Origin of the sequence: Nocardiopsis kunsanensis DSM 44524, from assembly GCF_000340965.1 — a bacterium.
Taxonomy (GTDB): Bacteria; Actinomycetota; Actinomycetes; order Streptosporangiales; family Streptosporangiaceae; genus Nocardiopsis; species Nocardiopsis kunsanensis.
This window is the reverse complement of sequence record NZ_ANAY01000018.1, coordinates 57672-115342: the sequence shown is the minus strand read 5'-3', so window position 1 is coordinate 115342 and position 57671 is coordinate 57672. Positions and strand designations below refer to the sequence as shown.

Below are 57671 nucleotides of genomic sequence, written 5' to 3'. Positions count from 1 at the left end.
CTTCTGTGGTGGGTGTGGAGGAAGTGGTGACGGCGGGCGCCGGTGACTGCCCGACCGTGTCCGGCCAGAGCTGCGGGGGCAGATCACCGAAGAGTGGCCGCAGGTCCTCGTTGGTGCGGGCCTGCAAGGTCTCCTGCGTGCGCTGTCCGTGCTCGTGCACGGAGAGCCGGCCCTCCTCCAGGGCCGTGCGCAGGTGACGGAGCGCCTCGTCGCGTTCGGCGTCGGAGATGAGATAGCGCGGGTCACTCATGGCGGGTCCTTCGGGAGGGGCTTCTCCTGTATGACGTACCCGACCCGGGTGCCGTTCCCCACGGGCGACACGCGAGCACAGGGTCCCCTGGCGCATTCCGGTGCCTGGCAGCATAAGTCGGGTGAGTACGCCAGGATCACCCCCCGACCACGCCGAACTGCCGCGCCCCGTCTACTCCACCGGTGGTGTGGCCGCCGCATCCGCCGCAGGTATCGGACTCGCGGCGCTGATCACCCTGACCATCGCCGGCTGGGTGGCCGCCCCGCACGACGCCTTCGCCGACGAGATCGCCGAACTGTTGCAGGGAGCCGTCCTGGCCTGGCTCGTGGGCCATCTCGTACCGTTCGGGACCGAGAGTGCCCAGGTCTCCCTGCTGCCCCTGGGGTTGGTCCTGCTCCCGGGGATCCTCCTGTACCGGGCCGGGCGGTGGCTGGCACGCAACTGCGAGATCGCGCGCCTGCGCCACGTGCACCGGGCCGCCGTCGCCCTCGCCGGCCCCTACGCCGCGATCGCGGGCACGTTGGCGCTGCTGGCCCGTACCGAGGCCGTCGAGCCGAGTATGCCGTGGGCGCTCGTCATGGGGTTCGTGATCGCCTTCGTCGCCGGCGGGTTCGGGGCGTTGCGCCAGCTCATGCGGGACAAGGAGGTCACTGCCGGTGCCCTTGCGGACCTGATGCCGCCTCGGGTGCGCTCTCTCCTGGTGGGTGCGCTGGCCTCGACCGGGACGCTCGTGCTGGGCGGACTGCTGCTCTTCCTGGCCGGGTTGATGGTGAGCATGCCCGACGTCATCGACACCACGAGCGCCCTCGGCCCCGGGATCGTGGGCGGGGCGTTGCTGTTGCTGATCCAGTTGGCCTACCTGCCGAACGCGGTCGTGTACGCGGCCAGCTACTGCCTCGGTCCGGGCTTCGCGTTGGGGGAGATGACCGTCGTCGCTCCCACCGGGGTGGCGGTGGGGCCGCTGCCGCTGTTCCCCATGCTCGCCGCGATTCCGGAGAACGGCCCCGCACCGGTGCTGTCGCTCGGGGCGTTGGCGGTGCCGTTCCTCGCCGGGGTCCTGGGTGGGGTACTGACCCAGCGCAGCGCCCCCGACGTGGTGAGTGAGGCCGCACCGCTGTGGGGGTTCGTCTGCGGGATCGCCGCCGGTCTCACCATGGCGGTGTCGGCTCTGGTCACCGGGGGTTCCCTGGGTGCTGTACGGCTGGCAGGGGTGGGGCCCTCGGTGTGGCAGGTCGGTCTCGTCGCGGTGCTGGAGATCGGTGTGTCCGCTGCCGTGGCCGCCTGGATCGCCAACTGGTGGTACAGCCGCAAGCTCCGTCTGGCCGGGGTCGAACCCGGCTCTCCGAACGCCCGGGAGATCGCACGCGGCCGCAAGAGCGCCACCGGTCCCGGGTCCGGCGCCGGGCCGTCCGAGGAACGGGCCGCGCCCGAACCCTCCCCGCCCGAGCCCTCCCCGCCCGTGCCGGTGGGGGAGGGGCTGGCCACGGTCACCACGCTGCCCCGGCGTACGGAGGACGCCCCGCAGGGTCCCGGGTCCGGTCGCGGGACCGGGGCGGACGACGCACCCGGTGCTGCCGAGAGCCGTGAGGAACAGCGCCGCAACCGGGAGGGCCACCGGCGCGACCGTGCCGTGGAGCGCTCCGCACGGCGGGAGGCGCGCGCGGAACTGCGTTCGCACCGCAGGACCGAGAAGGCCGAGCGGCGCATGCGCGGCGGGCGCTGGTGGAAGCGCCGCCCGGCCGAGGACGAGGGTGACGACCTGTTCGGCATCACCTACGAGGCGCAGGATCCCCCGGAGGACTGACCCGCCCGAGCTCTGCACGTACGCCTCGTGGGGTGCCCGGGGCGGGGCCGTCCGTCTCCCCTTTCCGGGCCCCGGGGCGGAAGCATGCCGGAGGGCACGTGCTCCGGCGCCCCAGGCCAGGTACGGGAAGGGGCCTCCGGTCGAGGGCCTGCCCGTCCGGGGCCGGGGGCCGGGGCGCGCTCACCCCTGTGCGGGACTGAGGTCCGGTTCGAAGATCGCGGACACGAAGTCGGTGCACCACTTCAAGAGCTCGAGGTCGCGCAGCGGCTTGCCGCCGAGCCCTCCGGCCTTGGGCGCGGGCACCAGCAGGGTCTTCGTGGCCTCCTTCACGACCGTCTTCGGGTACATGCGCCGCAGCCGCAGTTCCTGCGATTCCCGCAGGTCGGCGACGGCGGGCCCGGAGAAGCGGATCTGGTTGCCCTGCAACGTGACGTCGCTGAGCCCGGCGGCGGTCGCCAGCACCCGGAAACGCGCGACCGCCATGAGGTTGTCCACCGGTTGCGGCGGGGTCCCGTACCGGTCGCTGAGTTCCTCGTGGGCGGCGTGGATGTCCTCCTCGCTGCCCACGCTGGCGATCCGCTTGTAGGACTGCAGCCGCAGCCGTTCCCCGGGTACGTAGTCGTGCGGGATGTGGGCGTTGACGGGCAGTTCGACCTTGGCTTCGGTGGTCTCCTCGGCCGCGGCCGGGTCGCCCTTGAGCTCGGCGACGGCCTCGCCGACCATCCGCACGTACAGGTCGAAGCCCACCCCGGCGATGGTCCCGGACTGTTCGGCGCCCAGGATGTTTCCGGCGCCGCGGATCTCCAGGTCCTTCATGGCTACGTACATGCCCGCACCGGTCTCGGTGTGCTGGGCCACGGTCGCCAGCCGTTCGTAGGCGGTCTCGGACAGCGGCCGCTCCGGCGGGTACAGGAAGTAGGCGTAGGCGCGCTCGCGTCCGCGTCCGACTCGCCCGCGCAGCTGGTGGAGCTGGGAGAGGCCGTAGGTGTCGGCGCGGTCGATGATGAGGGTGTTGGCGTTGGGCACGTCGAGCCCGGACTCCACGATCGTGGTGGAGACCAGCACGTCGTAGTTCTTCTCCCAGAAGTCGACCATGACCTTCTCGAGCTGTTGCTCGTTCATCTGGCCGTGGGCGTAGGCGATGCGTGCCTCGGGCACGAGCCTGCGCAGGCTCGCCGTGACCTTCTCGATGGAGGAGACGCGGTTGTGCACGAAGAAGACCTGGCCCTCGCGCATGAGTTCGCGGCGGATCGCGGCGGCGATCTGTTTCTCCTCGTAGGGCCCGACGAAGGTCAGCACGGGGTGGCGTTCCTCGGGCGGGGTGAGGATCGTGGTCATCTCACGGATGCCGGTCATCCCCATCTCCAGGGTGCGGGGGATGGGTGTGGCGGACATGGCGAGCACGTCGACCTGGGTGCGCAGCCGCTTGAGCTCCTCCTTGTGTTCGACGCCGAAGCGCTGCTCCTCGTCGATGACGACCAGGCCCAGTTCCTTGAAGCGGGTCTCGGAGGACAGCAGCCGGTGGGTGCCGATGACGATGTCGACCTCGCCGGTGCGCAGGCCCTCGCGGGTCGCTTCGACCTCGCCGTCGGTCTGGAAGCGCGAGAGCGGTTTCACGCTGACGGGGAAGGAGGCGTAGCGCTCGGCGAAGGTGGACATGTGCTGCTGGACCAGCAGGGTGGTGGGTACCAGCACCGCGACCTGCTTGCCTTCCTGCACGGCCTTGAAGGCCGCACGCACGGCCACCTCGGTCTTGCCGTAGCCGACGTCGCCGCAGATGAGGCGGTCCATGGGCACGCTCTTGCCCATGTCCGCCTTGACCTCCTCGATGGCGGCGAGCTGATCGGGGGTCTCCACGTACGGGAAGGCGTCCTCGAGCTCGCGCTGCCAGGGTGTGTCGGGCCCGAAGGCGTGCCCGGGGGAGGCCTGGCGTGCGGAGTAGAGGCGGATGAGGTCGCCGGCGATCTCCCGGACGACCTTGCGGGCGCGGCTCTTGGCCTTGTTCCACTCGGCGCCGCCCATCTTGGACAGGGTGGGTGCCTCGCCGCCGACGTAGCGGGTGACCTCGCCGAGCTGTTCGGTGGGGACGAAGAGGCGGTCGCCGGGCTGGCCGCGTTTGGAGGGCGCGTACTCGATGAGCAGGTACTCGCGGGTGGCGCCCTGGATCTGGCGGCTGACCATCTCGAGGTAGCGGCCGACCCCGTGCTGTTCGTGCACGACGTAGTCGCCGGGCTTGAGCTGGAGCGGGTCGATGGTGCCCTTGCGCCGACTGGGCATGCGCCGCATGTCGCGGGTGGAGGACTTCTGACCGGCCAGGTCGGTCTCGGTGAGTACGACGGTCTGCACGGTCCGCAGCAGGAACCCGTGGTCCACGAGCCCGGTGGTGACAGTGGCGACGGCCGGGCGCGGGGGCTCGGTGAGGTCCTCGGTGTGGTGGGCCCCGAGCCCTGCGTCGCGGAGCATGGACACGAGCCGTTCTGCGGGCCCGTGTCCTTGGGTGACGAGCACGACGCTCCAGCTGTCGTGCAGCCAGCCCTTGATGTCGGCGAGGGCGCGTTCGGTGTCGCCGCGGTAGGAGTCGGCTGCTGCGGCGCCGATGGTGACGGCGTCGTCCTCCTCGGTGACGGAGGTGTCGGCACTGGTGAAGGGGGTTAGCCCCCACCAGGGCAGTCCGGCCTCGGCGGCGGTGGTGCGCAGCTCGGAGATGGACATGTACGCCGAGCCGCCCAGGTCGATGGGGGCTTCCCCGCCGGAAGCGGCGTTGATCCAGGAGGCGTCGAGGAACTCGGCGCTGGTGGCTTCGAGTTCGAGGGCGCGGGTGCGGATGCGTTCGGGGTCGCAGCCCACCACCATCGCGTTCTCGGGCAGATGGGCCAGTAGGGGTTCCATGCGGTCGGCGAGGACCGGGGCGAAGGCCTCCATGCCCTCGACCGCGACGCCGTCGGCCATCTTGCCGAGGACCTCGGCGAGCGAGGGGTGCTGCTCGGTGAGGGCGCGGGCGCGCGAGCGCACGGTGTCGGTGAGCAGGAGTTCGCGGCAGGGCGGGGCGAAAAGGCCGGAGGCCGCGTCGCCGATGCCGTCGGCGGCGGGGGTGATGGAGCGCTGGTCGGCGACCTGGAAGTAGCGGATCTCCTCGACGGTGTCGCCCCAGAAATCCAGCCTCAGCGGGTGTTCCTCGGTGGGCGGGAAGACGTCGAGGATGCCTCCGCGCACGGCCATGTCCCCGCGTTTCTCGACGAGGTCGACACGGGCGTAGCCGGCGTCGGCGAGGGCGTCCACGACCTCTTCCATGGGCTTTTCGTCGTTGGGGCGCACACGTACGGGTTCGAGGTCGCCGAGGCCGCCCACGAGCGGCTGCAGGACGCTGCGGATCGGTGCGACGACCACACGCAGGGGCGCGGTGAGCGGGTCGTCCGGGTCGGGGTGGGCCAGGCGGCGTAGTACGGCCAGGCGCCGGCCGACGGTGTCGGAACGGGGGGAGAGGCGCTCGTGGGGGAGGGTTTCCCATGCGGGGAAGAGTGCGACGGAGTTCTCGGGCAGTAGCGAGCTCAGCGCGTCGGTGAGGTCGGCGGCTTCCCGCTCGGTCGCAGTCACCGCCAGCAGGGGGCGTCCGGCGCCCTCGGGGGCGTCGGCGGCCAGAGCTGCGGCCGTGAAGGGTCGCAGCGCCGCTGGGGCGACGAGGTCGAGGTGGGGCTCGTCGTCGCGACGGGCGGTTTCGATCGCGCTGTGCAGCGCCGGGTCCTTGACGACGTCGGCGAGAAGTCCAAAGAGGCTCATAGCACCAGAAAGTGGGAGTGGTCCGGCTGACGGGCGGGTGGTCGCGGCCCGAGGAAACGGGACGGCTGTGCGAAGAGATGTGCGTGGAGGCCGCCCGGCTCCTTCCAGCTTATCCGGATCGGCCTGCCCGCGCGGCGGTCCTGTGGACAGAGCTGTCGGCGGACCCTCCGGAGGCCGTCGGCGGTGTCCCCGCGCTCTCCGCGACACGGGCCGCAGGTCTGCCGTCGCGGTCCCGCTCTGGTCAGAACCGTCGATGAGCTGCGGGTATTCCTCTGTTGGGAACGCGGAGAACGCGGGTAGGGGGTGTCGGCATACGCTTGGGTCCGTTTCCGTCGAGCTGCTGGGAGAGGACACACGTGGTGAGAGAGGACAGCGTGTCCGAGGAGACCGGCGGGGCGGGGGTGCCCACCTTGGCCCCCGGCCCGGAGGCCCTTGCGCACCTGGAACTCGTCCTGAGCGGGGCGTGTCCGCTCTCCGGGTTCATGACCCGGGCCGAGGCCGACTCGGTGGAGCGCCACGGCCGCCTGCCGGACGGGCGTGTGTGGCCGGTTCCGGTCACTTTGGGGGTACCCGATTCCCTCGCCGGGGCCGAGCGTGTGCTCCTGACCGATCCCGAGAGTGCGCCCCTGGCGGAACTGCAGGTCTCCGAGCAGTGGACGGAGGAGGACGGGAGACGGTTCGCCGCCGGCGAGGTGGAGCTGGTGCGTCCGCCCATGTACGGAGTTCTGCGCGAGCTGCGTCCGACCCCCGCCGAGGTACGCGGACAGCACGAGGTCGGCCCCTTCCCGGACCGGCCGCTGATGGCTGTGGTGACCGACCGGCCGCTGCACCACCGGGTCCTGCACCAGATCCGTACGTGTGCGGAGGAGTTGGGACGCGCGGAGGTTCTGGTCCTGATCGACACGGGGCTGCTGGACGAGAACACGGCCGCCGCGGTGCTGGCGGCCGAACCGCTCCTGCCGCCCCGCACGGTCTTCGTGGCCCTCACCCTTCCCAGGGACCGGTCCGGCCCCGGCTTCGGCGGTCGCTGGACCCCGCGCCAGACCGGCCTGGCCGCGCACGTGGCCGCTGCCTACGGTGCCACGCACGTGATCGTGGAGGGCGGTACGGAACCGGAGGCGGCCGAGGGCGGGGCCGAGTACGTCGTGCCCGGTCCCTGGCGTTTCGACGAGGACGCTCAGCTGTGGGCGCCGGCCGAGGAGGTCCCCGAGGGGGCCGCCCGCGCCGAGCTCACCGACGACGAGGTCGAGACCGAACTGGCGCACGGGCGCGAGCTCCCGCCCTGGTTCACCCCGGCGCGGGTGGCCTCCGAGATGGCCCGCCTGCGCCCGGCCCGTACCCGCCGCGGCCTGACGGTGCTGCTGTCGGGCCTGTCGGGCTCGGGCAAGTCCACGATCGCGCGCGGGGTCTGCGACGGCATCCGCCGTTCGGGCCGTACCGTGACCCTGCTCGACGGCGACGTGGTCCGGCGCCTGCTGTCCAAGGGGCTGACGTTCTCCCGCGAGGACCGTGAACTCAACATCCGACGGATCGGTTACGTGGCATCGGAGATCACCCGGCACGGAGGGGTGGCGGTGTGTGCGCCCATCGCTCCCTACGAGGCCGGCCGGGCCGAGGTGCAGGCGATGGTGGAGGAGTTCGGCGACTTCTTCCTCGTGCACGTGGCCACCCCCTTGGAGGTGTGTGAGGCCCGCGACCGCAAGGGGCTGTACGCCGAGGCACGTGCGGGGCGGATCCCCGAGTTCACCGGGGTCTCCGACCCGTACGAGACCCCGGTCGGACCGGAACTGGTCGTGGACACCACCGGCACCGATCCGGCCGAGTCGGTGGCCGAGGTCCTGTCCGCCCTGCGCGAGGGCGGGTGGCTGCCGCATTGAGTGGGAACCGGACGGACGACGGCCCCCGGGCCGAGGACGGAACGAGGAGGAACGCATCCATGGGTGAGGTGCCCGGGCACCGTGTCCTGCGCCTGGTCGAGGTGATGGACACCCTGCGCCGCGAGTGCCCCTGGGACCGCGGGCAGACGCACGAGTCCCTGGCCAAGTACTTGGTGCAGGAGGCCTACGAGACCTTGGAGACCATCGAGGAGGGCGACCACGCGGCCCTTCCGGAGGAGCTCGGCGACGTGCTGCTCCAGGTGGTCTTCCACTCCGCGGTGGCCGCCGAGCGCCCCGAGGGCGACCCGGCCCGGTTCACCGTGGACGACGTCGCCGACGCGATCGTCGACAAGATGACCCGCCGCCACCCGCACGTGTTCGGCGATGCCGACGCCGCCGACCCGGACGCGGTCAAGGCCAACTGGGAGACGATCAAGGCGGCCGAACGGGCTGCCGCGGCCGAGGCCTCCGGAGGAGGGCCCACGTCGGTCCTGGACGGGGTGCCTTTCGCCCAGCCGGCCGTACTGCTCGCCGACGAGCTCCAGCGCCGAGCCGTGCGCAACGGGGTCCCGGCCGACCTGGTCGCCGACGACGGAGGCGCGGGCGGCGGCCTGTTCGCGGCGGTCGCCGACGAACGGGCCGAGGGCAACGACGCCGAGACGGACCTGAGGGCGGCGGCCCGCCGGTTCGACTCGCGGGTACGGCGGACCGAAGCGGCCGCGCGCGCCGACGGCCACGAGCCGCGTGGGCTCGACGAGGAGCAGTGGCGTACCTACTGGGCACGGACCGGGTGATCCCGGCCCCTCACCGCAGCGGTGCCGCGACCGGCACCGGGGTCAGTGACCGCGTTCGCGTACGTCGATCACCTCGGTGGCCGGGTCGCCCGGTGCGGTGCCCAGTGTGAAGGTCTGCTGGGGACGGCGGGCGCTCTCGCTGATGGTCAGCCACAGCCCGATGATGAGCCAGTTGGCCATCAGGGCCGAGCCGCCCGCCGACAGGAACGGTGTGGTCATACCGGTGAGCGGGATGATCAGGGTGGCGCCGCCGAGCACGATGAACACGTCGAAGGCGAGCAGGAACGCGTAGCCGAACGCGACGAGTTTGAGGAAGGTGTCCTTTGCGCCCAGGGCGATCCGGAACCCCCGTTGGGCGAGCAGGAAGAGCAGCACCAGTACCGCGAGGAGCCCGGTCACGCCGAGCTTCTCACCGACCGAGACGAGGATCAGGTCGCTGTCGGCGGCGAAGATCTCCTGCGCGAACCCGTCGTTGAACCCGGTCCCGAAGACGCCGCCCTCGGCGAGCGCGAACATGCCCTCCACCACCTGGAAGCTGCCGCCGACCCGGTTGTAGACCTCCGGGTCGAACGCGTCGAGCCAGATCTCCACCCGGTTCTGCACGTGCCCGAAGACCAGGTAGGCCGCGTAGGCGCCTCCGGCGAAGGCCGTGAGTCCGATGAGGACCCAGGACTTGCGGGCCGTGGCGGCGTAGAGCACGGCCAGGAACGTGCCGAACAGCAGCAGTGACGTGCCCAGGTCGCGGGTGCCGACCAACAACAGGATCGCCATCCCCCACCCCACCGCCATGGGGGCCAGGTCGCGTGCCCGGGGCACGCTGAAGACCTTGAACCGGCCGATCCGTACCGTGCGCGAGACGGTCGCCAGCACTTCGCGTTGCCGCCCCAGGTAGGAGGCGAGGAAGATCACGAGCAGGACCTTGGCGAACTCCGAGGGCTGCATCGTGAACCCGGCGACCTGGATCCACCGGCGCGCGCCCAGTACTTCGTGGCCCAGAGGCGACAAGGGCAACAGGAGCAGGAGGAGGGCGCTCAGGGCGATGAGGTAGGTGTACAGCCTCAGGCGCCGGGGCCGGCGTACGAGGGCGACCGTCGCCCCGCACAGGACCATTCCGGCCACGGCCCACAGCAGCTGCCGCTGGGTCCCGGTGCCGTCGGGCCCGTCCGGGCCGGTCGTCTCCAGGACCCAGATCATGGTCAGGCCCAGGCCGGTGAGGGCCAGGGCCACCGGCATGACGATCGGATCGGCGTAAGGGGCGACGAGACGCAGGAGTACGTGGAGGGCGGTCCCGGCGCCGCCGAGCACGAGCGCGGGGGTGAGGAGCGCGGGGTCGAGACCCTCGGTGACGGTGAGTGAGGCCGCCCCGAGTGTGAGGACGATGAAGACCACCGAGGCTGTGAGCAGGCGCAGTTCCTGGTCCCGCTTGGGCACCGGTGGCAGGGCGCCGTCGGTGGCGGTCGGTTCGGTCCGGGGCTCAGCCATGTGCGCCATGTACCCACCCTCCGCCTGTGGGCCGCGGCCGCTCTCGGGCGACCGCCGTGACCGGGTCCGTGGGGGGAACTCCTCCCGGGAACTGTAGGCCGCCCGGGCCCGGCGCGCCGATCAGGCGTGCCGGGGACGAGCACGGTCCGTACGGCGGCCGCGGTCCGGTCTTCCGCCCCTTCGCGCGGGCCCGGGGCCTGACGGAGGATGGCTGATGCGCCGGTCGTCGAGTAAGTTGCCGGTCCGAGGGGTGGCTCATCGCGTGGACGGTCGCCGCCGGACTCGTCGCACCGGTGACTCGCGAGAAGGAGGAAGGCGGACGCGTGCCCAGAGTGCAGAGTGACACCAAGGCCGAGATCCGCGACGTGGCCATGGAGCTGTTCGGGCGGCAGGGTTACGAGCGGACCAGCCTGCGGGAGATCGCCGAACGCCTCGGCCTCACCAAGGCCGCGCTCTACTACCACTACCCCTCCAAACGCGACCTGCTCGCCGCTCTGGTGAACCCTCTGGTCACCGAGGCCGCGCGGCTCCTGGAACGCCACGCGGGCGGGGTCGGCGCCGAGGAACTCCTGGGCGAGTACTTCGACCTGTGCGTGCGGCACAGCGATCTGGTGTCGGTCGTGCTCAACGACGTCACCGCGCTCTCGGAGGCCGGGCTGATCGAGAGCGTGGTCTCCGTGCGCCGTCGCCTGGACGCACTCCTGATCGGGGTGGCCCCGGGCACCCCCGCCAGGATGGGTGCCGTCGTCGCTCTCGGCGGGATCCAGGACATCGCCGTCATGCTCCCCGCCCACGAGGCCGGTCAGCACCGGGCCCGTGCGGTGTGGATCGCCATGGCCGCACTGCGCAGCGGTACCGCGCCTGGCCGCGCCGACTGACACCGTGCCACCGGGCTGCCGGGGCGCGGGGCCGGTCCGGCAGCCCGGACCGGTGGGGTCGTCCTGCACGGCGCCCGGCCGTACGGAACCGCGCCGAGGGCGTTCGCCGTGGCCGGAAGGCTGGTGGCGGGTGGGCCGGAGCGGAGTCCGGGCCCGAAGGAGAATAGGATTTCGGCGGGTCCCGACCCACTGCCAAGCAGTAACCGAAGAGACGGAGATGACCGTGGCGTCCATCGAGTCAGTACAGGCGCGGGAGATCCTCGATTCCCGGGGCAACCCGACAGTCGAGGTCGAGGTCCTGCTCGACGACGGCACCCTGGAGAGTGCGGGTGTGCCCAGCGGTGCCTCCACCGGGCAGTTCGAGGCGGTCGAACTGCGCGACGGCGGCGGCCGCTACGGCGGCAAGGGCGTGGCCAAGGCGGTTGCTGCGGTCAATGACGAGATCGCCGGCGAGCTGTCGGGCCACGACTCGGACGAGCAGCGCATCATCGATCGTGCGCTCATCGACCTGGACGGCACCCCGGAGAAGTCGCGCCTGGGTGCGAACGCGATCCTGGGAGCTTCCCTGGCGGTTGCCAAGGCGGCCGCTGCCGAGACGGGGCTCTCGCTGTTCCGCTACATGGGCGGCCCGAACGCGCACGTGCTCCCGGTCCCGATGATGAACATCCTCAACGGTGGTGCGCACGCCGACAGCAACGTCGACATCCAGGAGTTCATGGTCGCGCCGATCGGCGCCCCGACCTTCGCCGAGGCGCTGCGTTGGGGCACCGAGGTCTACCACTCCCTGAAGAAGGTCCTGAAGTCGTACGGCCTGGGCACGGGTGTGGGGGACGAGGGCGGTTTCGCCCCGAACCTGGACAACAACCGTGCGGCCCTGGACCTGATCGTCGAGGCCATCGAGAAGGCCGGCTACACCCCGGGCAGCGACGTCGCACTGGCCCTGGACGTGGCCGCCACGGAGCTGTTCTCCAACGGTGTCTACACGTTCGAGGGGCGCGAGCGTTCGGCCGAGGACATGGCGGCCTACTACACCGAGCTGGTCGAGGCCTACCCGCTGGTCTCCATCGAGGACCCGCTCGACGAGGAGGACTGGGAGGGGTGGAAGACCCTCACCGCCGAGCTCGGCAGCAAGGTCCAGCTCGTGGGTGATGACCTGTTCGTCACCAACCCGGAGCGGCTCCAGCGCGGGGTCGACGCCGACACGGCGAACTCGCTGTTGGTGAAGGTCAATCAGATCGGCACCCTCACCGAGACCTTGGAGGCCGTCGCCCTGGCTCAGCGCAGCGGTTACACGGCGATGATCAGCCACCGTTCCGGTGAGACCGAGGACACCACGATCGCCGACATCGCCGTGGCCACCAACGCCGGCCAGATCAAGGCGGGTGCCCCCGCGCGCAGTGAGCGTGTGGCCAAGTACAACCAGTTGCTGCGTATCGAGCAGGAGCTCGCCGAAGCCGCGGTGTACGCGGGCGTGTCGGCCTTCCCGAGGTTCCGCGGGCGCAGCTAGTCTGCCCCAGTGTCCCGCGAATCCAAGCAGTCCCCAGCAAAGGGCAAGAAGAACGCCAAGTCCGCCGAGCGTAACGGAGCGGGCAAGGCGGGCGCCGGGGTCGGCGCCGCGCGCTCGCCCGGGGGCAGCAAGACGGGACCCGTGAGCAGGAGCACGGGCCGCACCCGGCAGCGGGTGCGGCCCATGCTCACCAGCCGTGCGGCGATCCTGGCCGTGGTGGTGTGCGGAATCGCGCTGACCCTGGCCTATCCGCTGCGCGAGTACGTGGCGCAGCGTGCCCACGTGGCTCAGCTCCAGGAGGAGCGTGAGCAGATGGAGGGCAGCATCGCCCACCTGGAGGAGCGGGCCGAGGAACTCTCCGAGGACGAGTACGTCGAGCGTGAGGCGCGCACACGGCTGCATTACCAGTACCCGGAGGAGACCGCCTACATCGTGGTCCGGCCCGAGGACGAGTCCGACGCCGAGGAGGAGGACGAGTCGGAGGAGCCGTGGTTCTCGGCCCTGTGGGATTCGGTGGAGGAGGCCGACGACCCGCACAGCGGCCATGACCGCTGACCGGAGCGGTACGGATGCCCCCGTCCTGCGCTCGTGCAGGCCGGCTCCGGGCGCTGTCGTGCCGGGGAAGACATGAGGGTCCATTTCACTGGGTAGCTGGTCCGTGACAGAGCGTTTTCCCTTGGGTGGAGAAAACGTACGTGACCACGGTGAAGGAAGAACCATGTCCGAACAGCGACCGGGCCGAACCGCGACTGGTCTGACCGGGAATCCGCTTCGGCTCGGGGCCCTCGTCGTCGGGGTCGTCTTCTTGTTGGTGGGCCTGATGGGGTTCATCCCGGGGGTGACGACCGACTTCGACCAGATGAAGTTCGCCGGCCACCAGTCGGAGGCCGAGCTCCTCGGCCTCTTCCAGGTCTCGGTGCTGCACAACCTGGTCCACCTGGCCTTCGGCGTGGCGGGGATCGCCATGTCGGCCACCACCATGGCGGCCAGGATCTTCCTCATCGGCGGTGGTGTGATCTATCTCGTTCTGTGGTTGTACGGGCTGGTCATCGACCTGGACAGCGCTGCGAACTTCGTGCCGCTGAACACGGCGGACAACTGGCTCCATTTCGTCTTGGGCGTGGGCATGATCGCGCTCGGACTCCTTCTTCCCCGCGGCGTCGGCGCACGGCGCTGACGCACCGGGCCGCCACACGGGCGGGCCCCGGCCTCCGTTCCGGAGAGGCCGGGGCCCGCCCGTTTTCTCGGTCCGAGCCCCTCATGGCCACGGTCGGTCGTCAGCGTTCGGCCACGTACCGCTCGTTGGGCACACAGTGGGTCATCTCCAGGCCCGACACGTCCCGGGGGCCGTTCTCCCCCAGACGGCCCATGCGTTCGCGGTCCTCGTCGGTCGGGTCCTGGCTCTGCAACGGCTCCAAGTGGGAGACGTCGCCGGGGGCGATCCCCAGCCCTTCGCCGACGCGCAGGCCCAGTTCGTCCTCGACCAGGAGGAAGTGCCAGACCATGCGCTCCTGGATCGGCCGGTCACACTGCAGGAGCATGTTCGTGAAGTTCTTGACCAGATCGTCGCGCTCCCACTGTTCCATGAGCCGGAAACGCTGGCCGGCCTGCTTGTAGTCGTTCGTGAGCGGGATACGCGAACGGGTGAGCCGCCCCCGGATCTCCGGCCCCTGTTCGTCGTTGGTGGGGTACTGCCCCTCCCGGAGCCCGCCGGTGATGGAGGGCTCGTAGTTGACGTGCGGGCTCTTCCCCGCGGTGTCCTGGTAGTAGGTCATCAGGCCGTCGCGCTGGTTGGTGCGCACGGGGCTGTGCTTGGCCTGGTTGACCGGCAGCTGCAGGTAGTTGGGGCCCACCCGGTAGCGCTGGGTGTCGCTGTAGGAGAAGGTGCGCCCGACCAGCATCTTGTCGTCGGAGAAGTCCAGGCCGTCCACGAGCACGCCGGTGCCGAAGGAGATCTGCTCGTTCTCGGCGAAGTTGTTCGACACGTTGCGGTCGAGAACGATCCTGCCCACGGGTTTGGGCGGGAAGTCCTGCTCGGGCCAGGTCTTGGTGTCGTCCAGCGGGTCGAAGTCGAGCTCGGGGTGCTCCTCGTCGCTCATCATCTGCACCAGCAGTTCCCACTCGGGGTAGTCGCCGCGGTCGATGGCCTCGTGCAGATCCTTGGTGGCGTGCCCGGTCTCGTGCGCCTGGACGTTGGCGGCGTCGTCCTCGGTCATGCTGCGTACACCCTGCTTGGGCATCCAGGTGTACTTGACCAGGACCGTGTCGCCCGCCTGGTCGACCCACTTGTAGGTGTTGACCCCGAAGCCCTGCTGGTGCCGGTAATCGCTGGGGATGCCGCGGGGACTGAAGAGGTTGACCAGCATGTGCAGGCTCTCGGGGCTCTGCGACATGAAGTCGAAGATCCGGTTCGGTTCCTGGTGGAAGGTCACCGGGTCCGGCTTCAGGGAGTGGATCACGTCGGGGAACTTGATGGCGTCGCGGATGAAGAAGACCGCGAGGTTGTTGCCCACCAGGTCCCAGTTGCCGTCCTCGGTGTAGAACTTGATCGCGAACCCCCGCGGGTCGCGTGCGCACTCCGACGAGTCACGGCCCCCGATCACCGTGGAGAAGCGCAGCGCGATGTCGGTGCGCTTGCCGCGCTCCTGGAAGAGTTTGGCGCGCGTGTACCGGTCGATCGGCTCGTCGCCCCACGTACCGTAGGCCTCGAAGAACCCGTAGGCGGTGACCCCGCGCGCGTGGACCACCCGTTCCGGGATCCGTTCCCGGTCGAAGTGGCTCATCTTCTCCAGGAAGTGGTAGTTCTCCAGGGTCGCGGGCCCCCGCTTGCCCACCGTCCTCTGGTTCTGGTTGTCGTAGACGGGGTGGCCCTGGCGGTTGGTGAGGATCTCGCGGTCGTCACCGGGCGCGGACCCCTGGCTGGATACGTCAGTCATACGACTCGTTCCCCCCGACGTGTCGCTCTGAATGCTTCCGATATCCACCTGCCCTGCAGAGCCCCGTGTGACCCACGACTCGAGGAGTTCTTGACCTGTTCACAGGTGTGCCGGAGACCTCCTCCGGCGGGTGGCCCCGGCCGGGCCCGGGGCCGCGGTGGTCCTTCATCGGGCCTATGCTGGATCGGTCATGACTTCCGCAGATCAGCCCGCCTCCATTCCGCAGGACGGCCCCGTCGACGCCCGTGACGTCGCTGCCGTCGAACGCCAGCTCGGCCGTCCCCCGCGCGGGGTCCGTGCGGTCGCCCACCGGTGCCCCTGCGGGCTACCGGACGTGGTGCGCACCGCGCCCCGGTTGGAGGACGGAACCCCGTTCCCGACGTTGTACTACTTGACGTGCCCCCGCGCCGCCTCCGCCATCGGACGGATGGAGAACGACGGGGTGATGCGGCACATGCAGGAGCGCCTGGGGGAGGACCCGCAGCTGCGGGCTGCCTACACCGGGGCGCACGAGGCCTACATCGCCGAACGCTCGGAGCAGGCGCGCGTGGACGGGCTGGAACCTCTGCCGGAGGGGATGCAGAGCACGGGCGGCATGCCCGACCGGGTCAAGTGTCTGCACGCCCTGGTCGCCCACGAACTCGCGGTCCCGGGTTCCAACCCCTTCGGCGCCGAGGCGCTGGAGGAGCTGCCCGAGTGGTGGGCCAAGGGCACCTGTGTGTGTACGGGAGAGGACGCCTCCGAGGCCAGTGAGGGGAGTGGCTCATGAGCGGGGTCGCTGCGATCGACTGCGGGACCAACTCGATCAGGTTGCTGATCGCCGAGATCGTGCACATGGACGGTGACGAGGTCGAGGTGGTCGACCTCGACCGCCGGATGGAGATCGTCCGCCTGGGCGAAGGCGTGGACAGGGCCGGGGCTTTCTCCCCCCAGGCGTTGGAGCGCACGTTCACGGCGCTGCGCGGGTACGCCGATGCGATCCGGGCCCACGGCATCGAACTGGGGCCCGAGACGGTGCGCATGGTGGCCACGAGCGCCACGCGTGATGCCGCCAACCGCGACGAGTTCGTGGAGGGTGTGCTCGGGATCCTGGGCGTGGAGCCCGAGGTGGTCACCGGTCTGGACGAGGCGGAGCTGTCCTTCGTGGGGGCCACCGCCGAGTTCGACGTCGAGGACGGACAGGGGGGACACCCGTCCCCGTTCCTGGTCGTGGACATCGGCGGCGGTTCCACCGAGTTCGTGCTGGGCGCCGACGCGGAACAGGACGAACTGATCCGTGCGTCGCTGTCGGTGGACATGGGTTGTGTGCGTATGGCCGAGCGACACCTGCACGACGATCCGCCCACGCGGGAGCAGATCGAGGAGGCCACCGCCGACATCGAGGCGGTCCTGGACGAGGTCGAGCGCACCGTGCCGTTGCGTGAGTCCGGTTCGGTGGTGTGTGTGGCCGGGACGGCGACCACGGTCGCCGGGATCGCCGCGGACCTGCCCGAGTACGACTCCGAGCGTATCCACCACACCCGTGTCGGGGTGGCGGACCTGGAGCGCATCAGCGCTGAGCTGCTGCGCTCCACGCACGAGGAGCGGGCCGCGATCGGGGTCATGCACCCGGGCCGTGTGGATGTGATCGGGGCGGGTGCCCTGGTTCTGTCCAGGGTGGTGGCCCGCACGGGCGCGGACCACTTCACCGCGAGTGAGCAGGACATCCTCGACGGGGTCGCCTGGAGCCTCGTTCCCTGAACCCCACAAGGGTCTTTCAGGGGGCCTTCAAGGGACCTACGGGTGAGACGCATCACCTCGCCAGACCCTTGTGAAGGCATTCACAACCACTGTGATCTGCGAAAACATCAGAAGCTACGGTCCAGAGATGGTCGAAAGGTGATCCCTTGTGAACCTTCTCTGCCGGTAGATGCTTGTGAAAGAATGCACAAGCAGTCATTGACCGGGCGACCGAGGAAACCGTTAGGGCGATATGCGATGACCGAGAGCAGGAACTACCGGCTGGTACACGGCGGAGGGGACGACACGGAGATCCCGCACGTCCTCGTCGTCGGTGGCGGCTACCTCGGGTTGTACACCGCGAGGCGGTTGGAGAAGAAGCTCGGTGCGGGCGAGGCCAGGATCACCGTCGTCGACCCCAACGCCTACATGACCTACCAGCCCTTCCTCCCGGAGGCCGCGGCAGGCAGCATCTCCCCGCGCAACGTGGTCGTGCCGCTGCGCAAGGCCTTCGACCGCGTACGCGTGCTCGGCGGACGCGTGGTCCGCATCGACCACGCCGAGCGCCGCGTGCGCTACGAGCCGAACGCGGGCGAGTCCGAGACCCTCCACTACGACCACCTGGTCATGGCCGCGGGTGCCGTCTCGCGTACCCTGCCGATCCCCGGGCTCGCCGAGTGGGGCATCGGCATCAAGACGGTCGAGGAAGCCGCGTACCTGCGCAACCACGTCCTCAACCAGCTCACCATCGCCGACTCCACCAGCGACCCCGTGACCCGCCGCAAGGCGCTGAACTTCGTGTTCGTGGGGGGCGGTTTCGCCGGGGCCGAAGCCGTCACCGAGCTCGAGGACATGGTCCGCGACGCCGTACGGGTGCACCCGACCATCGACCAGGACGAGGTGCAGTTCTACCTCATCGAGGCCGCCGACAAGGTCCTGCCCGAGGTCGGTCCCGAGGTCGGGGAGAAAGCCCTCAACCAGATGCGCCGCCGCGACATCGACGTGCGGCTCAACACCTTCCTGGAGTCGGCCACCGACCAGCACATCAAGCTGAGTGACGGCACCGAGTTCGACTCGGCCACCCTGGTGTGGACCGCCGGCGTCAAGCCCAGCCCCGTCGTGGCGGCCAGCGACCTGCCGCTGGGGCCCAAGGGCCACGTCGACACCAGCGAGTACCTGACCGTGAACGGTGTCGAGAACGCTTTCGCGGGCGGCGACAACGCCCAGGTGCCCGACGGAGAGGGCGGCTTCTACCCGCCCAACGCACAGAATGCCGTGCGGATGGCCCCCGTGCTGGCCGACAACGTCATCGCGGCCCTGCGTGGGGGTGGGATGACCGCCTACAAGCACAAGAACCTCGGTGCGGTCGCCGGCCTGGGTATGCACAAGGGCGCCGCCCAGCTCATGGGCAAGATCAAGCTGACCGGGCGTCTGGCCTGGTACGCCCACCGCAGCTACCACCTCATGGCCGTTCCGACCTTCAACCGCAAGCTGCGGGTGCTGGCGGACTGGACCCTGGGGCTGTTCCTGCGCCGGGAGATCGCCGCTCTGCCCGACATGTCCGAGCCGCGCCAGGCGTTCGAGGAGGCCGCCCACCCGCAGGTCGAGGACGGGCACCTGCTGCGCCGCGCCAGCTGAACCGGGAACCCCTCCCCGGCGCCACGCGCGGGTCCGTGTGCAACGCGGACCACCGTCGCCACAAGAGGTCCGGCCCTCCCGCGGGAGGGCCGGACCTCTTGTGGCCCCTTCCGGCCAAGGCGCGTCAAAGTGGGTCATCCTCCCGGCCGGTAGGATGGGTCCGCCCTCGTAGCCCAACGGTAGAGGCAGGCCCCCTAAAAGGGTCACAAGTGTCGGTTCGAATCCGACCGGGGGTACCACGACCGGTCCCGGAGCGCCGGGACCTCAACCTTCCGGGGACTGCTGTTCCATCAGCAGCTGCAACTGTGTGAACAGGCGTTCTCCCGGGTCGCCCAGATCGATGCCGCTGACCGTCGCTGCGCGGCGCACCCGGTAGCGCAGGGTGTTGGGATGGATGTGCAGCCGTTCGGCCGCTGCCCGCGCGTCCCCGAACGCCTCCAGATAGGTCAGCAGCGAGTGCACAAGGTCCGCGCCCCCGGCCCGGTCGTACTCCAGGAGCCGCTCCACCCTCGGGTCGCGCAGCGAGGGGTCCTCCCGCAGACGTGCCAGGGTCTCGCTGATGAGTACACGCGAACGCACGTCGGAGATGGTGGCCACTTCCCAGTCGGTGTCGCGGTCCAGGTCGCGGCGCATGGCGTCCAGGACCCGGTCCGCCTCGGCGCGGGAGTCGGGCACCTCGGACAACCGGTCGACCAGCGAACCGATGGCGGCCTGCACCTCCAGGTCCAGGGCCGAACGGGCGGCGGCGACCGTCTTGCGGGTCAGCGACAGCACGGAATGCTCCGTGCCGCGCCGCCCTTCCCGGCCCGGCACGAGGTCGGGCAGCAGCACGTAGACCCGCCCCTCCAACTCGGTGACCAGGGAGCTGCGCCGGTAAGCAGCCGTGTGCACCGAGACCAGGTCGATGAGCCGGCGGCGGCGCAGTTCCCGTTCGGGCCGGTCGGGGCGCTCCTGAGCAGAGTCCTCCGCCGACGCGGCGGGGGTGGGGGAGAAGGCGACCACGAGGGCACCGCGGTCGGAGCGCACCTCGACGGTGTCGGCCAGCGCGCTCGCGTCGATACGTCCCTCCAACAGGCTCGAGAGCAGGTCCTCGCGCAGGCGGAGCCCCGCGCTGGTGCGGGTGCGCTGCCGGATCATCTGCAGCGCCGTGGTGCGGGCCGCGCCGAGCAGGGCCTCTTCCGCGCGTTCGGTCAGTGGTTGGTCCCCCTCCTGCACCCAGATGGTGCCCAGGGGCTGGTTGCCCGCGTGGATGCCGACCGCGAGGCGGCGCCGGAGCCCGAACTCGGGATGTTCGTCGATCCGTACGACCTCCTCGCCGGACCGCAGCCGGGCGAAGACCCCCCATTCACGCAACATCGCCAGGTAGGACTCCGGGCCCCGCCGTCCCAGGACCGACAGGCGGCGCAGTTCGTCGACCTCGGCGCCGCTGGAATAGGCCAGGACCCGGCTCGCGGAGTCCTCGATACTGACCAGGCCGCCGGTGAGCCGGGCGATGGTCTGTGCCATGGAGAAGAGGTCGCCGCTGGACTCGGCGAGGTCGTCGGTGCTGGCCAGGCGTGCGTCGATGATGCTGCGGCACACCGACTGCAGCTGGTCCCAGCGCACCTCGGAACGTACCGAGAGCAGTGCGACCCCGGCCTCCTCCGCTTCCGTGCGCAGGGCCTGCAGTTCGTCACCGCCGGCTCGCCGGCTGCGTCCGCCCGGAGGGGCAGGCAGGACCTCCTCGTCGGCACCACTGACCTTGACCGTGACCGCGGTGGCGCCCTGTTCGGCCAGAGCGCGCACGAGCCTGCGGGCCGCGCCGCCCCGTGCGCCGATGAGGAGCGCGAGGTCGCCGGGGCGCGACTCGACACGGTCCTCGGGGTCGACGATGACGACGTTGTCCACCTGCACATCGAGGCCGTGGGGCGCGGCGGCCACGTCCACGACGGGATCACCCAGGGAGACCAGGAGGCGGCGCAGGGGCAGACCGGGGTGGGGTTCGGGCGTGGCCCCGTTGTGGTCGGCCGGGGTGCCGGGGAGAGTGGGGCTGCTGTGGCTGCCGTTCGGCCGGTGCCCGGCAGGGGCCGGTGTCGGGTCGTTATTGCTCATGGTCGTTCCATTTTGTCCTACAGAACAAAGAAGTGCGGAGAAGAATGGCTCGGCCCACAAGGCTTCGAGGTCCGGGTTCTGGGATTCTGACGGTGGATCGAACCCCCTGTGAGTCACAGGGACAACCTTCAGGGAGGTGCCCATGGACGCCGTGACCAACGTGCCCGTGCCGGTGAACGAGCCCGTCCTCTCCTACGCGCCCGGCAGCCCCGAGCGCTCAGAGCTCGAGGCCACGCTGTCCGAGCTCGCCCGGGAGAGCATCGACCTGCCTCTGCGCATCGACGGGAAGAGCCGGATGGGCGGCGGCGAGCCCATCGACGTGGTGCAGCCGCACAAACACGCCCACGTCCTGGGCACCATGCGCAACGCCACCCACGACGACGCGCGCGACGCCGTCGCCGCCGCCAAGAAGGCCGCCCCTGCCTGGCGCGCGATGTCCTTCGACGACCGCGCAGCGATCCTCCTGCGCGCCGCCGAGCTCCTGTCGGGCCCCTGGCGCGCGACCATCAACGCCGCCACGATGCTCGGCCAGTCCAAGACGATCCAGCAGGCCGAGATCGATGCCGCCTGTGAGCTCATCGACTTCTGGCGCTTCAACGTCTCCTACGCCCGTGAGCTGATCTCGCAGCAGCCGCTGAGCGTCAAGGGCGTGTGGAACCGCATGGAGCAGCGACCGCTCGAGGGTTTCGTCTACGCGGTCACCCCGTTCAACTTCACCGCGATCGCCGGAAACCTGCCGACCGCGCCCGCCCTGATGGGCAACGTCGTGGTCTGGAAGCCCTCCCCGACGCAGCAGTTCGCCGCCGAGCTGACCATGCGTCTGCTGGAGGAGGCCGGTATGCCGCCCGGTGTCATCAACATGGTCACCGGTGACGGGCGCGCCGTCTCCGACATCGCGCTGAACGACCCCGAGCTGGCCGGTGTGCACTTCACCGGTTCCACCGGCACGTTCCAGCACCTGTGGAAGAGCGTGGGCGAGAACATCGCTTCCTACCGCTCCTACCCGCGCATCGTCGGTGAGACCGGCGGCAAGGACTTCATCGTCGCCCATTCGTCGGCCGATCCGGAGGTCGTGCGCACCGCGATCGTGCGCGGCGCCTTCGAGTACCAGGGCCAGAAGTGCTCGGCCGCCTCGCGGGTCTTCGTCGCCCGCTCGGTGTGGGAGCGGATGCGCGACGACCTGGTCGCCGAGACCGAGGCCCTGACCATGGGCGATGTCTCGGACCTGTCGAACTTCATCGGTGCCGTCATCGACCGTCGCTCCTTCGACAAGCTCAGCCGGGTCCTGGAGGAGGCCGAGGCCGACCCGACCCTGAAGATCATCGCCGGCGGTACCGTCGACGACTCCGTCGGTTACTTCGTGCGCCCGACCGTCATCGAGGGCACCGATCCCTCCAACGACGTCTTCAGGACCGAGTACTTCGGGCCGATCGTGGCCGTGCACGTCTTCGAGGACACCGAGTACGAGGAGATCCTCGGGACCGTCGACCAGGGCTCGGCCTACGCCCTGACCGGTGCCGTCATCGCCCGCGACCGCGGTGCCGTGGCCAAGGCCGAGGAGGCACTGCGTTTCACGGCCGGCAACTTCTACATCAACGACCGGCCGACCGGCTCCATCGTCGGACAGCAGCCCTTCGGCGGTGCCCGGGCCTCCGGTACCAACGACAAGGCCGGCTCGGCGCAGAACCTGGCGCGCTGGTCCAGCCCGCGTTCGGTGAAGGAGACCTTCGTCGCCCCGACGAGGTCCTCCTACCCGCACCAGGAGTCCTAGGGCTCCGTTCCGGCGCCCCCTCCGCCGTCCTGAGGGGGTGCCGTATCCGTGCGGACGCGCGGCCCCGGCCCGCGTCCGCCCGGCACCCCGCAGGAACCCACCGGGGCGGCTCTGCACCGCCGCCCCGCCGGCCGCGTCGGCCCATCGGCTCGCGCACGTCTTCCTCGAGGACACCATGCTTCGTAAACCCCTGCTGCTCGCCGCCCGCTCCCGGACCGCACGGAACGTCGTCGAGCGCACTCCCGTGACCCGCGCGATGGTCGACCGCTTCGTGGCCGGTGCCGACCTGCAGAGCGCTCTTCCGACCGTGGCCGAGGTGACCACGGACCGGCACGTCACCCTGGACTTCCTGGGTGAGGACACCACCGACCGGGCCCAGGCCGCTGCGACCGTCAACGCCTACGAGGGGCTGCTCGCCGCGCTGGGCGAGGCCGGTCTGGCCCCGCGCGTGGAGGTCTCGGTCAAACTGTCGGCGGTCGGCCAGTTCCTCGACGGCGACGGCGAGCAGATCGCCCTGGACAACGCCCGGCGCATCGCCGAGGCAGCCAAGGCGGTGGGCACCACGGTGACCCTCGACATGGAGGACCACACCACGGTCGATTCCACGTTGGGGATCCTGCGTGAGCTGCGTGCGGACTTCCCGTTCGTGGGCGCGGTCCTGCAGGCCTATCTCCACCGGACCGAGGCCGACTGCCGCGATCTGAGCAACGCCGGTTCCCGGGTGCGCCTGTGCAAGGGCGCCTACGACGAACCGGCCTCGGTGGCCTACCGCGACAAGCACGAGGTCGACCGGGCCTACGTGCGGGCGCTGCGTGTCCTCATGGAGGGCGAGGGTTATCCCATGGTGGCCTCGCACGACCCCCGTATGGTCGCCATCGCCGGTGAACTGGCCGCCGCCGCGGGCCGCTCCGCAGACGACCACGAGTACCAGATGCTCTTCGGGATCCGGGAGAAGGAACAGACCCGCCTGGCCGCCGAGGGCCGGACGATGCGGGTGTACGTGCCTTACGGGACCGAGTGGTTCGGGTACTACATGCGGCGCCTGGCCGAGCGTCCCGCGAACATGCTCTTCCTGGCGCGCTCGCTGATCACGCGCAACTGAGACGCGCGCACCCTGGACGCGCCCCGGGTGCCGCCGGTCCCGGCCCGGTGCGCCGTTGTGCACGGACCGGTCTCCGACACGTGTCCCGATGGTGACCCGGGCCCAGGAACTCGGGAGAGGGCCCGTGCGTTAATTTGTGGGCACCAATCCACGCAGGAAAGGCCTGAAACGAACATGCGAATGCGCAGTTCCAACCCCGCCGTGAAGCGGGCGCTCGAGCAGCACGCCGGGCAGGCTCCGGGGGCCGGTTATCAGCAGGGTTACGGCCAGCCCGGTTACGGTCCGCCCTCTCCCCAGCAGGGCTACCCCCAGCAGGGCTACCCCCAGCAGGGGTACCCGGCCGCGCCCCCGCAGGCCGGTAGCGCTCCCATGACGATCGACGACGTGGTCGTTCGCACGGGCATGTCGCTGGGCGTCGTGATCCTGCTGGCTGTTGTGAACTACTTCACATTCACGGCCAGCCCCGGCCTGGCCGTGGGCCTGACGCTGGTCGGCGCACTGGGCGGTCTGGTCCTCGGTCTGGTCATCGCGTTCAAGAACATGACCAGCCCGGTCGCGATCCTGGCCTACTCCGCCCTCGAGGGTCTCGTGGTCGGTGGTCTCTCCGCGATCCTCGCGCATTCCCTGGCGCCCGGTGGCGACACCACGCTCATCACGCAGGCGGTCGTGGCGACCGTCGCGGTGTTCGCGGTGATGCTGGCCCTGTACAAGTTCCGGATCATCAAGGTCACCGACGGTTTCGTGAAGGCCGTCACCTACGCAGCACTGGCCGCCGGTGCGTTGATCCTGGTCAACTTCCTCGTCAGCTTCTTCATCCCCGGCGGCATCGGGCTGCGGGAGCCGAGCCTGCTGGGCCTGGGTATCGGCCTGGTGTTCGTGGTCATCGCGGCCCTGACACTGGCCATCGAGTTCCGCGGGATCGAGGAGGGCATCCAGGCGGGCGTGCCCAACCAGTTCGCCTGGCAGTTCGCCTTCGGCCTGACCGTCTCCCTCGTCTGGCTCTACATCGAGATCCTCCGCCTCCTGTGGATGATCAAGATGATGGTCGACGAGTAACCGGTGTGCGAGGGGCGTCCGCCCCGCACACGCCGAAGGGGCCACGCCCCGGGCACCGGCCCGGGGCGTGGCCCCTTCTCGTGCGGCTGTGCGGCCGGTGGCTCAGGCGCCCCGGGGCCGTGGGGCGGGAATGGACCTGTTGCGCCGCCTGCGGTCGTGCTCGGTGACGATGGCCTGTGCGTACCAGTGGGGCAGCTCGTACTCGTCCGCGAGCCAGTGGGCCCGGTCCGAGCGTTTGACCAGACCCGGGCCGCGGTCGAGTGCTGCGAACCACTCGTGGAGTCCGCGCCCGGTGACGGTCGGGATACGTTCGACGAGTTTGGCGTGGATCTCCGGCGAGTGGGTTCCCGGCATAGGCACCTCCGGCAGTGCGTAGAGATCATGCACGTACCTGCGACTTTGCCTCAGGATCACGGTTCGGACAAGAGCTGGTCACCAGCTTTTACCGCAACAAGGGGTGGAAGGTGTTGCTTCACCCCGGTATGTGCGGAAATGGCAGTGAGACGGCCCCGAGCCGCACGTCCGTGTGGGAAGGCCGGGATCAGTTGAGCCGCTCGAAGACCGCTGCCATGCCCTGGCCGCCGCCCACGCACATGGTCTCCAGACCGAACGTCTTGTCGTGGAACTGGAGACCGTTGAGCAGAGTACCGGTGATGCGGGCACCGGTGCTGCCGAACGGGTGTCCCACCGCGATGGCGCCGCCGTTGACGTTGAGCTTCGAGTCGATGTCCACACCGAGCTGGTCGGCGGAGGGCAGCACCTGCGCGGCGAAGGCCTCGTTGAGCTCGACCAGGTCGATGTCGTCGATGGACATGTTGGCGCGGGCCAGGGCCTGCTTGGAGGCCTCGACCGGGCCCAGGCCCATGATCTCCGGGCTCAGGCCGGTCACGCCGGTGGAGACGATGCGCGCCAGCGGGGTCAGACCGAGCTGCTTGGCCTTGGTGTCGCTCATGATGACCAGCGCGGAGGCGCCGTCGTTGAGCGGGCAGGCGTTGCCGGCGGTGATGGTGCCGTCGGGGCGGAACACCGGCTGCAACTGGGAGACCTTCTCGTAGGTCGTGCCGCGGCGGATGCCGTCGTCGGTGGAGGCCACGGAGCCGTCGGGCAGCGTGATCGGGGTGATCTCACGCTCCCAGAAACCGTTGTCCAGGGACTTCTCGGCGAGGTTCTGCGAACGGACGGCGAACTCGTCCTGGCGCTCGCGGGAGACCCCGGTGAGCTGGACGACGTTCTCCGCGGTCTGGCCCATCGCGATGTAGGCGTCGGGCAGCTTGCCGTCCTGGCGCGGGTCGGTCCAGGACTGGGCCCCGCCCTCGGCACGCTCGGCGGTACGGGCCTTGGCCTCGTCGAACGCCGGGTTCTCGTTCTGGGGGTTGTCGCTGCTGCCGTGGGCGAAGCGGCTCACGGTCTCCACACCCGCGGAGACGAACACGTCGCCCTCGCCCGCCTTGATGGCGTGGTAGGCCATACGGGTGGTCTGCAGCGACGAGGAGCAGTAGCGGGTGACGGTGGTGCCCGGAACGGAGTCCAGACCCAGCTGGACGGCGATGATACGGGCCATGTTGAAGCCCTGCTCACCACCGGGCAGACCGCACCCGAGCATGAGGTCGTCGATGTTCTCGGGGTCGAGCTCGGGGACCTTGGCCAGCGCGGCGCCGATCACCTGGGTGGTCAGGTCGTCGGGGCGCATGTCCTTGAGGGAACCCTTGAAGGCACGGCCGATCGGGGAACGCGCTGTGGCGACGATGACTGCTTCGGGCATGTTCTTCGTCCTCTGTGGTGGTGCCGTGGTGCGGGGCGGGGACGGCGCCTGTGCGGTGGTGCCCCCGGCCCCGGACATGACTTGTTACTCACCAGTTAATCGGTCCTGCTCCGTCCCGCGCCACCCGGGGTCCGACTGGGCGCGTCCTCGGCGGACGCGCTCCGGGACTGCGGCGGGGCGGTGGGCGCGCCCCGCCGGCCTCCTCGCAGGGGTGCTCCTTCCCGGGGTGTCGGCGGCGGACCGGCCCCGCCGGTGTCACCGTCGGTGAACGATCCGGTCACGTCATGGTCCGGTCGGCGGGCGCGGTCCGGGGAGCCGGAGGGCTCGGCCGTGTGCCTCCCGTTTGCCTGCTCACCGGTGGGACCGGTTCCGGGAACGCTCGTCTAGAGTTCTGAGGGGTGGGCCGGACCGGCCCGTGGCGGGTGCTCGTGCACCGGCCGGACGGCGGACCGATGACCCGGTCGCCACGACGCAACGACGCGAGGGAGCAGCCAAGTGCGGGTACACGACTCACTGATCGACATGGTGGGGAACACCCCGCTCGTCCGCCTGAAGAAGATCACCGAGGCCCTGGGGCCGAACGCACCGACGATCCTGGCCAAGATCGAGTACTTCAACCCCGGTGGTTCGGTCAAGGACCGGATCGCCCTGCGCATGGTCGAGGCGGCCGAGAAGAGCGGGGCCCTCAAGCCCGGAGGGACCATCGTGGAGCCCACATCGGGCAACACCGGGATCGGTCTGGCGATGATCGCCCAGGAGAAGGGCTACCGGTGCGTGTTCGTGTGCCCCGACAAGGTCGGTCCGGACAAGCTCTCGGTGCTGCGGGCCTACGGCGCCGAGGTCGTGGTCTGCCCGACGACGGTGGCCCCCGAGCACCCTGAGTCCTACTACTCGGTCTCGGACCGCCTGGCCTCGGAGATCCCCGGCGCCTGGAAGCCGAACCAGTACGAGAACATGAACAACCCCGAGTCGCACTACCACGACACCGGGCCGGAGATCTGGGAGCAGACCGACGGGCGCCTGACGCACTTCGTGGCGGGCATCGGTACCGGCGGCACCATCAGCGGAACCGGCCGCTACCTCAAGGAGGCCTCCGAGGGCCGCGTGAAGATCGTGGGCGCCGACCCCGAGGGTTCGGTCTACTCGGGCGGTTCGGGCCGTCCCTACCTGGTCGAGGGCGTCGGTGAGGACATCTGGCCCGGTACCTACGACACCTCGGTGTGCGACGACATCATCGCGGTCAGCGACAAGGAGTCCTTCCTCATGACCCGCCGCCTGGCCAAGGAGGAGGCGCTCCTGGTCGGCGGCTCCTGCGGTCTGGCCGTGGAAGCGGCGCTGAGGGTGGCCAAGGACGCCGACCCCGACGACGTGATCGTCGTGCTGCTGCCCGACGGCGGGCGCGGCTACCTCGGCAAGATCTTCAACGACGAGTGGATGGCCGACTACGGGTTCCTGTCCGCTCACACCGAGGAGTCCACCGCCGGGGACGTGCTGGTGGCCAAGAACGGCCAGATGCCCGACTTCGTGCACACCCATCCCGACGAGACGGTCGGCACCGCGGTGGCGATCATGCGCGAGTACGGCGTCTCCCAGCTGCCGGTGATGAAGGAGGAGCCCCCGGTCATGGCGGCCGAGGTCGTCGGTTCCATCGCCGAGCGCGACGTGCTCGACTCGCTCTTCGAGGGGCGTGCCCAACTCCCCGACCCGGTCGAGGGACACATGCACCGTCCGCTGCCCACGGTCGGCACGGGTGAGCCGGTCAGCGAGTGCGCGCGCCTGCTGCGCACCGCGGGCGCGCTCGTGGTGCTGCGCGACGGGAAGCCCTTGGGGATCCTGACCCGTCAGGATCTGCTCGCGCACATGTCCTCTTCCTGAGCCGGCCGGGCCGGGCCCCCGTCCGTGGACCTTTTTCCGGTCCGTGGGCGGGGGTTTTCCGTTCCGGGTGCTGTCCGCACAGGTGGTGAGGGGTGCGGCCCGGGGGCGAACGGGGCCGGGCCCCTGTTCCCGGCGAACTGGACAAAGCGCCGCATGTACGCACGACTGCTAATGTTCACGACAGTATTACTTGCGGGTAGCTCAAGGGGGTCGGCGTGCGAAGGCTGATGTCGTGGATCATTCGCACCCTCTGGTCGTACGCGCGGAGCACTGCCGAGGTCCGCTCGGACACCCGCGCCGCGCGCAGATTCGCACGCTTCGGACCGGGGTCGGCGATCGCCTTCCCCACCGCGACCCTGTACGGGGAGCCCTGGATCGAGATCGGCGCGCACACGGTCCTGGGCGGTGACATCACCCTGGCCGCCGGCATGGGCCCCGATTACGACCTGGGGCCCGGGACCGTGGTGCGCATCGGTTCGGGCTGTGCCATCGGCCGTGGCTCGCACGTGGTCGCCCACCGCTCCGTGGACATCGGCGACCACGTCTACACCGGGCCCTACGTCTACATCACCGACCAGAACCACTCCTACGCCAACACCGACGTCCCCGTCGGCCTGCAGTGGCCGGTCGACGACCCGGTCAGTATCGGGGCGGGGGCGTGGCTGGGCGCCAACTCGGTGATCCTGCCCGGGGTGCACCTGGGCCGCAACTGCGTCGTGGCCGCCGGAACCGTCGTGCGCCCGGGCACCTACGCCGACCACAGCGTCATCGCCGGTGTCCCCGGGAAGGTCGTGCGCACCTACGCCGACGAACTGGGCTGGGACCCGCCGCTCAAGGACTCCGGGACCCCCACCCGGGTGCCCACCCCCTCGTCGGGTCTGCCGCCCGAGGCGCCCGTCGACCCGCCCGGCCACGGTTCGGCGACCCGTTTCCCGCCCGCGTAGGAACCGCTCCCCGGCCCCGGTGGTGCCCCGGCGGGACCACGCACTGCTGCCGGTGCCCCCGGTGGTGGGCGGTGCTTCACCGGGGACCCGCCTCGTGCGGGTGTACGCATACCGGAACCGGCCTGGTGAAGGCGGGGCCCGAGTGGCCCGGGGCGGCTATGGTGGGCCCATGAAGTTCGACGGGTTTGAGACACTGGCCATCCACGCGGGCCAGGAACCGGAGGCGGGCACCGGGGCCGTGGTGGTGCCGATCTACCAGACCAGTACCTACGCCCAGGACGGCGTGGGCGGTCTGCGCCAGGGGTACGAGTACTCACGCACGGGCAACCCCACGCGCGCCGCGCTGGAGGAGTGCCTGGCCGCTCTGGAGCAGGGCACGCGCGGCCTGGCCTTCGCCTCCGGCATGGCCGCCGAGGACACCCTGATGCGTACCGTCCTCTCGCCCGGTGACCACGTGGTCATCCCCGGCGACGCCTACGGCGGCACCTTCCGACTGGTCTCCAAGGTCGTGGAGCGCTGGGGCGTGAGCTGGGACGCGGTCGACCAGTCCGACGCCGAGGCCGTACGCGCGGCGATGCGGCCCGAGACCAGGATGGTCCTGACCGAGACACCCACCAACCCGCTGCTCAACATCACCGACCTCGAGGCGGTCGCGCAGATCGCCCACGAGGGCGGCGCCCTGCACGTGGTGGACAACACCTTCGCCTCGCCCTACCTGCAGCAGCCGCTGACCTCGGGGGCGGACGTGGTCGTGCACTCGACCACCAAGTACGTGGGCGGGCACTCCGACGTGGTCGGGGGCGCGCTCGTGGTCGCCGACGCCGAGCTGGGCGAGCGCCTGGCCTTCCACCAGAACACCATGGGGGCGACCCCCGGGGCGTTCGACTCCTGGCTGACCCTGCGCGGGGCCAAGACCCTGGGCGTGCGCATGGACCGCCACAGCGCCAACGCCGAGAAGGTCGTGCAGGCCCTGGAGGGGCACCCGTCGGTGCGCAAGGTCTTCTACCCGGGTCTGGAGAGCCACCCGGGCCACAAGGTCGCCGAGCGGCAGATGCGCTCCTTCGGCGGCATGGTCTCCTTCGCCGTCCACGGTGGGGAGAAGGCCGCGCTGGAGCTGTGCGAACGCACGAAGGTCTTCATCCTGGGCGAGTCCCTGGGAGGGGTGGAGTCGCTGATCGAGCACCCCGGTCGCATGACCCACGCCTCCACCGCCGGTTCGGCCCTGGAGGTGCCGTCCGACCTGGTGCGGCTGTCGGTGGGGATCGAGTCCGCCGACGACCTGATCGCCGACCTGACGGGGGCCCTGGAGGGCTGAGGTGCCCGGCAACACCGGGAAGAGGGGTCCGGGGGCCGCGGAGTCACCGGACGAACAGACGGGGTCGTGCGCCGAGCGCACGGCCCCGACCCGTGTCCGGAGGTTTCGTGCGCGGAGGTCAGAACGCGGTGGGTGTGTGTTGCGTTCCGTGCTCGTCCGCGCCGTCGGAGGAGGGGCCGTAGTATCCCAGCCCCACGACCCTGCTGCCTGTGCGCGAGAGCCGGCTGTGCTCGTCCTCGTCGCGGAGGGCGCGGTAGCCGCTGAACCTGTCCTGGCGCTGGATGCCGAAGGAAACGGCCAGGAAGAACCCGGCGGACAGGACCATGAGCACCAGGCCGGTGACGGCGGTCAGTACGAAGATCATGTTGCTCCTCTCGGGTCGGGGCCTCATTCGGCCGGGGGCCACTTGGGCGGCGACGTGTGGGGGATGCGGGGCCGGGGGCGGTCGAGGACGCGACCGGGTCGGCGGCTCATCGGACTTCACCTCTCCTTTCTGCTCCTCGGCGCCTGGGTACGCGCGGTGGTGCTGCTCTAGGATGAATCGGTGGAACCGGTCGATGCGGTTCTGCGGTTGAGGTGCTTAACTTGTTGGTACAGGTTGTGTGAGTGGGTTCATACCCCAGGAGGAGTGTGATCATGCGGGCAGAGAGCAGATATCGACAGATCGCCCGCTCCTTGCGCCGCGACATCCAGGAGGGTCGGCTCGCACGCGGGGGCCGCCTGCCCTCCGAGAAACGGCTCGAGCTGGACTTCGACGCCTCCCGCAACACGGTCCGGCTCGCCCTGGGCATGTTGCGCAACCAGGGGCTCGTCGTGAGCCGGCCCGGCCGGGGGCACTTCGTGCAGGACATCGTCCCCGAGACCTTCCACGCCACCCGCACCACCGGGAGCCCCGACGGCCTCAACGAGTCCGGCTTGGAGGGCCAGGTCCTGGAAGAGCTCCAACTCCTCAGCGCCACCCCCGGTCTCGCCGGACGCCTGCGGGTGACCGAGGGCTCCATGATCGTCGTCCGCCGTATGCACCGGTCCGCAGGGGAGAGGTCGATGTCGGTGAGCTCGGCGTACTACCCCGCCGACCTGGCCGAGGACACCGCGCTCATGCTCCCCGAGAACGTCGGCAGCGCCTTGTCGGTCCTGAAGGAACACGGCCACTGCCAGACCGGCTACGTCGACGAGCTCACCACCCGCATGCCCGCCCCGCAGGAGAACACCCGGCTCGAACTCCCGCCCGGGGTCCCGGTACTGGAGGTCCACCGGACCGACTACTCAGAGGACCGCGCCATCCGTATGATCCACACCGTCTACGCGGGCCACAGCATCCGCTACCAGTTCGAACACGGCGACGTGACCGCTTACCACCGGGACTGAGGAAGAACTTGAGCACGTCGAGGAAGACCGAGGTCGCCGACCGTCTGCGCGAGGCCTTGAACCAGGGGCACTACGGTCCCGGGCAGCGCCTGCCCGGCGAGGACGAGGTCGCACGCGACCTCGGTGTCTCCAAAGCCACCGCACGCCTGGGCATGCGTATCCTCCAGGAGGAAGGACGGCTGCAGATCGTCGCCGGCCGGGGCGCCTTCGCCTCCGACCACCGGCCCGCCCTGCACTGGGCCACACCCGGTCCCGGGGGCACCGGCTCCGAGCGTTTCACCGACGGCTACCGCGAGCACGTGCACCGCGCCGGGTACGGACCGGTGGAGGAACAGATCAAGGTCGGCCTCGACACCCTGCGCCCCCGCATCGCCAAACGCCTCCACGGGACGGACGGCGGCGAGGCGGGCCCGGGAGGGCTCGTCGTCGTACGCTCCTCCCGCCGTTACGTCCAGGGCACCCTCTGGCAGACCCAGACCACGTGGTTGCCCTACGACATCGCCCGCAACACACCGCTCATGGCGCCCGACCGTATCGACCGCGGCATCGACGCGGTCCTGGCCGAACACGGCCATCACGAGAGCCGGCACTGGGACGTCGTCGGTGCCCGCATGCCCGACCCGGAGGAGGCACGCGACTACGACGTGGGTCCGGGTATCCCGCTCCTGGTGCAGGAACGTGTCAGCAACACCGAGGAACGGGCGGTGCGCTGGACCGAGACCGTCATGCCGGCCCACAGGCACCAGTTGGTCTACGCCGGGGAAGAGGCCGCCGAGGACCTGATCGACCGGGCCTCCCGCCTCAACGTCTTCGACGCCTGACCACACGCACACGCCCCTGGCGGCAGAGGGGTCCGGCCGCACACCGCGGGTGCCCGGCCCGACCCACCACGGGACGGCCCTTCAGCGGGCCGCGCGGAACCGGTCCAACAGCAGCGGTCCCAGCTCACCACCGTCGGCGCGCACCACACGCACACCCCGGCGCCGGGCCACCAGATCACCGAAGGCTCGCAGCCCGGGGTCCTCGGAGAGCAGGAAGAACGTCACCTCCGCTCCGTCGCGCAGGACCGTGTCCAACTCCCCGACCGTGGCCTCCACGGTGCGCGGAGCGGTCGGCCACGAGAACCGGGGATCACCGTCGGCCCCCGTGTGCGCGGTCGGTTCGCCGTCGGTGACCACCATGACGTGGCGGTGCAGGTCCGGATGGCGCTTGAGGTGGCCCCGCGCCAGCCGCAGGGCCTGGTGCAGGTTGGTCCCGGGCACCCGGCCCCATCCGTGGGCGACCAGCGACCCCGGGGTCATCTCCCGGGCCACCTCACCGAACCCCACCAGTTGGAGCCGGTCCTCGGGGTAGTGGGAGCCGACCAGGGAGTGCAGCGCCAACGCGGTCCGGGTCGCGGTCTCGTGCAGCTCACGCGCGACCATCGAGTGCGACAGGTCAACCAGGAGCGAGACCGCCGAGGAGGCCGTGGGTTCGGTACCCGCCGCCCGTACGTCCTCCGGACGCAGGGCCTCCCCCCGGCCGTGGCCCTCGGCCCGGCGAAGGGTCGCCGCGCGCACGGTGGCCACCGCGTCCACGACGCTGCCGGGAGCAGCCGCACGGGTCGTGCCGTCCGGTTCGCCGTCCCGGTCTCCGCCGCCCCGGTGTGAACCGGGCCCGCGGCCGCGCCGTGCGCGTTCGACGTCGCGCAGGGCGACATCGGCCAAGCGCCGCAGTTCACGCGGGGACAGGGCGTGGTCGGCGGCGTCCAGCCGGTCGGCCGCCGCACGTCCGAGGGGCCCGAGGATCCGGGCGAGCAGGCGCGGATCGATGTCGGTGACGGCGACCCGGTCGCCGTCGCCGTAACGCACCAAGGCCTTCTCCACGGCGGCCAGCGCCGTCCGGTCGGCCCCGTCCTCCACCTCGGCGGCCTCCACGAGAGCGAGCAGCTCCCGGGAGGCGGCCACGGCTTCGTCCGGGGGAGGGTCGGGCTCGGCCAACGGGTCGGGGCCGCCCAGGTACTCCCGGTAGCGGAACCTCACACGCACCGCCTCTGTGCTCGGGGGGTCGTCCGTCACTGTGATCCCCTCCCGGCACTGGGGCGAACCGTCCGCGCCACCCCTTTTGTGTACGGGAACGGGTTTCCCGGCGCCGAAAGGGGGGTGGGGCGGACGGGCAGAGCGCGAGGCGTGTCCGGGACCGGCCGTACGGACCGGCCCTTCGGCGCGTACGTCCCGGGCCGCGTCGTCAGAACCGGTACGTGCCGCCCTCCGGGCGGGTGTCCTTCGACAGGCGCCGCTCCAGGTACAGCCCCTCCAGGGCCAGCTCCACGACGGCGGCGGCCAGACCGGGACCGGGCGGGCCGTCCTCGGCCTCGGGCGCGGCCGCTTCGATCATCGCCGCGAGCCCCGGGACCGCGCCCACCTCCTCCAGAAGGGCGGAGGCCCCCACGAGGTCGCCCGACTCCACCGTGGCGCCCCCGGCGAAACGCTCGGTCAGCGGGCTCAGGTCGAGGTGGCCCAGACGTGCCCGATAGACCTCGGAGACGGCCCGGCGCAGCAGCGCGTGCAGCAGCTCGGTGCCTTCCTCCTCCGCTCCGAGCTCGAACTCGACCTTGCCCAGGACCGGCTCGACCACGGACGGCAGGTCGGCGACCCGGGCCACCGGCGCCTCTTCCCCGGACACGGCCGCGCGCCGCAGGGCGGAGGCGGCCGCGGTCTCGGCGGCGGCGACGGAGAAACGGACCGAGACCCCCGAACGCGGGTCGACCTTCTTGTGCCGGCGCACCAGGCGGGTGAAGCGGGCGACGGCCTCCAACAGGTGGGCGGGCACGACCGTGCCGTCGGACAGGTCGGCCTCCTGGCGGATCAGGGCGATCTCGTCGGCGTCGTCGACGGGGTAATGGGTGCGTACCTGGGAACCGAAACGGTCCTTGAGCGGGGTGACGATCCGGCCCCGGCTCGTGTAGTCCTCCGGGTTGGCGCTGGCCACCAGCAGCAGGTCCAGGGGCAGGCGCAGGTCGTACCCGCGCACCTGGACACCGCGCTCCTCCAGCACGTCGAAGAGCGCCACCTGCACCCGCGGTGCCAGGTCGGGCAGTTCGTTGAGGCAGAACACCCCGCGGTTGGCGCGGGGCACCAGACCGTGGTGCAGAGTCTCGGGGTCCCCCAGGGAACGCCCCTCGGCCAGTCGGACCGGGTCCACGTCGCCGACGAGTTCGCCGACGCCGGTGTCCGGGGTGGCGAGCTTCTCGCTGAAGCGGCGGGAGCGGTGCAGCCAGTCCACCGGCAGGTCCTCCCCCTCCGACCCGGTCCGGCGGAGGCAGGCCGGGCACACCGGTGCGTAGGGGTGGTCGTTGACCGGGCAGCCCCGGACGACCGGGGTCCACTCGTCCAGCAGCCCCGTCAGGGAGCGCAGGAGCCGGCTCTTGCCCTGGCCGCGCTCGCCCAACAGAACCACGTCGTGGCCGGCCAGCAGCGCCCGCTCCAGTGCGGGCAGGACGGTGTCGTCGAACCCGTGCACCCCGGGAAAGCGCGGGGTGCCCTCAGCCATGTGCCGAACCAGGTTCTCGCGTACTTCCGCGGCCACCGGGCGTCTGACGTGTCCGGTGGCGCGCAGCTCCGCGAGGGTGCACGGGCGTTCGTGTGGTGGGGGAGCCGGGGAGCCGTACGATGAGGGCCCGTCCGTGGGAGGCGAAACGTCACTCACATCTCGAACCTATCCGCCTGTGCGGGCGGATCGGTCGACGAAGGGATGTCGCTGACGCGGCAGGGTGGGAGAATGGGTGAGGACGTGGACTCTGTGTCCGGCCGAGGGGCCGGTAGGAGACGGGGGTGTCAGCAGGTGGCTCGGTTCGGCGATGCACTGACGACGGGGGCCGACCTCGTGAACGCGGCCGAACGCGCCGTCACGGGCGCTCTTGAACAGGTCGGGGCCCCCGTGGACCTGGTCTGTTTCTTCGTCTCCGGTTCCGACCCCGAGGAGGTCACCCTCGCCGGCAAGCGGGTCATGGAGCTGGTCGGCGATGCCACGACCCTGGGCTGCTCGGCCACGGGTGTCATCGGCGGCGGCCGGGGTGTCGAGGGCCAGGGCGCGGTCAGCGTCTGGTGCGCGAGCCTGCCTGACGTGGGGCTGACCCCGTTCCGCCTGGACACCGTCGTGGAGGGCGATCACCTGGCCGTGGTCGGCATGCGTGAACCCGACCCCACCGACCGGGTGGCGATCATGCTCGCCAACCCCTACGAGTTCCCCACCCAGGCGTTCGTGCGCGAGACCACCGAGGCCCTCGACGGCCTCCCGCTCGTGGGCGGGATGGCCGACGGGATGCGCGGGGAGGAGTCGGTGCGCCTGTTCTGCGACGGCGAGGTCGCCGAGAACGGTGCGATCGGCGTGCTGCTCGGCGGCGAGGGTGTCCTGGGGACCGTGGTCAGCCAGGGATGCCGCCCCATCGGCCAGAACATGACCGTCACCAAGGCCGAGGGGAACGTACTGCTGGAACTGGCCGGCAGCAGCGCCTACGGCAAGCTCGAGGAGCTGGTGGACTCGCTGTCGGAGGAGGACCGCCTCCTGGCGGCGCGGGGCCTGCACATCGGTGTGGCGATGGACGAGTACGCCGACCAGCACGACCAGGGCGACTTCCTGGTACGCACCCTGGCCGGGGCCGAACCGGACACGGGCGCGCTCACCATCGGCGACATGGTCGAGGTCGGCCAGACGGTGCGTTTCCAGGTGCGCGACGCCGGTACCGCCGACGAGGACTTCGCCGAGCGCCTGGCCGAGTTCGGCGCACGCCACCGGGTGGGGGCGGGTCTGTTGTTCTCCTGCAACGGACGGGGCGAGGCGATGTTCCCGCACCCCGACCACGATCCGCTCGCCGTGCGCCGGGCCCTGGGCGACGGCGCGGTCGCGGGGTTCTTCGCGGCGGGGGAGATCGGCCCGGTCGGCGGGGTGAACCACGTGCACACCTTCACTGCCTGTTTGCTGGCCTTCGCCCCCTGAGGCACGCTCCGTCCCCGGAGCCGGGGCTCTACCCCGTCATCGACAACACCCCGGGTCCCGTTCCTCGAGTGGGCCTTCGCCGGAATGCTTGGTCAGCTTCCCGGCTCTGAGGGGTCGTCTCAGACCGGGGCTGATGTTGCAGGGCATGGGGTGGGGCTGCAGTCCTCAGGAGTGAGGAGTAAGGCATGTCCCGTCCCGAGCCGTGGGAAGCCGGCGATGAGTTGTGGGGTCTGATCGAGCCGCTGATTCCACAGCCACCTCGCCCCTACGGGGATCCCGGGCGTTTTCGCGAACGGGACCGCCGAGGTACCGGAGTGTCCCGACACGCAACACCGGCCCCATGAACCCCGGACATGACGGCGGGGCGCGGCCCGATTCCTCTCGGGCCGCGCCCCGCCGTCGCGTCGGTGTGATCAGACGCCGGTGTAGGGAACCGCGTCTATGATCTCGACCCCCAGGGTCTTGCCGTTCGGCAGCGGGTAGCTGACCTCTTCGCCGACGCGCTTGCCGTTGATGGCCGCGCCCAGTGGGGACTTGGGCGAGTACACGTCGATCGGAGCGCCGCTCTCCTCCCGGGAAGCGAGCAGGAAGGTGATCTCCTCGTCGTCACCGGCGAACTTGACCGTGATGGTCATGCCGGGGCCGACCACACCTTCGGTACGCGGTGCCTCGCCGACCTTCGCGGTGCGCAGGAGCTCGGTGAGCTGGAGGATGCGGGCCTCCATCTTGCCCTGCTCCTCCTTGGCGGCGTGGTACCCGCCGTTCTCCTTGAGGTCGCCCTCCTCACGGGCGGCCTCGATCTTCTCCGCGATCTCGACGCGCCCACTACCCGTCAGGTGGTCCAGTTCGGACTGGAGCCGGTCATGCGCCTCCTGGGTGAGCCAGGTGACGTTGTCATCGCGGGTCTGGGTCACTGGAACTCCTTGTGTACTCGTAGCAAAGGCCACCAGGCGGCCAGAGCTGAACTGGCGAGAATATCACCGAGCGCCCTCGCGCACGGCATCCCGCGTGTTCACCCACGACGCCGGTGCAGGCCCAGGGGGGAACGGCTCGTCCGTGGTGGATCAGTCTTGCGAACCTTGTTCCCTGCACGAGGCGATCTCTACCGTGGAAGCCTGTCGAATCGTGTCAACGCTCGTGGTGGACATTCGGTTCCCCGCTTCCACCGACAGCCGTTCCTGGCCGACCTCGACGTGCCGGTCGTCCAGCGCCGTGATGAGGCACTCCGCCCCGTCCTTGCTGTTGACCTCGAAAGTGATGCTCACTTCTTCGGCGGAGTCGGTGTTGTAGGACACCACCTGGTGGTAGACACTTCCGCTCAGGCCCGAGTAGTTCATCACCGAGAACCCCCAGCCGATGCTGCACGCGACCGCGAAGACGGTGCCGAGGATGAAGAAGAGGGGCCCGTTGCCGTGGCGCTTGCGCAGCACACGGTCGGGGTCGGCCGGGGTCGCGGCCGGGGATTCGGCACTGTTCACGGCGTCTTCTTCCGGGGTCGGCTGCATCGGGAATCTCCGTACGAGGGGACGGTGTTGTCTAAGATATCCCCGACCTGACAGCCCCCCTACGCGCCCCGGGCGTGAGTCGTCCAAGCCGAGCTGCGCAGGGTAGCCGGGGACCGGCGTCCGGCGTCGTCGTTCACAGAGTCAAGGAGACCTCCGTTGTCCGAGTCGTTGCGGCTGATGGCCGTTCATGCCCATCCTGATGACGAGTCCAGCAAGGGTGCGGCCACCATGGCCCGCTACATCGACGAGGGCGTCGAAGTGCTGGTCGTCACCATGACCGGTGGTGAACGCGGTGACATCCTCAACCCTGCGATGGAACGCCCCGAGATCCGGGAGAACATCGCCGAGGTCCGCCGGGCGGAGATGGACCGCGCCCGGGAGATCCTGGGGGTCCACCAGGAGTTCGCCGGGTTCGTCGACTCCGGTCTGCCCGAGGGCGATCCCCTGCCCCCGCTGCCCGAGGGCTGCTTCGCGACCCTGCCCGTGGAGGAGGGCGCCGCGCCCCTGGTGGAATCGATCCGCCGCTTCCGCCCGCACGTGGTCCTGACCTACGACGAGAACGGCGGGTACCCGCACCCGGACCACATCATGACCCACAAGGTGTCGATGCACGCCTTCGACACCGCGGGCGACCCGGATGCCTACCCCGACCGGGGCGAGCCCTGGCAGCCCCTGAAGCTGTACTACTTCGTGTCCTTCCCGCCCGAGCGGTTCGAGGCGCTGGCCGATGCGCTGGCCGAGCGGGGACTCGACAACCCCTTCGAGGACTGGATGAAGCGCATCCGCGAGCGCGAACGCCCCCGTTGGGAGATCACCACGCGCGTGCACTGCAGCGAGTACCTGGAGACCGCGCACGCGGCGCTGCGCGCACACGCCACCCAGGTCGACCCGAACGGGTTCTGGTTCGCGGTGCCCAACGAGATCATCTCCGAGGCCTGGCCCACGGAGGACTACCACCTGGTGCGCTCGACCGTGGACACCGAGGTCCCTGAGAAGGACCTGTTCGCAGGTGTGCGAGAAGCAGTGAGAGAATGAACGGTATGCAGAGCTCTCCCATGGCAGCGACGGCGCTGGCCGACACGACCGAGCTGAACACCGACCTGGTGACCCCGGGCGTCCTCGGTTTCCTGGTCATCTTCGTGATCGGTCTCGCGCTGTACTTCCTCATGCGCAACATGACGGGAAAACTCTCCCGTGTGCGCGGCGAGCAGGAGGAAGACCTGGCTGCCCGCCGTGAGGAGAAGGCCGGGACGGCCGTGCCGGTCGACGGCGCTGCCGAGCGCGCCTCCGCCTCCGACGACCCCGGCCCCGAGGCCGGCGCCGCCGTGGCCGCCGAGACCGGACAGGAGGCCGGGAACGGCGGGACCGCAGAGACCCGCACCGGCGAGGACGGCGGGGCCGCCGGGCGCTGAGCCCACCGTCCTGCACGCGGACGGGACGCCCCTCCCACGGGTGGGACGGGGCGTTCTCCCGTGTGTCCGCAGGCCGTTTCACCGGCTCGGTCCCGGTCAGGCAGAGTTGGGGGCATGGCGAACCGACTGAGTGACGCGACCAGCCCTTACCTGCTGCAGCACGCCGACAACCCCGTCGACTGGTGGCCCTGGTGCGAGGAAGCCTTCGCAGAGGCACGCCGCCGCGACGTACCCGTGCTGATCTCCGTCGGGTACTCCGCATGCCACTGGTGCCACGTGATGGCCCACGAATCCTTCGAGGACACCGCCACCGCCGACCTCATGAACTCCATGCTGGTCAACATCAAGGTCGACCGGGAGGAACGCCCCGACGTCGACGCGGTCTACATGGAGGCCACCCAGGCCATGACCGGCCAAGGCGGGTGGCCCATGACGGTCTTCGCCACCCCGGACGGGGCACCCTTCTACTGCGGTACCTACTTCCCGCGCGACCACTTCCAGCGCCTGCTGCAGGGGGTCGACAACGCCTGGAGGGAGCGGCGCGACCAACTCCTCGACCAGGGGCAGAGGGTGGTCGACGCGCTCGGCGCCCCCCGCACCCTGCCCGAGGCCTCCGCGCCCGGGACCGAGACCCTCGACCTGGCGGTACGGGCCCTGGTCCGCGACTACGACCAGACACATGCCGGGTTCGGGGACGCACCCAAGTTCCCGCCGTCGATGCTGCTGTCGTTCCTGACCGCGCAGAGCGAACGCACCGCACCCCTGCAGACCGCCCAGGAACCCGTCCCGGCCTGGCTCATGGCCACCGGGACCGCCGAGGCGATGGCCCGCGGCGGTATGTACGACCAGCTCGGGGGCGGGTTCGCCCGTTACTCGGTGGACCGCGAGTGGGTCGTTCCGCACTTCGAGAAGATGCTCTACGACAACGCCCAGCTCCTGCGCGCCTACATCCGCATGTCCCGCCGCCCCGCCGGCACCGACCTGGCCGAGGCCGACACCCACAAGCTCCTGCGCCGTGTCGCCGAGGAGACCGCCGACTGGATGCTGCGCGAGTTGCGCACCCCCGAGGGCGGGTTCGCCTCGGCCCTGGACGCCGACAGCCCCGGCCCCGACGGCACCTCGGAGGAGGGCGCCTTCTACGTGTGGACCCCGGCCCAGATCCGGGAAGTGCTGGAGGGGGAGGACGCCGCCTACGCCGAGGAGGTCTTCGCCGTCACCGAGGAGGGCACCTTCGAGCACGGCACCTCGGTCCTGCAGCTGCCCGAGACCCCGGCCGACCCCTGGCGCTACCAGCGGGTGCGCGAGAAGCTCTTCGCCGCCCGCGCCTCCCGCCCCGCCCCCGCCCGCGACGACAAGGTGGTGGCCGCCTGGAACGGACTGGCGATCGCCGGGCTCGCCGAGGCAGGCGTGCTCCTGGACCGCCCCGACCTGGTCGGGGCCGCCCGGGAGTGCGCCGACCTGCTGCTGCAGGTGCACCTGAGCGAGGGCCGTCTGCTGCGCACCTCCCGCGACGGCCGCGCCGGACACAGCGCCGGCGTCCTGGAGGACTACGCCGACGTCGCCGAGGGGCTGCTCGTGCTGCACGGTGTCACCGGCGAAGCCCGCTACGCCCACGAGGCCGGCGCACTCCTGGACACGGTGTTGGAGCACTTCGGCGACGGCGAAGGGGGTTTCTACGACACGGCCGACGACGCCGAGGAGCTCTTCGCCCGGCCGCAGGACCCGACCGACAACGTCACCCCGTCCGGGCGCAGCGCCGCGGCCTCCGCACTGCTGGCCCACGCCGCGCTCACCGGTTCCGCACGGCACCGTTCCGCGGCCGAGACGGCGCTGTCCCCGGTCTCGCTCCTGGCGGAGAAGGCCCCGCGGTTCGCCGGTTGGGGGCTGGCCACGGGGGAGGCCCTGCAGTCCGGCCCGCGCGCGGTCGCGGTGGTCGGGGCCCCGGACGACCCGGCGGTCGGCGAACTGGTCCGGGCGGCGTTGGAGAGCGCGCCCCTGGGCACCGTGTTCACCCGGGGAGACGGCTCCGACGACCGCGGGATCCCGTTGCTGGCCGGACGGGAACCGATCGGGGGCCGGGCGACGGCCTACGTGTGCGAGGGCTTCACCTGCAAGCTGCCCGTGACCACGGTGGAGGAACTGCGCGCCCAGCTCGGTTGAGCAGCCGGTCCCGCCCCGGCGCCCGGTCGGCCGGGCGCCGGGGCGGGCTCATGCGTACACCCGGACGCCGTCGATGATGGTGTCGGTCAGGCCGGGACGGTAATCGGGCTGGCGGATCTCCAGGTAGACCGTCCTGGGCTCCCCGGGTTCGTGCACGGTGGCCGCGGCCAGCGCGCCGTTGCCGCTGCAGTCCGACCACTCCCAGACCTTGCCCTCCCACCGGGGGGTGTCCACCCGGCGTTCCGCCGGCGGCTGCCCGCACCGGTCGGGCTCGGTGACCCGGCCCAGGTCGCGGACGCCGGGCATGAGCGTGGTGAAGACCCCGTAGGAGGTCTTGTCGGTGGCGTGCCAGTCGTCCCCGTCGGTCGTTGCCAGCAGGCCCGGCTCCGCGCCGGCCTCGGCGGCGGTGGGACGGGCGGCCATGTCCAGGTGCAGTTCCGAGACCCATTCCGTGGGCACGTCCACGCGCAGCTCGTGGGTGGCGCTGTGGATCGGGGTCAGTGACATGGAGGGGGCGCCGTAGGCCGAGGTCGCGGTGAGCACCATTATCGCCAGGGCGGCTCCGAGTGTGGCCAGGCGGCGCCACTGCTTCCGGTGCCGCTGCCACCACGGCTCCTCGCGGGGGAGCAGCTCGGGCTCCATACGGATCGCCCTGACCCGGTCCGTGAAGGTCTTCGCGTCGCAGGGCCGGCTCTCCCGGTCGGCCGAGAGCGCCGACATGATGAGCTCGTCGAGCGCCGGGGGCAGCCCTGGCCGGATCCGGCCAGGCGGGGTACGTACCGGCTGGCGCGGGGCCTGCCTTCCGGTGAGGAGTTCGTAGGCGACCGCGCCCAGGGAGTAGACGTCGGAACGCACATCCAGGTCACCGCCCGGGATGCTCTGTTCCGGAGACATGTATCCCGGGGTGCCCGCGGCAGCGGTGAACCCGGAGGCCTCGTCGATGGACTTGGCGAAGCCCAGGTCGGCCACCAGGACACGCTGGCCCACCGGTGAGGACTGCAGCAGCACGTTGGAGGGTTTGATGTCGCGGTGGATCGTACCGTGGTTGTGCAGGACCGTGATGCCCTGGCCGATCTCCGTCAGCAGCCGCAGGGCCTCGTCCAGTGGGAGGTGGTCGCGTTTGACCATGTCGGCGACGCTGCCCTGATCGGCGTAGGTCATCACCATGTAGGGACGGCCGTCGGGAAGTACATCGACGTCGTGGACCGCCACCAGCCACGTGGAGTCGGTCTGGCGCAGGATGCGCGCCTCCTCCAGGAACCGGTGCTGGATGTCCATCTGGTGCGCCCAGTTCTCCGCGAGGACCTTGATCGCTACCGGATAGTTCAGCAGGTCGTCGTGGGCGAGCCAGACAGTGGCAAAAGAGCCGGATCCCAGGCGCCGGATCACGCGATACCGTCCGAAAGCCTCCGGTTGGCTCATGTGCGCCTCGGTCTGTCAGGGGTGAATACGGGGTCGTTGCCCACTAATACACTATCTACGCCTTCAAGTTGGCTCTTGTGGATATGATCCCCACTCCGGGTAGCGCACATCCGATCGGGCATGGAAACTGGTGGGAGGCCCCGGAAGGTGGTCCACACACCCCAGTGGACGACACGAGCGACATGGAACGACCAGTGCGCGGAAATCGATCGACCCGGGGCCCATGGGCGTCCTGACATGTGCCCCCGCCGGACCCCCGGTACCCGGGGTACTCCGAGTTGACCTGGCGGACGTCCTGTGAAGCAGGGAGAAGAGCAGTCATGCCGAGTAGTGACCACTCAGACCACGCGGAGAGGCCCATGCCCAAGCGTCGGGTGGCGAGCAATGTCGACGAGGAGCTGGAAGACCTCGCGCGCCGGGCCAAGGACGGCGACGAGACGGCCATGGACGAGCTGCTCCGGCGCATCCAGCCGGAGGTGCTCCGCCGCTGTTCGCGTTTCCTGCCCTACCGCCAGGACGCGGAGGAGGCGTGCCAGGACGCCCTTCTGCGTGTGGCGCGCAAGATCGGCAGTTTCAAGGGCGATTCCTTGTTCACCACGTGGCTCTACACCGTGGTGTCCAACTCCGCGCGCCAGACCTACCGTTCCATGAAGCGCCGCTCGGCCGAGTACCCCACCGAGGCCGAGCGCATGCCCAACCAGAGCGACCCCCGCACCACCAGTGTCATCGCCGGTTCCCGCATCGACCTGCTCGAGGCGCTCGACCAGCTGGAGAAGGACCGCCCCAACCTGGTGGCGCCGCTCGTCCTGCGGGACCTGTGCCAGATGGATTACAACGAGATCGCCTCGGAGCTGAATCTGGCTCTGGGCACCGTCAAATCCCGCATTCACCAGGGCCGTAAACACGTGCGGAAGTCATTGACTGTCTCGTGACCTCCCAGGGCGAACTACTCTGGACACATCCCCACCGGCACGCCCGAGTCTTGGGTGTGCCGTTTTTGATCCAGCTCTGAGAGGTTTCGCCAATGGGGCTCCGTGACCCCCTGTACTGGCTGTACGAGAAACGGCTCGAACGCAGTCTGACCAGCCGGGAGGTGCCCAGGCACGTCGGCGTCGTGATGGACGGGAACCGGCGTTGGGCCAAGAGCAGCGGCCTGGGGGGCGCCGAACTCGGCCACCGCGCCGGCGCGGACAAGATCTTCGAGGTACTGCGCTGGTGCGACGAGCTCGGTGTACAGGTCGTCACGTTGTGGATGCTGTCCACGGACAACCTCTCCCGGGACCAGGAGGAGCTCGGCCTTCTGGTGCGCATCATCGACAAGGCCATCACCCGTCTGCGCGAGGAGGGCTGGAACACCCGGCGCGTGGGAGCCCTCGACATCCTGCCCGACTCCACCGCCCGTGCGCTGAAAGAGGCGGAGGAGGCCACATCCGGCAATCCGGGTCTGGTTGTCAACGTCGCTGTCGGGTATGGGGGTAGACGTGAGATCGCCGACGCGGTTCGGTCGCTCCTCCACGACGAGGCCGACCGAGGAACCTCGATCCAGGAGCTCGCGGAGCGCCTGGACATCGAGGACATTGCCCGGCATCTCTACACGCGCGGCCAGCCCGACCCCGACCTGCTCATCCGCACGTCGGGGGAGCAACGTCTGTCCGGCTTCATGCTGTGGCAGAGCGTGCACTCGGAGTTCTACTTCTGCGAGGCCTACTGGCCCGCTTTCCGCAGGGTGGACTTCCTCCGTGCACTGCGCTCGTACGGCGCGCGCAACCGGCGTTTCGGCCACTGACCCCCTTCCTTTCCCCGCCCCCGTCTTCACACGGTGTTCATCGCGACGTGGGCTCGAACCCTGGAAAACGGGTCGGACGGCGCGTAGCGTCGGTGAGCGCGGGTGGCGAGCGGCCACCCGCTCGGGAGGCCCCGTCTCATTGAATCCCTGCGTCAACGCGGATATTCGACGAGGAGGGCCGGACCCGGCCCTCGTGGGTCCGGTCCCGGTCCTCCATGATCCCGTGACAGCGAGGTGCCCCTGCGGCACCCAAGGGGAGAACGAGTGGCTAGTACCTCGACCGATCGCCGTGACAGCCGATCCGTGGCCGACCTCCACCCGGTAGGCATGGAGGGAGCACGCGTCTACGTGCTCGACACCAGCGTCCTGCTCGCCGATCCGTCGGCCATGACCAGGTTCGCGGAGCACGAGGTCGTCATCCCCGTCGTGGTCATCACCGAGTTGGAGAGCAAGCGGCACCACCCCGAACTGGGGTACTTCGCCCGCGAGGCCCTCCGCCGTCTGGACGACCTCCGGGTCGACAACGGCCGCCTGGACGTTCCCGTCGTGGTGAACGAGGACGGTGGGACCCTACGCGTGGAACTCAACCACAGTGATCCGTGCGTGCTCCCGGCCGGATTCCGGCTGGGTGACAACGACACCCGCATCCTCACCGTGGCCCGCAACCTCCAGATCGAACTGCAGGAGCAGGCCGAGGGCGAGGACGACAGCGAGGCCGGGGAGGTCGTGCTCGTCAGCAAGGACCTGCCCATGCGGATCAAGGCCTCCTCCATCGGGATGACCGCCGACGAGTACCGGGCCGAGCTGGCCATCGAGCACGGCTGGACGGGCATGGCCGAACTCGACGTGCCGGCCCACAACGTCGGTGAGCTCTTCGAGTCCGGGTCCAGCGACATCGAGGAGGCCATCGACCTGCCCTGCCACACCGGGCTGGTGCTGGTCTCCGAGCGCAGCAAGGCACTGGGACGGGTCCGGCCCGACAAGTCGGTGAAGCTCGTGCGCGGCGACCGCGACGTGTTCGGGCTGCACGGGCGCAGCGCCGAGCAGCGCATCGCCCTCGACCTGCTCACCGACGAAGAGGTCGGCATCGTCTCCCTCGGCGGCCGCGCCGGCACCGGTAAGTCCGCCCTGGCCCTGTGCGCGGGGCTGGAGGCGGTCATGGAACGCGGATGCCACCGCAAGGTCATGGTCTTCCGTCCCCTCTATGCAGTCGGCGGCCAGGAGCTGGGCTACTTGCCCGGGACCGAGAACGAGAAGATGAGCCCGTGGGGCCAGGCCGTGCACGACACCCTGTCCTCGGTGGCCAACGAGGACGTCATCGAGGAGATCGTCGACCGCGGGATGCTGGAGGTCCTGCCGCTCACCCACATCCGCGGCCGCTCCCTGCACGACGCGTTCGTCATCGTCGACGAGGCCCAGTCGCTGGAACGCAACGTGCTGCTGACCGTGCTCTCCCGTCTGGGTGAGAACTCGCGGGTCGTGCTCACCCACGACATCGGCCAGCGCGACAACCTCCGGGTGGGGCGCCACGACGGGATCGTGGCCGTCATCGAGAAGCTCAAGGGTCACCCGCTGTTCTCCCACGTGACCCTCAACCGCTCCGAGCGCTCCCCGGTGGCCGCCCTGGTCACCGAGATGCTGGAGAACTGAGCGGCACACCGGCCGGCCCGCCCCGCGCACCCTCGGGGCGGGCCCCGTGCCGGGCTCCTCACACGGTCCTGGCCCGGCCGAGAACCGCGTCACCGGGGCCGGGAGCAGGACACCCGGGCACCGGGCTCGCGGAGGGCCCAGGTCTGGCCGAGCCGAGCGCCACCTCCTAAGCTGGTGTGTTGTGAATGAGGAAGTCCCGCCCGAACGGCTCCGTGCCTCGGACAGCGACCGCGCCCGTGTCCTGGACGCCCTGCGCGACGCCGTCGCCGACGGCCGTATCGACATGGACGAGTTCACCGAACGCAGCGACCGGGTCCAGGCCGCCCGCACCCTCGGTGAACTCCCGGAGGCCACCGCCGACCTGTTGCCGGCCGAACGGCAGCCGATCCGGCTGGACCCGCAGCCCGTTCTGGCGCTGATGACCACTCTGTCCCGGCGGGGCCGCTGGGTGGCCTACCCCGACGAGAACGTCGTCGCGGTGGCCGGACGGGTGGACATCGACCTGCGCGAGGCCCTGTTCCTGCGCAACCACCAGCGCCTCAACATCACCGCTCTCTTCGGCCTGGTGGAGATCGATGTGCCCGAGGGGGTGGAGGTGCGTATCACCGGCCGCTCCTTCCTCGGGCTGCGTACCACCACCGCGCGCGCCTCCGAACGCTCCCGGCCGCCCGTCCTGGAGATCACCGGTCTGACCCTGTTCGGCCTGGTGCGGGTGCGCGCGCCCCGCCGGCGCCGGCGCCTCGGCCTGGTCCGCAGGCGCCGCATCGCGCGCCGTGACCCGGCCTGAGGCGGTAGCGGGGCCCCGGACGGAGCAGCTGTCCCGGGGCTATACCGTACGTAGGGTGTGACCTGCGTGAATGTAGATATGACGTGCGCAACACGGGTGAGTTCCCGGCGCGCCGTGCGTGTCTGGCAGGCTTTCTTCCACAGGTTTGCCCAGGAGAGTCGGGTAGCAGTAAAGAGATCTCGGCCCCGAAGGGCCGGGCTGTCAGCTCTTGCGGCTGAGATCCGCCTTCACCAGCACCAGCCGACACACGAGGGAGGTGACCCAGTTGGCCGCGTTCCGCGCAGGACAGAAGACCCACCAGGCTGTGCCTCCTCAGCAGCTTGCTCTGGAATCCGAGTCGGCAGACACGCCCCGGATCGGGCACGGAACGGGACCCGGTCCCCGCCCCCGGGGGTGGCCGCACCCGTCCCTGGAACACCGGGTGCAGGCCACCACCGCTCGGGTGTCCCGGCTCACCCGGTGGGCGCCGTTCACGGCGGTGCATGTCGAACGGGTCGCTTCCGGCACCCGTGCCCTGTCCGCCGGAACACCCCTGGAGGGCACCGAGTACCAGCAGGGCGCCCTGGCCGGCTACGAGGTACGCGAGTGCCTGCCGGCCGAGTTCGATCGGGCCTGTGTGTACTGCGGGGCCACGGACACGACCTTGAACATCGACCACGCCCACCCGCGTGCACGGGGCGGGTCGGACCGGGGCTCCTGCGCCCGCACCCGCGCCGACAAGCACGGGTTCGCCCGTCTGCGTCTTCCCCGGACCAAGGGGGGCTTCGGGGTCTGCACCGCAGACCTGGTCCGTGCCGTAGTGCCCGAGGGGAAGAAGGCGGGCACCCACACCGGGCGCGTGGCGGTGCGGGCCTCGGGGGGCTCCAACATCACCACCAGCCAGGGCACCGTCCAGGGCATCAACCGCAAGTACGTGCGTCTGCTGCAAAGAGCGGACGGCCATGCCTACACATGGAAAGGAGAGGGCGTTTTCTCCCGGCCCTGAAGGTCCGGGTTTCCACGCCCGACAAAACTATGAGTGATTTCCGCATCGAGCACGACTCGATGGGTGAGGTCAAGGTTCCTGCCGAGGCCAAGTTCCGGGCCCAGACGCAGCGTGCCGTCGAGAACTTCCCGATCTCGGGCCAGGGTCTGGAGAACGCGCACATCGCCGCCCTCGGTGAGATCAAGGCCGCCGCGGCCAAGGTCAACGCCGAGCTGGGCGTGATCTCCGACGAGTACGGCAAGGCGATCCGCGAGGCCGCCCTGGAGGTCGCCGGCGGCAAGTGGAACGGTGAGTTCCCGGTCGACGTCTTCCAGACCGGTTCGGGCACCTCCAGCAACATGAACACCAACGAGGTCGTCGCCTCGCTCGCCAAGGAGCGCAGCGGCCTGGACGTGCACCCCAACGACCACGTCAACGCCTCGCAGTCGTCCAACGACGTCTTCCCCTCCTCCATCCACATCGCCGCCACGGCCGCCGTGACCAACGACCTGGTCCCGGCCTTGCGGCACCTGGAAGGCGCTCTCGACCGCAAGGCGTCCGAGTTCTCCTCCGTGGTCAAGAGCGGGCGCACCCACCTCATGGACGCCACCCCGGTCACCCTCGGCCAGGAGTTCGCCGGTTTCGCCGCTCAGGTGCGCTACGGTGTCGAGCGCCTCGAGGCCGTCCTGCCGCGTGTGTCCGAACTGCCGCTGGGCGGTACCGCCGTCGGTACCGGCATCAACACCCCCGAGGGTTTCGCCGGCCGCGTCATCGCCGAGATCGTCGCCAACACCGGTCTTGCGCTCAGCGAGGCCCGCGACCACTTCGAGGCGCAGGGCGCCCGCGACGCTCTGGTGGAGCTCTCCGGCCAGCTGCGGACGATCGCCACCGGATACGCCAAGATCGCCAACGACATCCGTTGGATGGGGTCCGGCCCCACGACCGGCCTGAGCGAGGTCTTCCTCCCCGACCTGCAGCCCGGGTCCTCGATCATGCCCGGCAAGGTCAACCCCGTCCTGTGCGAGGCCATGCTCCAGGTCTCCTCGCAGGTCGTGGGCAACGACGCCGCCGTCGCCTTCGGCGGTGCCAGCGGTAACTTCGAGCTCAACGTGCAGCTGCCGATGATGGCGCGCAACGTGCTCGAGTCCGTCCGCCTGCTCTCCAACGTCTCGCGGGTCTTCGCCGACCGTTGCGTGGACGGCATCGAGGCCAACGAGGAGCAGTGCCGCACCTACGCGGAGTCCTCCCCCTCGATCGTGACCCCGCTCAACCGCTACATCGGCTACGAGGAGGCCTCCAAGGTCGCCAAGCAGTCGCTGAAGGAGAAGAAGACCATCCGCGAGGTGGTCATCGAGGGCGGTTACATCGAGGACGGCAAGCTCACCAAGGCCCAGCTCGACGAGGCCCTCGACGTCCTGAAGATGACCAACTCCCAGTAGTTCGGTCCACCCCGGGGCACGCCGCACGCCCGCGGCGTGCCCTTCGTGTGCCGCGGCCCCGCGCCTGCCGGGCGGGGCGGCCGACGAGGACGGGCCCCGCGGCCGGGTGGCCGCGGGGCCCTGCCCGCTTCAGCGGGCCTGCCGGGACCGGCGGGACGGTCACGGCAGGCCCTTCCTCCGTGTGGGGGATCAGTACCAGCCGTTGGCCTCGGAGTGTTCCCAGGCCGCGCACGGCGAGCTGTACCGGTCCTTGATGTAGCCGATGCCCCAGTCGATCTGTGTCGCCGGGTTGGTCTCCCAGTCGGCGCCTGCGCTGGCCATCTTGCTGCCCGGCAGCGACTGCGGGATGCCGTACGCGCCGGAGCTGGAGTTGGTGGCCGTGTGGTCCCAGTTGCTCTCGCGCTCCCAGAGGGGCTCGAGGCAGTTGTGGAACTGGTCGGCTCCCCAGCCCTCGGATTCGACCGCCTGGAGGGCGTACTCCTTCGGGTCGCCGGAGAAACCGGGGTCGGAGGACTCGGGGTCTTCCTCCTCCTCTTCCTCCTCCGGTTCTTCCTCGATGTTGGTTCCTTCGAGGGCGCCGGACTGGACACCCCCGCCGAGCACGGTGTCGCGCCGCTCCTCGGCCTGGGCCCGCAGTTCGGCGAGCTCTTCCTCGGTCGGTCCGTCGGAGGAGTCGAAGAAGTCCTCCGTGCTTTCGGTATCGGTTTCGCGTGGTTCCTCGGTCTCGTTCTCGGTGTCCGGGGCGGCCGCGTTGAGGGCCGCGTCCGGGGCCAGACCGTCGTTCGCGAAAGCCGTGGCAGCGAACGTCACGCCGGCGACCAGTGTCGCCGCACCGACCGCCGCCGTACTACGCAGCGACATTCGGTTGAGTAGCACGATTGCCTTCCCAAGAGGGGGTCAATGGCATGGAAAGCCCTATTAATACCAGTTGTTCGCCTGAGAATGGCGCCAGGCCTCGCATGGGCTTCCGTGCCGGTCCTTGATGTAGCTGAGGCCCCAGGAGATCTGGGTGGCGGGATCGGTCCGCCAGTCCTCACCGTGCGAGGCCATCTTGTCGCCGGGGAGCGACTGCGGGATGCCGTACGCACCGGTGCTGGAGTTCTCAGCGGTGTGGTTCCAGTTGCTCTCCTTCTCCCAGAGGGGTTCCAGGCAGTCGTGGAACTCGTCGGCTCCCCACCCCTGGTCCAGGACCATCTCGAGTGCGGTCTCCCGGGCCGGGCCGTCGGGCTCCGGAGCGGGACCGGAGCCGCCCGAGGGCGGGGAGGGTTCGGGACTCTCCGTGGAGGAGGGGCCCTGGGGCCCGGGCCCCGGGTCGGCTTCGCCCGTGGAGGGCCCCTGCGTTCCGGACTCCGGCGCGGGGCTCTCCGCGGGGGAGGGTTCCTCGTCCCCGCCCCCGTTCTCGCCCTCGGGCTCCGGCTCGGGTTCGTGGGCCGCCCCGCCCTGTCCGTCCGTGGTGCGGGCGGACTCCTCGGTGGTCTGCTCGGCCTCGGGGCGCTTCTGCTCGCGCTCGGCCCCCTGCTCGTCCCCGCCGGCCCCGGGGGAGGGCGCGAAGAAGTCCTCGTCCGCTCCCGCCGCGGGCGGCACTGCGGCCGTGGAGGCCGCGCCGGGGCCGACGTCGCCGGTCCGGGCCAAGGACCCGGCCGACAGCGTCGAGACCGCGACCACCGCGGCGGCACCGATGGCGCTCAGCCGACGTGGTGTGAACGGGTTGGGTGGCACGATCGCCCTTTCGCGTAGACGCACGGCACGGCCCTTGTGAGGCCGTGTTCTGCCGTGATTGCGCGCTGGCCGCGTGTCCCGGGCAATGGCGCGGAAGAAGGGGGCGGATGGTCCGCTCCACGGTCCGCGGTACGGGAGTCCCACGCGGCGAGGGGGGATGCTGTTGCAGCGCCCTCAGACTGCACCACAGTCACGAGTACGTAACACCGTTTTTGCTGTGGTTTGGGGCACATTACGGAATGTGTCGAGCTCAAGGGTTTCTGAGCTGCACATTCACAACGGAGAGTAAATTACTTTCTGGCCACTGCGGGGTGTGTCGTAGTTCTCGTGCTCAGGCCGACTGAGTATCCGTACCGATGTGCCGGAACCGCTGCTGCGGTGAGGATGCCGGTATGTACACACACGAGCCTCCCCTGGCGGCCCGCCTGCGCCGGATCGACCGCCGGCTCCTGGTGCTCGACCGGCGTTTCCGGAAGCTGGCGGCCGAGCGCGAGGAGATCCTCGTGCGCCTGCGTAGTGCACCCGGGGCCCAGGAGCCCTCTGCGCAGCACGTGGCTTCCCGGGCCCCGGCGGACGAGGTGATGCCCCCGACGTCCCCGGCGGCCGCCTACCCCCGCGGTACGGAAAGCCCCGGGTCACACGGACCACACCGTACGTACGGTGCTCCCTCGGTCCCCGTGGTGCCCGAGGGGTTCGCGGCCGAGCCACACGTGGCCCGTAGCGCACCCGGCGTGTACGAGGCGCCGGGCGCGTCCGCGCCGCACCGCGTCGAGGCGGACAGGGCCCTTCGGGGTGAGGAGCCGTCCCCGGCCCGGATCGCCCCCGGCTCGTCCCGGTCCTCCGGCACCCCCGGCGCCGCACCCGAGGTCCGTCGCCGCTCCGCGCGCAACGTCATTCTCGGCCTGGGCGCGGCCCTGATGTCCGTGGCCGCCCTCGTCTTCGCCGTCTGGGCCTGGACCGCCGCCGACACCGGGGCCCGCGTCCTCATGCTCCTGGGTGTGACCGGCACCATCGCCTGGATCGCCGTCCCCCTGCACCGGCGCGGGCTCCGGGCCACGGCCCAGACCCTGGGTGCGCTGCTCGCGGTCTTCCTCGCCGTGGACGCACTCCTGTTGTGGGTCCTGCTCGGGCAGGACATCGATCCGGTGGGGTACACCGCCGGCGCCACGGTCGTGGTGGCAGCGCTCCTGGCCCTGCACGGACGGCTCGTGCCCCTGCACTCCAACGTGCCCGTCGCTGTGGTGCTCGCCCAACCCGTGCCTGTCCTGACCGTGGTCTCGGTTTTCCCCGTTACCGGTTCCGCGGTCTGGCTCCTGGCGGTGGTCGCCGCGACCGCGCTCGCCGACGCACTGGTGCTGCGTGTGTCCGACCCCGTCGGCCTGCGCACGAGTGCGGTCGTGATGGCGGTGCTCGCGCTCCTGGGGCTGCCGTTCACCCTGCCCCTGGGCCCCGAGGCGGGGTGGGCCGCGGGTGCCGCCCTCCTGCTCGCCGGTGCCGCGGGCCTCCTCCTGGCCCCCGGTGTGCCGGGGAAGGCCACGGAGCACGTCTGTGCCGTCGTGCTCGCCCTGGCACCCCTGGCCGCTTCCCGGACCTCCCACGCGCTCTTCCCCGGCCCCCTCGGCTGGTGGTGGGCCGACAGCACGGAGCCGCTGGGCCGCCCGGCGACCGAGGTGCTGCGGGCCGGGTGGGAAGCGCCCGACACCGTACTGGTCGCACTCGGGCCGGTCCTTGCGGCCGCCGTCCTCGGCGCGGTCGCGGTCCGTTTCCTGAGCCCCGGACACCTGCTGCCCCACCTGGCCGCCGCTGTGCCGCTCACCCTCCTTCCGGCGGGGCTCCTACTCGGGCTCTCCCACGGGGTCTTCGTCGCATGGACCCTCGCCCTGGGCACGGCCATGCTGCTGGCCCCGTTCCGGATCCCCGGCCACCGCACCCGGGCACTGGCCCCCGGCGGCTGCGCGACCCTGGTCCTCGGTCTGTGGTGGGCCACGGCCGTGCAGCACTCCCTGGTCGCGGCCCTGGTGCTGTTCGCGGTGCTCGCCCTCGTGTGTCTGCGCCTGGCCGGCCGTGCACCCGCGCAGGGGAGCGAGGGTGGGCAGGACCGCAGTGTCGCGGTACCCCGGCCGGTGGTGTCCGAGGACGAGAGCGCCCCGGGAACCACCGTGGCCGGGGTCCTGCGTTGCTGCGCCCTGGTCCTGTGGATCCTCGCCATGGCCGTCGGTGCGGTCCACGTGGCCGTCCTGGCCCTGACCCTGGAGGTCTCACCCGGGAACTCCACCGCCCCGTGGTGGGCCGCGTCCTCGGTGGTGCTGCTGTGCGCAGCGTTCGGTCTGAGCCGGGGCGGTGCCGCACGCCCGGTCGGGACCGCCCTCATGCCCGTGACGGTGCTCGTCGCGGGGCCCGCGCTCGCCCCGGTGGCCCGGCTGATCCCCCGTCCGAGCGCGGGCCCGGCCCCGACCGTGTGGGAACCGGCGCACACGGTCCTGGACACCTCGGTCTCCGGCGGGGCCGCCACCGTGGTCGCGGTCCTGGTGGCCGGGGCCGCGGCCCTGGCCCTCACACGGCACCTGGACCGCCGCTCGTGGCTCCTCGTCTGTGCCCTGACCGCACCGGTCACCCTCCTGCCGCTCCCGATCGTGCTCGGAGCGCCGTTCCTGCTCGCCGTGGCCACGTCCCTGGCCGTGGGCGCCGGCCTGATCGCGCTCCCGGTCCGCCTGGGCGTGCAGGCCCGGGCACGCTGGGCCCCGGTCCTGGTGGGGACCGTCGTGCTGCTGTGGGGACTGGTCTGGTCCCTGGCCTCGGCGTACACCACGGCCCTGGCCCTGTTCACGCTCGTGACGGGGGCGCTCCTCGTCCTGCGCTGCGCCGTACCGAACATCCGGGGAACCGGTGTCCCGGGCCGCGACGCCACAGAACCCGACCTCGCGCGGTCCCTGTACGTGTCCGCGGTCGTCCTGTGGGCCACCACGGTGACAGTGGGCGCCCTGCACCTGCTCGTTCTCGCCCTGGTCGCGGAAACCTCCGCAGGATGGTGGTGGGCCGCGGCCCTGGTGACCCTGCTCTGCGCCGCCGTCGGGCTCTGCCTCGGTGGTGTCGCCCGGTACGCGGGTGTTGCGCTCATGCCCTCGACCGTGCTCGTCGCGGGCCCGGCCCTGGCCCCGCTCCTCGTGGTCGGCCCCGGCGTGCACGGGGTGTGGGCCGCGCCTGACCCGGTCCTGTGGGCTCCTGCCCACGACGTGCTCGGAACCTCGACCTCCGAAGGGCTGCTCACGGCCATCGCGGTCCTGGTCGCGGCTGCTGCGGCCTGGTGCGTGACGTGGGTGCTCGCACGTGATCGCTGTGTGGTGGCGGGGTCCCTGATCGCCCCGGCGGCCCTCGTCCCCGTCCCGATCGTGCTGGAACTGCCGTTCCTGGTCGCCCTTCTCACCGCACTCGCCGTCGGTGCCGGCCTGACCACCGCCGCCGCCCTGCAGCGGCGGTACACCGCCGAACTGTGGGTCCCGGGCCTGCTGGGCGCGTCCGTGCTCGTGTGGGCCTTCGGATGGTCGCTGGCCACCGGCCCCACCACGGTCGTGGCCCTGCTCGCGCTCGCCGTCGCGGGTGCGGTCGCCGCGGCCCTGGCCCGTACCGTCCCGGTCGCGGTCACCGCGACCGCCGTGGCCACCGGAGCGACTGGTGGCTGCGCCCTGGTGGTCCCGTTGACCTTGGGGCTGCCGGTGGAGCACGCCGCGCTGCTGCCCATCGCCCTGACCGCGGCCGTCGCAGCGGTCGCGCCCCGGCTCCGGAGCCCCTTGTCGGAAGCAGCCGAGGTCCCTGCTTCCCTGTGGGCGGTCATCGCCCTGGTGCTCGCCGTTTCCTCCGGGGTGCGCGGCGAACTCGCCGCACTCGGGCTCGCGTGCCTGGGTGTGGTGTCCCTGTGCAGTGCTCTGCGCCCGAACCGCCGGTTCCTGGCCCTGTGCGGCACCGGACTCATGTTCGCCGCCCTGTGGACCGTCCTGGCCTCCTGGGAGGTCACGGTGCCCGAGGCCTACACCGTGCCGCCGGCACTGGCGGCGACGGCCGTGGGGTGGGAATGGAGCCGCCGTGCCGACCGGTCGGCGCAGCCCTCCAGCTGGCTCGCGCACGGCGGCGGACTCCTGCTGCTCCTGACACCCTCGACGGCCATGGCGGTCCTGCAGGACGAACCCGCGTGGCGCGTCCTCGCGGTCGTCGCCGTGGGGCTCGCCGTCACCCTGTGGGGCCTGCGCGCACGTCTGAAGGCACCGTTGGTCGCCGGGGGCGCGGCTCTGCTCGTGGTGTCGGTCCGTGCGTTCGGAACGCCGTTCGTGGATCTGCTCGTGGAGCTGCCCAACTGGCTCCCGTTCGCCGTGGTCGGAGCCCTGCTGCTCACGGTGGGCGCCCGTTACGAGGCGAGCCTGCGCGGACTGCGGAACCTGCGCCACGCCTACGCCGCGATGCGGTGACCGGGAGCTGGGGCCCGCGAGCGGCCTGGGGCGCGGGGCCGGTTGCCCCAGGGTTCTCCGGGGGACGGAACGGTCCCCGCACAGGAGAGGGCCCGGCGTCCGATCACGCGAACGCCGGGCCCCGGGCACGGACCGGGGCCGGTCCGGTGCACATCCGGACCGGTCCCCGGTCAGGCGTCGGCGGGGAAGCGTTCCCACACCCGGTGGTAGCCGAGCAGATCGACGATCTCCCGCAGGACCGCCGCACCGTCGTCCCCGATGACGACACCGGGTGCGTCGGTGGGCACACCCGCCGTCTCGAACACCGGCCGCGCGGCGGTCAGTCCCCCCACGGCCTTGGCGTGGCGGTAGGCCTCGGTGAGCAGCTGCAGGGCGCGGGGGTCGACGGCCTCCTCGACGGTTCCGCTCCAGGCCTTGGCGTCCCGGGCCGCGAAGGAGTCCTTGCCCTGCGCGATGTTGCCCACCAGGATCAGTGCGTCCACCTCGATGGAGCGGCCCGTGGCGAAGGTGCGCTGCACCGTGACGGGATCGTCCCCTCCCGCGCCGAGCTCGCCACCGGCGGGCGCGAACACGAGCGGGACCATGTCGCCGTCGAAGACCTGGTCGCGAAGGGCCCGGACCGCGGAGAGGTCGGCGTTGTCGTCGGCGACGATGCCGATCATGCGGCCCGCGGTGGGCCACTTGTCGCCCACCTGCGAGAGCGCCGGGCTGGGACGCAGCGACGGGAGTTCCCGGGTGGCCGCGGGTGCCGGGAGGCCGAGTCCTTCGGCCACCTGCTCGCACAGGTGGGGATCGACCTCGGCGAGCGCCCGCAGGGTGCGCTCCTTGATCGCGTTCTCGTAGCACTTGCCGAGCTCGAAGGTGAACGCGCTGATCATGTGCTCGCGCTCGACCGCCGACAGGCTGAGCCAGAGCAGCCGGGGCTGGGTGAAGTGGTCGGCGAACGACTCGGGCGACTGCCGGACCTTCTTCGAGGCCGCGACCGATGCGGGAACCTCCACGTACCCGCCTTCGTCGCTGCCGGCGAAGAAAGGACAGCCCCCGTCCAGGCTGTTGGGCTTGTACGGGGCGACGCCGTTGTACACGGCCGTCTGGTGCATGCCGTCGCGCAGCATGTCGTTGACCGGCGCGTGCGGGCGGTTGATGGGCAGCTGCGCGAAGTTGGGGCCCCCGAGCCGGGTGATCTGGGTGTCCAGGTAGGAGAACAACCGCCCGGCCAGGAGCGGGTCGTCGGTGACGTCGATGCCGGGCACCAGGTGACCGGGGTGGAAAGCGACCTGCTCGGTCTCGGCGAAGTAGTTGGACGGGTTCGCGTCGAGGGTGAGCAGGCCGATCGGCTGGACCGGCGCCAGCTCCTCGGGGACGATCTTGGTCGGGTCCAGCAGATCGATGCCCTCGAAGGTCTGCTCCGGGGTGTCGGGGAAGGTCTGGATACCCAGCTCCC

Annotated in this window: 45 protein-coding genes and 1 tRNA gene (2 of these 46 cut by a window edge); 30 read left to right on the top strand and 16 right to left on the bottom strand. The window is 70.6% G+C overall.

The genetic code is table 11. From position 1 onward, the window contains the following. On the bottom strand, nucleotides 1–250 hold the 5' portion of the coding sequence (locus D456_RS0113570) for a DUF1707 SHOCT-like domain-containing protein (protein WP_026115848.1). The gene continues 251 nt to the left of window position 1, outside the view; the window shows 250 of its 501 coding nt (coding positions 1–250); the start codon lies at nucleotides 248–250; the stop codon falls past the left edge of the window. A 121-nt stretch (nucleotides 251–371) separates the two neighbouring features. Here D456_RS0113570 and D456_RS0113565 point away from each other — a divergent pair, with 121 nt between their 5' ends. Next, nucleotides 372–2054 carry a cell division protein PerM gene (locus D456_RS0113565; protein WP_040699277.1) on the top strand — a complete coding sequence of 561 codons (1683 nt, stop codon included), beginning with the start codon at nucleotides 372–374 and terminating at the stop codon, nucleotides 2052–2054. A 180-nt stretch (nucleotides 2055–2234) separates the two neighbouring features. Here D456_RS0113565 and mfd read toward each other — a convergent pair whose 3' ends face one another. Further along, nucleotides 2235–5831, bottom strand: coding sequence for a transcription-repair coupling factor (gene mfd / locus D456_RS0113560; RefSeq protein ID WP_017576726.1), 3597 nt, complete (start codon nucleotides 5829–5831; stop codon nucleotides 2235–2237). A 356-nt stretch (nucleotides 5832–6187) separates the two neighbouring features. On the opposite strand from mfd, the gene cysC reads away from it, so the two are divergent. Together cysC and D456_RS0113550 are read left to right on the top strand one after the other, a co-directional pair. Further along, nucleotides 6188–7708, top strand: a complete 1521-nt coding sequence (cysC, locus tag D456_RS0113555) for an adenylyl-sulfate kinase (protein WP_026115846.1) — start codon at nucleotides 6188–6190, stop codon at nucleotides 7706–7708. Between the two features lie 59 nt (nucleotides 7709–7767). Then, a complete protein-coding gene (locus D456_RS0113550; RefSeq protein WP_017576724.1) occupies nucleotides 7768–8502 on the top strand; it encodes a MazG family protein in 735 nt (244 codons plus the stop codon). A 42-nt stretch (nucleotides 8503–8544) separates the two neighbouring features. Here D456_RS0113550 and D456_RS0113545 read toward each other — a convergent pair whose 3' ends face one another. Next, nucleotides 8545–9984: an FtsW/RodA/SpoVE family cell cycle protein gene (locus D456_RS0113545; protein ID WP_026115845.1), complete on the bottom strand. Its 1440-nt coding sequence runs from the start codon at nucleotides 9982–9984 to the stop codon at nucleotides 8545–8547. A 323-nt stretch (nucleotides 9985–10307) separates the two neighbouring features. Here D456_RS0113545 and D456_RS0113540 point away from each other — a divergent pair, with 323 nt between their 5' ends. The 4 genes from D456_RS0113540 (at nucleotide 10308) to D456_RS0113520 (ending at nucleotide 13546) form a co-directional block, all read left to right on the top strand. Beyond that, nucleotides 10308–10862 (top strand): TetR/AcrR family transcriptional regulator, encoded by a 555-nt coding sequence (locus D456_RS0113540; protein WP_026115844.1) that lies wholly within the window; start codon nucleotides 10308–10310, stop codon nucleotides 10860–10862. A gap of 223 nt (nucleotides 10863–11085) precedes the next feature. Further along, nucleotides 11086–12369, top strand: a complete 1284-nt coding sequence (eno, locus tag D456_RS0113535) for a phosphopyruvate hydratase (protein ID WP_026115843.1) — start codon at nucleotides 11086–11088, stop codon at nucleotides 12367–12369. Between the two features lie 9 nt (nucleotides 12370–12378). Continuing rightward, on the top strand, nucleotides 12379–12924 hold the full coding sequence (locus D456_RS0113525; RefSeq protein WP_230480148.1) for an FtsB family cell division protein: 546 nt from the start codon (nucleotides 12379–12381) through the stop codon (nucleotides 12922–12924). A 163-nt stretch (nucleotides 12925–13087) separates the two neighbouring features. After that, the gene (locus tag D456_RS0113520) at nucleotides 13088–13546 is read left to right on the top strand and encodes a DUF4383 domain-containing protein (protein ID WP_017576718.1); all 459 of its coding nucleotides are present in this window, start codon (nucleotides 13088–13090) and stop codon (nucleotides 13544–13546) included. A 100-nt stretch (nucleotides 13547–13646) separates the two neighbouring features. Here D456_RS0113520 and D456_RS0113515 read toward each other — a convergent pair whose 3' ends face one another. Then, nucleotides 13647–15305: a catalase gene (locus D456_RS0113515; protein ID WP_017576717.1), complete on the bottom strand. Its 1659-nt coding sequence runs from the start codon at nucleotides 15303–15305 to the stop codon at nucleotides 13647–13649. A 190-nt stretch (nucleotides 15306–15495) separates the two neighbouring features. On the opposite strand from D456_RS0113515, the gene D456_RS0113510 reads away from it, so the two are divergent. From D456_RS0113510 to D456_RS0113495, 4 genes are all read left to right on the top strand, one after another. Beyond that, entirely contained in the window at nucleotides 15496–16074 is a 579-nt protein-coding gene (locus D456_RS0113510; protein WP_017576716.1) for a DUF501 domain-containing protein, read from the top strand. Next, the gene (locus D456_RS0113505; protein ID WP_017576715.1) at nucleotides 16071–17045 is read left to right on the top strand and encodes a Ppx/GppA phosphatase family protein; all 975 of its coding nucleotides are present in this window, start codon (nucleotides 16071–16073) and stop codon (nucleotides 17043–17045) included. The genes D456_RS0113510 and D456_RS0113505 overlap by 4 nt, the downstream gene beginning before the upstream one ends. A gap of 237 nt (nucleotides 17046–17282) precedes the next feature. After that, complete coding sequence (locus D456_RS0113500; RefSeq protein ID WP_017576714.1) at nucleotides 17283–18662, top strand: NAD(P)/FAD-dependent oxidoreductase; 1380 nt, start codon at nucleotides 17283–17285, stop codon at nucleotides 18660–18662. 162 nt (nucleotides 18663–18824) lie between these two features. Next, nucleotides 18825–18901, top strand: a tRNA-Leu gene (locus tag D456_RS0113495). Nucleotides 18902–18926: 25 nt separating this feature from the next. Here the strand turns inward: D456_RS0113495 and D456_RS0113490 are convergent. Beyond that, nucleotides 18927–20753 carry a helix-turn-helix domain-containing protein gene (locus D456_RS0113490; RefSeq protein ID WP_017576713.1) on the bottom strand — a complete coding sequence of 609 codons (1827 nt, stop codon included), beginning with the start codon at nucleotides 20751–20753 and terminating at the stop codon, nucleotides 18927–18929. A gap of 142 nt (nucleotides 20754–20895) precedes the next feature. Here D456_RS0113490 and pruA point away from each other — a divergent pair, with 142 nt between their 5' ends. The 3 genes from pruA (at nucleotide 20896) to D456_RS0113475 (ending at nucleotide 24682) form a co-directional block, all read left to right on the top strand. Next, nucleotides 20896–22524: an L-glutamate gamma-semialdehyde dehydrogenase gene (gene pruA, locus D456_RS0113485; protein ID WP_017576712.1), complete on the top strand. Its 1629-nt coding sequence runs from the start codon at nucleotides 20896–20898 to the stop codon at nucleotides 22522–22524. A 175-nt stretch (nucleotides 22525–22699) separates the two neighbouring features. Further along, nucleotides 22700–23626 (top strand): proline dehydrogenase family protein, encoded by a 927-nt coding sequence (locus tag D456_RS0113480; protein ID WP_017576711.1) that lies wholly within the window; start codon nucleotides 22700–22702, stop codon nucleotides 23624–23626. Nucleotides 23627–23800: 174 nt separating this feature from the next. After that, a complete protein-coding gene (locus D456_RS0113475) occupies nucleotides 23801–24682 on the top strand; it encodes a Bax inhibitor-1/YccA family protein (protein WP_026115842.1) in 882 nt (293 codons plus the stop codon). Nucleotides 24683–24784: 102 nt separating this feature from the next. Here the strand turns inward: D456_RS0113475 and D456_RS0113470 are convergent, their stop codons facing one another. Then, nucleotides 24785–25036 carry a DUF4287 domain-containing protein gene (locus D456_RS0113470; protein WP_017576709.1) on the bottom strand — a complete coding sequence of 84 codons (252 nt, stop codon included), beginning with the start codon at nucleotides 25034–25036 and terminating at the stop codon, nucleotides 24785–24787. A gap of 187 nt (nucleotides 25037–25223) precedes the next feature. After that, complete coding sequence (locus tag D456_RS0113465) at nucleotides 25224–26444, bottom strand: acetyl-CoA C-acetyltransferase (protein ID WP_017576708.1); 1221 nt, start codon at nucleotides 26442–26444, stop codon at nucleotides 25224–25226. A 495-nt stretch (nucleotides 26445–26939) separates the two neighbouring features. Here D456_RS0113465 and D456_RS0113460 point away from each other — a divergent pair, with 495 nt between their 5' ends. The 3 genes from D456_RS0113460 to D456_RS0113450 all read left to right on the top strand — a co-directional run bounded on the left by D456_RS0113460 (nucleotide 26940) and on the right by D456_RS0113450 (nucleotide 30578). Next, nucleotides 26940–28319: a cystathionine beta-synthase gene (locus D456_RS0113460; RefSeq protein ID WP_017576707.1), complete on the top strand. Its 1380-nt coding sequence runs from the start codon at nucleotides 26940–26942 to the stop codon at nucleotides 28317–28319. 227 nt (nucleotides 28320–28546) lie between these two features. Beyond that, nucleotides 28547–29263 (top strand): acyltransferase, encoded by a 717-nt coding sequence (locus D456_RS0113455; protein WP_017576706.1) that lies wholly within the window; start codon nucleotides 28547–28549, stop codon nucleotides 29261–29263. A 169-nt stretch (nucleotides 29264–29432) separates the two neighbouring features. Next, nucleotides 29433–30578: a cystathionine gamma-synthase gene (locus D456_RS0113450; protein ID WP_017576705.1), complete on the top strand. Its 1146-nt coding sequence runs from the start codon at nucleotides 29433–29435 to the stop codon at nucleotides 30576–30578. Nucleotides 30579–30696: 118 nt separating this feature from the next. Here D456_RS0113450 and D456_RS0113445 read toward each other — a convergent pair whose 3' ends face one another. Beyond that, nucleotides 30697–30942 carry a hypothetical protein gene (locus D456_RS0113445; protein WP_017576704.1) on the bottom strand — a complete coding sequence of 82 codons (246 nt, stop codon included), beginning with the start codon at nucleotides 30940–30942 and terminating at the stop codon, nucleotides 30697–30699. Between the two features lie 272 nt (nucleotides 30943–31214). Between D456_RS0113445 and D456_RS0113440 the strand changes: the two genes are divergently transcribed. Beyond that, a complete protein-coding gene (locus D456_RS0113440) occupies nucleotides 31215–31946 on the top strand; it encodes a GntR family transcriptional regulator (RefSeq protein WP_026115840.1) in 732 nt (243 codons plus the stop codon). Nucleotides 31947–31954: 8 nt separating this feature from the next. Then, on the top strand, nucleotides 31955–32767 hold the full coding sequence (locus tag D456_RS0113435; protein WP_017576702.1) for a GntR family transcriptional regulator: 813 nt from the start codon (nucleotides 31955–31957) through the stop codon (nucleotides 32765–32767). An 81-nt stretch (nucleotides 32768–32848) separates the two neighbouring features. On the opposite strand, the gene D456_RS0113430 is transcribed toward D456_RS0113435, so the two are convergent. Continuing rightward, on the bottom strand, nucleotides 32849–34003 hold the full coding sequence (locus D456_RS0113430) for a VWA domain-containing protein (RefSeq protein ID WP_017576701.1): 1155 nt from the start codon (nucleotides 34001–34003) through the stop codon (nucleotides 32849–32851). Nucleotides 34004–34172: 169 nt separating this feature from the next. Next, nucleotides 34173–35633 (bottom strand): sigma 54-interacting transcriptional regulator, encoded by a 1461-nt coding sequence (locus tag D456_RS0113425; protein WP_193373836.1) that lies wholly within the window; start codon nucleotides 35631–35633, stop codon nucleotides 34173–34175. 135 nt (nucleotides 35634–35768) lie between these two features. Between D456_RS0113425 and D456_RS0113420 the strand changes: the two genes are divergently transcribed. Beyond that, nucleotides 35769–36923 (top strand): FIST signal transduction protein, encoded by a 1155-nt coding sequence (locus tag D456_RS0113420; protein WP_017576699.1) that lies wholly within the window; start codon nucleotides 35769–35771, stop codon nucleotides 36921–36923. Between the two features lie 413 nt (nucleotides 36924–37336). Here D456_RS0113420 and greA read toward each other — a convergent pair whose 3' ends face one another. Both greA and D456_RS0113410 read right to left on the bottom strand, forming a co-directional pair. Then, nucleotides 37337–37837 (bottom strand): transcription elongation factor GreA, encoded by a 501-nt coding sequence (greA, locus tag D456_RS0113415; RefSeq protein ID WP_017576698.1) that lies wholly within the window; start codon nucleotides 37835–37837, stop codon nucleotides 37337–37339. A 150-nt stretch (nucleotides 37838–37987) separates the two neighbouring features. Then, entirely contained in the window at nucleotides 37988–38428 is a 441-nt protein-coding gene (locus D456_RS0113410; protein WP_017576697.1) for a DUF4307 domain-containing protein, read from the bottom strand. 156 nt (nucleotides 38429–38584) lie between these two features. Here D456_RS0113410 and mca point away from each other — a divergent pair, with 156 nt between their 5' ends. From mca to D456_RS0113395, 3 genes are all read left to right on the top strand, one after another. Continuing rightward, nucleotides 38585–39463 carry a mycothiol conjugate amidase Mca gene (gene mca / locus D456_RS0113405; protein WP_017576696.1) on the top strand — a complete coding sequence of 293 codons (879 nt, stop codon included), beginning with the start codon at nucleotides 38585–38587 and terminating at the stop codon, nucleotides 39461–39463. Nucleotides 39464–39468: 5 nt separating this feature from the next. After that, a complete protein-coding gene (locus D456_RS0113400) occupies nucleotides 39469–39840 on the top strand; it encodes a hypothetical protein (protein ID WP_230480150.1) in 372 nt (123 codons plus the stop codon). 114 nt (nucleotides 39841–39954) lie between these two features. Then, complete coding sequence (locus D456_RS0113395) at nucleotides 39955–42000, top strand: thioredoxin domain-containing protein (protein WP_017576694.1); 2046 nt, start codon at nucleotides 39955–39957, stop codon at nucleotides 41998–42000. A 48-nt stretch (nucleotides 42001–42048) separates the two neighbouring features. Here the strand turns inward: D456_RS0113395 and D456_RS0113390 are convergent, their stop codons facing one another. Then, complete coding sequence (locus D456_RS0113390; RefSeq protein WP_017576693.1) at nucleotides 42049–43422, bottom strand: serine/threonine-protein kinase; 1374 nt, start codon at nucleotides 43420–43422, stop codon at nucleotides 42049–42051. A gap of 320 nt (nucleotides 43423–43742) precedes the next feature. Here D456_RS0113390 and D456_RS0113385 point away from each other — a divergent pair, with 320 nt between their 5' ends. The 6 genes from D456_RS0113385 to D456_RS0113360 all read left to right on the top strand — a co-directional run bounded on the left by D456_RS0113385 (nucleotide 43743) and on the right by D456_RS0113360 (nucleotide 50048). Continuing rightward, on the top strand, nucleotides 43743–44354 hold the full coding sequence (locus tag D456_RS0113385) for an RNA polymerase sigma factor (protein WP_193373835.1): 612 nt from the start codon (nucleotides 43743–43745) through the stop codon (nucleotides 44352–44354). A gap of 92 nt (nucleotides 44355–44446) precedes the next feature. Next, the gene (locus D456_RS0113380; RefSeq protein WP_017576691.1) at nucleotides 44447–45208 is read left to right on the top strand and encodes an isoprenyl transferase; all 762 of its coding nucleotides are present in this window, start codon (nucleotides 44447–44449) and stop codon (nucleotides 45206–45208) included. Between the two features lie 264 nt (nucleotides 45209–45472). Beyond that, entirely contained in the window at nucleotides 45473–46858 is a 1386-nt protein-coding gene (locus tag D456_RS0113375; protein ID WP_040699276.1) for a PhoH family protein, read from the top strand. Nucleotides 46859–47039: 181 nt separating this feature from the next. Continuing rightward, complete coding sequence (locus D456_RS0113370; protein ID WP_017576689.1) at nucleotides 47040–47645, top strand: DUF1707 SHOCT-like domain-containing protein; 606 nt, start codon at nucleotides 47040–47042, stop codon at nucleotides 47643–47645. Nucleotides 47646–47901: 256 nt separating this feature from the next. After that, on the top strand, nucleotides 47902–48630 hold the full coding sequence (locus D456_RS24180) for an RRXRR domain-containing protein (RefSeq protein WP_338036324.1): 729 nt from the start codon (nucleotides 47902–47904) through the stop codon (nucleotides 48628–48630). A 29-nt stretch (nucleotides 48631–48659) separates the two neighbouring features. Further along, entirely contained in the window at nucleotides 48660–50048 is a 1389-nt protein-coding gene (locus tag D456_RS0113360; protein ID WP_017576687.1) for a class II fumarate hydratase, read from the top strand. A gap of 189 nt (nucleotides 50049–50237) precedes the next feature. Here the strand turns inward: D456_RS0113360 and D456_RS0113355 are convergent, their stop codons facing one another. Continuing rightward, nucleotides 50238–50909 carry an aggregation-promoting factor C-terminal-like domain-containing protein gene (locus D456_RS0113355; protein WP_017576686.1) on the bottom strand — a complete coding sequence of 224 codons (672 nt, stop codon included), beginning with the start codon at nucleotides 50907–50909 and terminating at the stop codon, nucleotides 50238–50240. Nucleotides 50910–50966: 57 nt separating this feature from the next. After that, on the bottom strand, nucleotides 50967–51767 hold the full coding sequence (locus D456_RS0113350) for an aggregation-promoting factor C-terminal-like domain-containing protein (RefSeq protein WP_017576685.1): 801 nt from the start codon (nucleotides 51765–51767) through the stop codon (nucleotides 50967–50969). Nucleotides 51768–52159: 392 nt separating this feature from the next. Here D456_RS0113350 and D456_RS25070 point away from each other — a divergent pair, with 392 nt between their 5' ends. Further along, nucleotides 52160–56227, top strand: a complete 4068-nt coding sequence (locus tag D456_RS25070; RefSeq protein WP_026115835.1) for an SCO7613 C-terminal domain-containing membrane protein — start codon at nucleotides 52160–52162, stop codon at nucleotides 56225–56227. Between the two features lie 170 nt (nucleotides 56228–56397). Here the strand turns inward: D456_RS25070 and D456_RS0113340 are convergent, their stop codons facing one another. Next, a protein-coding gene (locus D456_RS0113340) for a catalase (protein WP_017576684.1) crosses the window boundary here: on the bottom strand, nucleotides 56398–57671 show its 3' portion. Its footprint extends 1003 nt past the window's final position; only the last 1274 of its 2277 coding nucleotides appear in the window; its start codon lies off the right edge, out of view; the stop codon is at nucleotides 56398–56400.

What these genes read in the sequence shown, in the direction of transcription:
- mfd (WP_017576726.1), bottom strand. Translation starts at nt 5,831, where the DNA reads ATGAGCCTCTTTGGACTTCTCGCCGACGTCGTCAAGGACCCGGCGCTG.
- D456_RS0113550 (WP_017576724.1), top strand. Translation starts at nt 7,768, where the DNA reads ATGGGTGAGGTGCCCGGGCACCGTGTCCTGCGCCTGGTCGAGGTGATG.
- D456_RS0113545 (WP_026115845.1), bottom strand. Translation starts at nt 9,984, where the DNA reads ATGGCTGAGCCCCGGACCGAACCGACCGCCACCGACGGCGCCCTGCCA.
- D456_RS0113520 (WP_017576718.1), top strand. Translation starts at nt 13,088, where the DNA reads ATGTCCGAACAGCGACCGGGCCGAACCGCGACTGGTCTGACCGGGAAT.
- D456_RS0113515 (WP_017576717.1), bottom strand. Translation starts at nt 15,305, where the DNA reads ATGACTGACGTATCCAGCCAGGGGTCCGCGCCCGGTGACGACCGCGAG.
- D456_RS0113510 (WP_017576716.1), top strand. Translation starts at nt 15,496, where the DNA reads ATGACTTCCGCAGATCAGCCCGCCTCCATTCCGCAGGACGGCCCCGTC.
- D456_RS0113505 (WP_017576715.1), top strand. Translation starts at nt 16,071, where the DNA reads ATGAGCGGGGTCGCTGCGATCGACTGCGGGACCAACTCGATCAGGTTG.
- D456_RS0113500 (WP_017576714.1), top strand. Translation starts at nt 17,283, where the DNA reads ATGACCGAGAGCAGGAACTACCGGCTGGTACACGGCGGAGGGGACGAC.
- D456_RS0113490 (WP_017576713.1), bottom strand. Translation starts at nt 20,753, where the DNA reads ATGAGCAATAACGACCCGACACCGGCCCCTGCCGGGCACCGGCCGAAC.
- pruA (WP_017576712.1), top strand. Translation starts at nt 20,896, where the DNA reads ATGGACGCCGTGACCAACGTGCCCGTGCCGGTGAACGAGCCCGTCCTC.
- D456_RS0113480 (WP_017576711.1), top strand. Translation starts at nt 22,700, where the DNA reads ATGCTTCGTAAACCCCTGCTGCTCGCCGCCCGCTCCCGGACCGCACGG.
- D456_RS0113475 (WP_026115842.1), top strand. Translation starts at nt 23,801, where the DNA reads ATGCGAATGCGCAGTTCCAACCCCGCCGTGAAGCGGGCGCTCGAGCAG.
- D456_RS0113470 (WP_017576709.1), bottom strand. Translation starts at nt 25,036, where the DNA reads ATGCCGGGAACCCACTCGCCGGAGATCCACGCCAAACTCGTCGAACGT.
- D456_RS0113465 (WP_017576708.1), bottom strand. Translation starts at nt 26,444, where the DNA reads ATGCCCGAAGCAGTCATCGTCGCCACAGCGCGTTCCCCGATCGGCCGT.
- D456_RS0113455 (WP_017576706.1), top strand. Translation starts at nt 28,547, where the DNA reads ATGTCGTGGATCATTCGCACCCTCTGGTCGTACGCGCGGAGCACTGCC.
- D456_RS0113450 (WP_017576705.1), top strand. Translation starts at nt 29,433, where the DNA reads ATGAAGTTCGACGGGTTTGAGACACTGGCCATCCACGCGGGCCAGGAA.
- D456_RS0113445 (WP_017576704.1), bottom strand. Translation starts at nt 30,942, where the DNA reads ATGATCTTCGTACTGACCGCCGTCACCGGCCTGGTGCTCATGGTCCTG.
- D456_RS0113440 (WP_026115840.1), top strand. Translation starts at nt 31,215, where the DNA reads ATGCGGGCAGAGAGCAGATATCGACAGATCGCCCGCTCCTTGCGCCGC.
- D456_RS0113410 (WP_017576697.1), bottom strand. Translation starts at nt 38,428, where the DNA reads ATGCAGCCGACCCCGGAAGAAGACGCCGTGAACAGTGCCGAATCCCCG.
- D456_RS0113400 (WP_230480150.1), top strand. Translation starts at nt 39,469, where the DNA reads ATGCAGAGCTCTCCCATGGCAGCGACGGCGCTGGCCGACACGACCGAG.
- D456_RS0113395 (WP_017576694.1), top strand. Translation starts at nt 39,955, where the DNA reads ATGGCGAACCGACTGAGTGACGCGACCAGCCCTTACCTGCTGCAGCAC.
- D456_RS0113390 (WP_017576693.1), bottom strand. Translation starts at nt 43,422, where the DNA reads ATGAGCCAACCGGAGGCTTTCGGACGGTATCGCGTGATCCGGCGCCTG.
- D456_RS0113385 (WP_193373835.1), top strand. Translation starts at nt 43,743, where the DNA reads ATGCCGAGTAGTGACCACTCAGACCACGCGGAGAGGCCCATGCCCAAG.
- D456_RS0113380 (WP_017576691.1), top strand. Translation starts at nt 44,447, where the DNA reads ATGGGGCTCCGTGACCCCCTGTACTGGCTGTACGAGAAACGGCTCGAA.
- D456_RS0113360 (WP_017576687.1), top strand. Translation starts at nt 48,660, where the DNA reads ATGAGTGATTTCCGCATCGAGCACGACTCGATGGGTGAGGTCAAGGTT.
- D456_RS0113355 (WP_017576686.1), bottom strand. Translation starts at nt 50,909, where the DNA reads ATGTCGCTGCGTAGTACGGCGGCGGTCGGTGCGGCGACACTGGTCGCC.
- D456_RS25070 (WP_026115835.1), top strand. Translation starts at nt 52,160, where the DNA reads ATGTACACACACGAGCCTCCCCTGGCGGCCCGCCTGCGCCGGATCGAC.